The sequence below is a fragment of the Streptomyces sp. NPDC025638 genome (genome assembly GCF_055558775.1).
Genome location: NZ_JBVHLX010000019.1, coordinates 1 through 57,072, shown reverse-complemented (window position 1 = coordinate 57,072; position 57,072 = coordinate 1). Strand labels below are relative to the sequence as shown.

The following is a 57,072-nucleotide window of genomic DNA, read 5'->3' as shown; positions in this document are numbered from 1 at the left end:
GCCACGTCCGCCGCGTGCCCGGGCGGCTGCGCGGCGGTCGGGTGGCGGCGGTCGTCCTGGTCGAGGCCGGGTTCGACGATCGCGGTCAGGGCGCGCTCGGCGACAGCGGCGTACCAGCGCAGGGCCGCGACGGCGGCGTCGGTGCCGTCACCGGTGGCGGCGTCGGCCCCCGCCAGTTCGCGGGCGAAGTCGCGGACCAGGTCGTGCGGTGCGTAGCGGCCGTACGCCGTCTCCTCCAGGAGGGCCACGTCGAGCAGGCGGTCCAGGGCGGCCTCGGCCCGGCGCTCGTCGGTGCCGGTGAGGCGGGCGAGCAGGGGTGCGCCGTATGCCGGGAGATCGAGCGCGCCGAGGCGGCGCAGGGCGAGGGCCGCGTCCCGGTCGGCCTCGCGCTCGGAGGCGGCGAGCGCGTCGTGGGCGACGGCCAGGGAGCGACGGACGCTCAGATCGTCGTACTCAAGGTGGCGCAACCGCCCCTCGGTGGCGGCCAGTTGAACGGCCAGGACGTCCGGGGTGAGCGCGCTGCGGGCGGCGAGCCGGGCGGCGACCACCCGCAGGGCCAGCGGCAGACGCCCGGTGAGGCCGACGAGCGGGTGCCCGGCGTGGAGCCCGTCGCGGCCGCTCACCGCACGCAGCAGCGCGGCGCTGTCCTCGCCCGTCAGCGGCCCGAGCGGAAAGCGGCGGGCGCCGTCGAGGGCGGTCAAGGGCGAGCGGCTGGTGACGATCACGGCGCAACCGGGGCCGGCCGGGAGCAGGGGGCGTACCTGAGCGGCGTTCGCAGCGTCGTCCAGGACCATCAGGGTGCGGGTCGGAGCGAGGATGGAGCGGAGCAACGCGGCGGCCGCGTCGGGGTGTTCGGGGATGCTCCGGGACTCTGCACCGAGGTCGCGGAGGAGCGCGGCGAGCGCCTGGGAGGGGGCGAGCGGGGGCACTCCGGGGGTGGCACCATGCAGGTTGACGTACAGCTGGCCATCAGGGAATCGTTCCCGCAGCCGATGCGCCGCGTGCAGCGCCAGGGCGCTCTTGCCCACGCCGGCCATGCCGGTGATGACGGCGACGGCAGGGGCCTTGGGGTCGACGAGCAGGCTGCGCAGTTCGTGCAGTTCAGGGATGCGACCGGTGAAGTGCGCGGGCGGCGGAGGCAGTTGAGCCGGCGCGGGCTGTCTGTCACCGGGCACCCGGCCTTCCGCCGTATCCGGACCCCCGCCCTCGCCACCGGTCCGGCTCTGGTCATCGGTCCGGCCCTCGTCACCGGTCCGGCTCTGGTCATCGGATCCGGACGGCTGTCTCCGCGGGGTCTCCTCGGGCGCGGGCGACACCTGGGCGCGGGCCTCGACGGCCACGGCTCCCGGACGGCCGTCGTACGACGGCTCCGCGCTGCCCGCTCCCCCGACGACCGGTGCCGGGAACCCCCGGAGCACCTCGACATGGGCGGCACGGATCGCCGGGCCGGGGTCGATGCCGAGTTCCTCGACCAGACGGGTGCGCAGGTCGCGGTGGACGGCGAGGGCCTCGGCCTGGCGGCCGGTGCGGTGCAGGGCGAGCATCAGCTGGCGGTGGTAGGCCTCGCGCAGCGGATGCTCGGCGACCAGGGCCGCCAACTCCGGTACCAGGCCGGACAGTCGCGTACCGCCGACGGCGAGCTCGGCGTCGTACCGCCACTCGATCAGGAGCAGCCGCGCCTCCCCCAGACGCTGCACGAAGGCGTATCCGCCGAGTTCGGCGGAGACCCCGCTCAGCGGCGTGCCGCGCCACAGCGCCAGCGCCGCCGCGCAGGCCCGCAGCACCTCGGCCCAGTCCCGGCGGGCGTGCGCGGCCCGTGCCTCGGCCACCCGCGCGTCGAAGACATGGACGTCCAGCTCGCCCTCGTCGACCCGCAGCAGATAGCCCGGCGCCACGGCCCGCAGCCGCTCGGGTTCGTCGAGGAGCCGGCGCAGGCGGGCGACATGGTTGTGCAGCGAGGCCTGCGCCGACGCCGGGGGCGCACCGCCCCACAGCGCGTCCTTGAGCGACTCGACCGAGACGACACGGCCGGCCTCCAGCAGCAGCGCGGCAAGCAGCGCGCGCACCTTGGGACTGCCGATCGCCCGGACCGCGGGCCCGGAGCCACTGCGGTCACCGGTGTCGTGGGTGAGGGCGGTGTCGTACACGACCGGGTCGTTCTCGGCGCCGTCGCCGGGGCCGTCGGCGTCGTACTCACCGCTGTACGAAATCCCGTACAGCGCTCGGTCATACAGAACGGGTGGTCCCAGCAGCCCGAACCGCAGCCCGCACCGCCGTATCACGCCGCTCCACTGCCTTCCCGCCCGGTCCCGTCCGACCGTGCTCCGCACCGGCATGCCCGCCGTCCATGGCGGATTTCCGCCCTGTCCAAGGCGGTTTCCCGCCACCCTCTCCCTGTCGGTCCGGGCCGGAATCCGCTACGGTTCCGGCTTACTCCCGTCGCTCTGCGTCGACTTCGCGCCAACCGCCTCGCGACCTACGGGAGAACCGTTGGCCACATGTTAGCGATCCGTTGGTGCGCCCTGATGTGATCACTGCATCGGATCTGGCCCGCCGGCGCGCGCGTGCGACGCGTAACTCGGGGGAGTGTCGCCGTAGGCCAGATCCGGGGACACATGAGGGCCCCGGTCGGCGGAGGTGAACGACCGGGGCCCTCGTCCCCACTTTTCTTCTCTTCTCTTCTTCCAGCTCTTCTCTTCTTCCGGCGTCAGACGACGGGCGGGCGCCCCAGCCGGGTCAGCCGCCACACCGTCCGCCAGCGCATGGGCCGTCGCTCACCGGCCGGCTCCCGCAGCCCTTCCACGAACCCGCCGAACCAGGCCCGCAGCCCGCCCGCCGAGCGGGTGCGCAGCAGGGTGAGCAGCGCCCAGACCCCGAGGTGGACCGGGATCAGCGGCAGGGGCAGCCGGCGCCGGACCAGCCAGACGCGGTTGCGGGCGGTCACCCGGTAGTAGATGGCGTGCCGGGCGGGCGAGGTCTTCGGGTGCTGGAGGAGCAGTTCGGGCGCGTAGAGGATCTTCCAACCGGCGTCGGCGGCCCGCCAGGCCAGGTCCGTCTCCTCGTGCGCGAAGAAGAACTCGGCGGGCCAGTCCCCGGTCTCCGCCAGCATCGCCATGCGCAGGGCATGTCCGCCGCCGAGGAAGCCGGTGACATAACCGCCCCGCATGGGGTCGGAGTTGCCGACGCGGGGCACGTGCCGCTGCTGGGTCTCGCCGTGCTCGTCGGCGATACGGAAGCCGACGATGCCCAGGCGCGGATCGGCGGCGTACAGATCCCGTACGCGGCGCAGCACATCGGCGTCGACCAGCAGCCCGTCGTCGTCCAGCTCGACGACGGCATCCACGTCACCGAACTCCCGGAGCCGGGCCAGGGCGACATTGCGCCCGCCGGGGCAGCCGAGGTTCTCCTCCACGTCGATGGTGGTGACCTCGCCGGGAAGCGACAGCCGCAGGGCGAACTCGGGCAGCCGGCACCCGTTGCCGACGATCACGATCCGGGCCGGGGGCACGTCCTGCTTGGCCACGGACTCCAGCAGGGCATCGACTTCGGCGGGCCGGTTCCCCATGGTCACCACGGCAACGGCGATCCTCGGCTCCACCACGTCTCTCACCCCATCCGGCCCTGGGCGGCGCCCGCGTCCTGACCGCGTGGCGCTCGCCGTTCACCAAGATGTTGCCTCAAGGGCGGTAGTTGTCCTGGGGCCGGTTTAGTTTGCGCCCTTTTTACGGCGGTTTTCCTTGCGCCGCACGAACTTCGGCCCCGACCAGTCGTCCCCGAGCGCGGTGACCTTCAACTCCACGACGCCGAGGGGCAGGAGCATGTCACGGAGATCGTTTTCGGCAATGTCGCTGACAGCCCCGGGATGTCCCACCGCGCCGGGGCATGCCACAGCCGCACCTGCTGTGCCGGCTCGATGCCGAGCTTCCGGGCGAGGGGTGTGCCCGAGTAGCCGCCTCCGACCGCGGGGGATCCGCCCATGTGCCGCCTCCGGTGCTCGCGTGTCCCGTGACACGATCTACGCACTCCGGCTGCCCGCCGCTGTACGCCGCCCCAGCCGAGCGCGCCCGAAGGCCCACGCGCCCAGACCCGTCAGCAGGGCCGCCCCGACTCCGTAGACCGGCAGCCACAGGGTGGTCGTGGATGCCAGGCAGTCGGCAATCGCGTCATGGCGGTGGACGACCTGCGCATAGGCCAGGGCGGTACGGTCGCGGCCGACGAGGTTCGCCAACGAGGCCTCCGTGCGGAGGCTTTCGAAGGCGCCCAGCCGATTGCACTGTTTGCGGGTCCCCGCCATCGGAAAGAGCCACGCCCAGCGCTGCATCATCGGAGCCAGCGCGACCGCGACACACAGGCTTCTCGGTGACGCCGCCCGGTATGCCCCACCTGCACGCCGAGCTGGGCGGGATGCGCTACCTGACCGACCAGCCCGTCGTGGCTCAACTCGTGGACCATCTCGGGCTGCCGACGACCCGCTTCCCGGTCGACGAGCCGCAGAACCTCGTCTATCTGCGCGGCCACCGCTTCACCCAGGCCCAGTGGAACGATCCCACGGTCGTGCCCTACGCTCTGCCGGCCGCGATCCGGGGCAAGACACCGGACGACGCTCTCATGTCGGTCATCGAGCGCTTCGTCCCCGGCGCCGCCACCATGGACCACCAGGCGTGGGACAAGATCAAACCGACGGCGTCGGCCAACGGCCGGTTCCTCTACGACATCGGGTTCTGGAACCTGCTGCTCGACGCGGTCGGCCAAGAGGGGTGGAACTTCCTCCACGACGGCTTCGGCTACGGCTCGGTGGTCGACAACGTCAACAGCATCGAGGCCATGGAGGCGTCGGTGGCCGACTTCGTCGGCTCCCCGCCGCCGCACTACCGGCTCCTGGTCAACGGCTATCAGACGATGCCCGAGGAACTCGTCCGGCGATTCGAGGCGGAGGGCGGGAGCGTCCACCTCCACCACCAGGTCCGCCGGATCGACCGGGAGACCGTCCATGGCGAGGACGTGCTGGCCCTCGCCCTCTCCGTCTGGCCCGAGGGACGGCCGCTCACGGTGCGGGCACGGCACGTCGTTCTGGCGATGCCCCAGCGCTCGATCGAGCTGCTGGACCCGGACACCTTCCTCTTCACCAGCGACCGGTTCCTGTCCGACCTCGGCTCGATCGTCCCGAGGCCCGCCTCCAAGCTCTTCCTCGGCTACGACCGGCCGTGGTGGGAGGATCTCGGCCTGCGGGCCGGCCGCTCGGTGACCGACCTGCCGCTGCGCCAGACCACTACTGGGGCGTGGAGGGGAAGCAGCCCAGGGCCGACCCCGACAACCGCAACGCCCTGCTGCTGGCCTCCTACAACGACCTCAACGACGTCGAGTTCTGGAACGAGTTGCTGACCCGGCCCAACCGCCTCGCCCCGGTGTCGGTGACCCGCCCTCCCCGGCCGATGGACGCGACGGCGTCAGGCCCGCTGGTAGACGAGGCACAGCGCCAGCTGCGCCAACTGCACGGCCCCGACGCCCGTATCCCCGAACCGACGTCCGCCTACTTCCAGAACTGGGTGCAGGCCCCGTACGGAGCCGCGTACCACTTCTGGCAGGTGGGGGCGAAGAGTTGGGAGGTCATGCCACGCATGCGCCGCCCGCTGCGCGACGCCAACCTCTACGTCTGCGGAGATGCCTGGTCGACCGGACAGGGATGGGTCTACGGCGCGCTCACCCAGGCCGAGCTGATGCTAGAGGAACACTTCGGCCTGCCCCGCCCGCCGTGGCTCCCGGCGAGTGTGTATCTCGGCCCGTAGGGCTGCTCCACGCATGACGCTGAGCGGCCACCGGACCGGTCTCCGCCTCCCTCCACGAAGGCACCATCGCCGCCCTCAAGGCACACACCGGCAAACGCGGCATGTCCGCGTACGTCGAAGCCCTCATCCGGCGCCGGCTCCGGGAGGCGCGACGCAGCCGGGGACGGCGCCACCTCCGCCGAACGAAAAAGCCCAGCTCAGAGCTGTTCTGAGCTGGGCTTCGATGGAGCCGCCTTCGGGATTCGAACCCGAGACCTACGCATTACGAGTTGTCCGATCTTGGTCCGGGGGCGTCCACTGGTATCCGCGAAGCAGGCTTCATGCCTGCTCAGTGGGGCCCCCAGACTGCGACGGACCACAGCGGACACGACCGGAAGCAGCGCCGATTGAGACCATGATTGAGACCATGGCGCAGGGTTGCATGTTGCTCAGCCATCCAGAAAGCCAGCAACGCCCTGCCCGAGTTGAGCGGCAGTCTGGCCCGTCGACAACATCAGATTCAACGTCTGCACCACCTTCTTGATCTTCTCCCACAAGCCAGTGCGGTTCAGATCTTCCTGCGCAGTCGTTCGCGTGACAGAGCCCACCAGGGCGAACAAAGCATCATCAAGCGGCTGAGTACCGGCAAATCGAACATTATGTATAGCTTGCAACAAAGCCGTCAAGTGACTCAGCATTGCGCGCTTGACTATGTTGGGCAGTTCCGCCTCAGCCACTTCCCCCATCAAGTCATTGATCATTTCGATGATGCGGGCCAAGTCATCATCCGAGACCGTAACTTCGGGCATGGAGCGATGCAGTTCGTAGGAACAGTGCGACAGGCTGTTGACTGCGGCAGACTGCGGTACCACGCCATTCGTAGCGAACGTGGTAAAGACACCAAATAGGTTCTGCCGTGCCGCAACCTGGATCATGCCCCGCTCGATGCTGTCCAGCCCGGCGAGCAGATGCTCCTTGCGCTCCTCGTCCTCCGACAGGGCGTGAACGGCTTCTCGAATCTGCGCCGGCAGACCTACGACGCCGCTGACGATAGCCGCCTCTCCAGCCAGTCCGCGCTCATTGCCGATCAGCTCAACGATGGCAATCCACGCCTCCTTCGTCTGCTGCTGCTGCTCGTTTGGAAAGGCTTCATGCAGGTCCAGGAGAAGCTTGTGCAGTCGGCCGGCGGGGTTGTCCATGTAGTGCACCATGGGTGCACCGTAGCCGCAGGGGCCGACAGCCGTGACCAGCGGGCGAAATCGTCGTCCACGCTCTCAGATCTTCGCGGGAGCCCCTGTTTGACTGGCCACTGAAGGTGGCTGCACGAGGCGCCCTGGGCCATGTCTCACCTCCGTCACAGAACGTTGGTTGCCTGATCGGCCGTGCGTCTTTGGCCCCACGATGGCGTGGTGGAAGTTGCTGAGCTGGTGTTGAAGTACGTCGAAGCCCTAGCGTGGCCGCTGGTGACGGTTGGCCTGGTCTGGGGGCTGCGCGGCCATATCCATGGCGCCTTCACTCGCATGACGCGCCTTGAGACGCCAGCAGGAGCAATCGAGTTTGCATCAGATGCCCGCGAGGTTCGCACTGAGGCAGAAGAGTTGGCGGCTGCATCTGGATCGGCGGAGCCGACGACGGCAGGTCCGGGGGAAGAGCACCAGTCTCGGTTCGGCATCTTCCAAGAGGCGTGGGATATGACCGATACATCACCGATTGGGGCGCTCATCACGGCTTGGCTTGTGCTGGAGTCGATTTACGCCAAGGCCCTCGCGGAGCGCGGAGGTGTGCCCCAGTCCGTAGGGGGAGTGATGCGGCCATCGATCCCCGTGAGGGTCGACGCAAGGTTGACTGAACTGGGGCTCTCCCCGGGTGCACTCGCGGTCTTTCAAGATCTGCGCCAACTACGCAATCGGGCGATACACGGCTTTGATGTGGTGACGCCAGTCGCCGCACGAGATTTCGTCGAGAGCGCTCGATACGTTGCGCTAGAGGTCTACGCGCTGCCCAAATTCCCCGACTCCGGGCACGCCGAAGACGCAGCCAGTTAGGTCGCCACAACGTGCTTCCTCGCGCGAGGGCAGGAGTGCGACGGAAGCCGCCACACCGCTGGGACGGACACAGCGTCGTGTCTGTTCAGAAGGCTTCCCCGGATGACAACGGACGGTGACGGACGTTCCCAAAGCGTGGACGGATTGAGACCACGATTGAGACCGGCCCAGCGCTCATGCGCCGCCGTCCGGGACCCCTCCGCAGCGGCCTGAAGTCGTGGGATTCTTGGGAGTGACGACCGGCGCACGGAGAGGGAGAGCGAGTGTCGCAGCAGGCCAACCCTCGGGGAACCTTCCTGAAGATTGCCGACGCGGTGAAGCGGCAGATCGAGGACGACCCTGACATGACGGAGCTCCCGTCCCTGGCTCAGGTCATGCGCGACCACAAGGTCTCACGCGGGGTCGCGCTCCGTGCATTCGGCGTGCTGCGGCAGGAAGGCGTGGCTGAACCAGCACCCGGCGAGCGGTGGCGCGTCGTGCGCTCGGGTGATCGAGTCGACCGGCGCCCGCTCGATCAGCGGATGGCAGACGTCATCACGGCTGACGGACTCAAGGTAGGGGAAGCGTTCCCGAGTGCTTCCGCGCTCGCCGAACGGTTCGGGGTCTCCCGTCCCACGGTGACCAAGGCTCTGGAAAAGTTGGAGACCGCCGGCGTGCTGGCGGGGGGAGGACAGGGCAGGGTGCGGACGGTCCGCGCTGTGCCGACGCGAGAGGAGCGTTCGTAGCTTGCCGACGTTGACGGAGTGGGCCTATCCCCTGGCTGAGTCCCTGCTCGCCGAGCCGCTGCCGCGGCGGTGGAAGCACTGCCTAGGGGTCGCCGAGAGGGCACGCACGATCGCCCTCGTTCTTGGCCAGGACGCGGATCTGTTGGAGGCCGCGGCGGTACTGCACGACATCGGTTATGCGCCGGACCTGGCCAAGACAGGCTTTCACCCGCTGGACGGCGCCCGCTACCTCCGGGATGTGGCCAACGCTGACGAACGTGTCGTCAACCTAGTCGCCCATCACTCCTGTGCCTGGTTGGAGGCGGAAGCGCGTGGCCTGCGTGAGGAACTGGAGGGCGAGTTCCCCCGCGAGAGCGCGCACCTGAACGACGCCCTCTGCTACTGCGACATGAACACCACGCCGGACGGCACGCCCACGAACCCGATCGACCGGATCAACGAGATCGCTGGACGCTACGGGCCCGATAGCTTGATCGGAAAGTTCATCCGCCGCGCGGAGCCCGAGATCCACGCGTGCACGTCCCGCGTCCTCGAACGCGTCGCCACCGCCAAGCGTCAGCCGATGTAGGGAGCGGTACGCGTTCGGTCCATGGCGTGCTCGATACGGAGCCGCATCGTGGGGTGGACGTCAAACTCTCGCAGGTCCGTTGGGTCAACCCAACGGACCTGCGTCGTCTCATTGCTCGTACGCAGCTCGCCGCCGACAGGCTTTGCGCGGAAGCAGATGCTGAACTGCTGGCGGACTTCTCCGTCGTCGTACTGCATGACGTGGCCAGGGTCCGTGTAGATCCCCGACAGCTCGACGACTTCCGCCTTGATGCCCGTCTCTTCCCAGACTTCCCGAACCACCGTGTCACTGATGGACTCACCCACGTCGTGGCCACCGCCGGGTAGCGCCCAACGTCCGTTGTCGGATCGCTGAATCATGAGCACCTGCCCCGCATCGTTTTGGACGAACGCCACGACCGAGGGAACGACCGAGTTGGCCGGCGGGGCGTCCTGATCGTGCAAGTAGTCGATGCGTCCCATGCTCACGCTCCCGTGATGTCGTGTTCCGTTACTGGCCTGGCGCCTTCCCAGGTCTGCTCAACGCTATTGGCAAAGGTGTCGAACAGCCCACCTCCGGGGAGCCGCCGCAGATGGAACACGGGCGCCATGTATGCGCCGATGCCGTAGACGTGGGTGTTGGCCAACATCTCGTCATCAGCGCGGTAGATCGAGTTGTAGAGCACCGTGTCATGCAGGCGGAAGGAAATCTCGGGGTGGCTGGTGAACAGCGGGCGGTAGTTCATCAGCGCATTACGGATCTTGCCATCCATGATGCGATGTCCTTCGTCGATGCCGCGTCGGATGACGGCTTCGCACTCTGGATCACCCATGAGTACCCGGATGCGGACGCCGTTCTCGGACTTCTCCTTCAGTGTCGAGAAGAAGAGAGGGTCCTCCGCCAGGTAGATGCCGGCGTACACAAGGATGTCTATGCACTTCGTGGCGCGCTCGCACATCTCGCGCCAGAGACCTGACGGCACCGTGTGTCGATGCGGGTAGGCAGTAACGATCTCGGCCTTCGTCAGGTCCGATGCGCTCTCGGCATTGCGGTCGTCGTCCCAGAGCGTCGTCACGTCGACCTTGAGAGCCGCCGCCGTTGCGTACTGATGCCGCCGGTACGGCGCCTTGCCTTGCGTAATCCAGCGCTCAACGGTCTTCGGATTGACCTTGATCTCCTCAGCGAGGCTCTGAATGGTCATGCCTCGCGCCAACAGGGCCGACCGCAACCGCTCGTTGGACATCTGCCCCCTCCGTTGGACATCTAGGGAGCTCTTGACGGTAGCGAGATCAACCAGAGCTGTCTACGTGCGGGGTGACCAACTCCCCTGACCTGGGGCGATTCTGATTGTGCGCCAAGAAGTCCCGGCGCAAACACCAATGGGTTCCGTGCCAGTACTTGACGGGCTCCTATGCAGTACCTGTAAAACAGGTACTGCAACAGGTCCTCCGGGCCCGCTTACACGCGGTCCGAGCGGCAGCAGCACCACCCGCCGGCCATCACCGGAGGGGAGCGGCAGACACAGCCCGTCGGCTGTCAGACCCGGTGCGAACAATCCGGACATCGGTCCACCTGCGAGGGGAACGAACCCCAAGCGCGGGTGGGTGCATTGGCACCGAGAGGGCGTACCGGAGGGGCAAGAAAGGCCTCGTTGAACGGCGCATCGATAGGACCGGGCGACACGGTTTCCCAGTGTCGCCACGAACGGACTAGGCAGTCCCTCGCGTTGTGCGTGAGTGCCGAAACGGGCGATGTCCAGGGAAGACACGGCCGCAGCGTCACAGACGCTACGCGGCCGTACCCAAGCACGAGGACGGGCCCGTCATGGGCCCGTCACTCGTCATGCGGGCAGGGCGCCGGCGTCACGTCGGTGGCCTGCCCGTTTGATGAGCAAACAGAGCGGTCCCCGGGTGGCACCCCAGGGGACCGCGGACAGGCACCTTAAGAGGAGGCACCTGTGGTCACCAGTCTGACAGAGACGGAGCGGGCGGAACTGGCCCGGAAGGCTGCTGAGGCGAACAAGCGCAGTGAGGACAACACCCGTGCCCGGAGCGGCCGTTGATGGCCGACTCGGAGCACGAGAAGACGAAGCCTCCGCTGCCGGTACGCCCGCCGCGTCCCCATCCGCACGCGGTCTGACCGGCCGCTTCCAACCGCCCCGATGGTCGCAGGCCAGGTTCGACTCCCGGCCGGGGCACTGTGGCCCGCCGCGCTCGCGGTGGTGGCCGCCCTGCCGGGCCGACCGCCCTCAACTCCCCGCGGTCCCCGGCTCCCTTCCATCCCTTCGAGCTGGGAGCTCCCATGCGCAATTACGTCTCCGGCCACCGGGCCGACACCCCACAGGACTTCTTCGAACTCGCCCTCGGTGCCCCTGCTGACCTCTGGCTCGACGCCGAGGGCGAGAGCGAGGAGGAGCGCGCGGCCCGGCTGGACGCAGCCCGCGACATCATCACCGACCCGGACTTCTACGACCTGCCCGCGCGCGTCGTCCAGCACGACCCGGAGCTCTTCAACGTGGTCGCGCTGCCCCGCCTCACCCGCCGCCGCGCACCGCGTAAGGCGGTTGCGGCATGAGCGGGGGTCTGACGCTGGACGACCTGTCCATGCCGCTGCGGGCGCTGCGCCTGCTCACCGCGGACTTCGGGCACCTTCCGGCACCGATGCTGGACGTGTCCACCATCTACCCGGACCGGCTGAAGCTGGCTTTCCACTACGACCTGGCCCACTTCGAGGCGTGGCGTGAAGCCCTCGGCATCGCTCCGGACACCGTGCAGCACGGTACGCAGGGTCCCGACGGCGGGACGCGCGTGCTCAAGACGTCCACCGAGTACGCGGGCGCGGTCCTTGAGCTGGTGGCTTACGCCGACATGCCCGACCCAGCACCGACCGGAGCGTCGGCCTGATGTCCGCCGCGTGGGGCAAGTGCTTCGACCCGTCCGGCGCCCGCTACGGCGTGCCCACCTACCCCTGGAAGCTCGCACCCGTCGGGCTCGCGACGCGCCGGCAGTTACGGGCCCGTGGCCTGCGCCCGGGTGGCCAACCGGTAGCGGCACAGGCCATGCGCATGAACCGGCGCACCGGAACGCCTCGGGTCGCCTACCTCTACCACGTCGACCGGGCGCTTCAGGTGAGGCCGATGACCTCCCGCAAGTGGGGTGCGCTCGCGCTGGCCATGCTCGCCCGCCGCACGTGCTCGAAGTGCCGTGTCGCCTACAGCTATTGCCTGCCGACCTCGCTTGGCATGTGTGTGCTGTGCGCCTACCCCGACGAACACGAAAGGAAGTGATCACATGGACATGGAGTGGAAGGAAGCCGCCCGCAGGGCGGTGCACTGGAGTCTGCCGGTCGGTCTGACCGGCTTGTCGCTGGGCTGGACCGTGTACGCGGTGGGGGAGATCCTCGCCCACCAGGCTCCGGCGCCGCTCGCGTACACCGTGGCTGGGATCTACGACGCGGTGTGGCTGTACGCGCTGGCCATGGAGACCGCGCACCGCCGGCAGGGATCGTCCGGCAAACTGCCCGCCTGCCTCGGCTGGCTGTTCCTGGTCACGTCGGTCGGTGTGCTGTTCACCCACGGCCTGATGAACGCCACCGCGGTCGTTGCGGTCATCGGCGCGGTCGTTCCCGCCGCGGCCAAGGCCACGCTGATCATGGCCGTGGAGCGGGACGCCACCCGCATCTCCTCCGCCGCGCAGCGGCAGATCGACGCCGTGCGCAGCGCGACGCGGGACCAGGTGGCTATCGGCCGCGCGGTCACCCGGGCCAAGGCCGACCGGCACGCCACGGCGGCCGTGCTGGAGCGCGAGGAGGGCAAGGCCCGCGGCAAGGCGCACAAGGTGCGTCACGAAGCGGCCGAAGAGCTGACGAAGCTTGCCGCAAAGCATCCGGTGGCCGACGTCCCGCAGGAGGTTCCCGCGCTGTTCTCGGACGAGGATCTCGCCCGGGTGCTGGGCCAGTGGACACAGGATGGTGTGTCCCCCGTGTCCCCGCAGGTCGGCCCTGTGTCCCCGGTCGGCGAACTGCCTGCGCCGCAGGATGAGGGACACGCCCCCGTCGATCTGTCGGGGCTGGCCGAAGCGGCGGCCGTGGCGGGCATCGAGACTCCCGAGCCGGGCGAGCCGCTGACTGACGACCAACTCACGGTCGTGCTGCGGTGGCTGCGCCATTCCGAGAACCCGCCGCTGTCCTACCGCAAGGCGCTGGCCGCGTATCGCGCGGCGGGCTTCTCTGCGAAGGAGGAGCGGGTGCGCAAGGCGTATGCCGCTCTGATCGACGCGGAGGCGTAACAGCGTCCGGCACACACCAATGACGGCCAGCCCAGGGAAAGTGGGCTGGCCGTCGTTGCGACTGCCGGAAGCAGTCGGCCGCACCAGTGAAGCAGACCCGGTGAGCCCCGGCGAGCGGCACCCTCGCAGACCCGGCGCGCAGACCTGGCGAGCCTGGTGCGGCATCCCGGCGGGCGCTCCCCCGCCGACAACAGCGCACAGTCCGAACCCCATTGACCGGCAAGGGAGTACCGCTGTGACGACTTCGGCCAGCACGGATGCCGCCGAGTACGTCGAGTTCTTCTTCATCCTCACCGCGCAGCTTCCCGGCGGTGACCAGGCCACGATCTCCGACACCGTCACCGTGACGCGCGGCGCCTCCCGCATCCAGGTGTACCGGGACATCCGGGACTTCGTCGCGCGCGAACTGGGCGACGCCCGCTTCACCGTCCTGTTCTTCTCGCTGGAACTCAACCAGCTCTGACCAGCACCTTTTTCTCGTGCAGGAGCCCGGACGCCAAGCCGTCCAAAGCACCGCGTCCGGGCCCTGCCCTCCTCCACAAAGGAGTGGCTCCCAGCATGACCGAGATCAGCACCGAACCGGTAGCCGTTCCGGCTGCCACCGCACCCTCTCCTGAGCCGTCCCCACCCACCACAACGGAGACAGCCCCGGCCGCGGCCGAGGTGGACCACACGCCCGGCGGCTGGCCGGTCGTACCGCTCGCCCTGTCCGGGGCGAACACCACGGTGGGCACGATCGCCGCCGCCTGTCTGGCAGGCGGGCCCATCGCCGCCCTGGTGGCCGCCACCGGAGCCGTCATCCTCGGCACGGTGGCCGCCACCCGCTCCCGCAAGCCCAACTCCCGCCGCGATGCCCGGCGCGCGGCCGCCCGCGCCGCCGGCCGCTCGGCTGCCCACAGTGCGGGCCTGCGCCACGGTCGGTCGGGAGCAGGAGGCAGCCGATCCGGTGGCCGTTCACCCGGCTCCCGCCGCTCCCGTGGCACGTCGGGCAGTATGCCTGGCCAGCACCGCCGCGGTACCGGCCACGCCAGCGGCGCCGTGGGCGCCAAGACCCGCGGCAAGGCTGGTGGAGGCGCGTCCAAGCACACGACCGGCGCCGGTAAAGCCACGGGCCGGGTCGGACAGATCAAGGCTCTGCGAGCCTCACAGCAGGCAGCGGCCGGCTCGCGCGCCGGGCAGCGGGCGCAGACCACGGCCGCTCGCCGCGCGATCGCCGACGCTCGCCGCAACGCCAAGGCCACGGCCGGCAACGCCCGGTTCGGCAAGCGCGGCACTGTCGGGGGCCGCCTGTTGGGTGGCGCCGCCCGCAAGGCCCGCGCCGCGCGGGATGCGGCGATCGCCAAGCACCGTGCCAAGCGCGACGCCAAGACGGACGGCAAGGTCGCCGCGCAGCGTGCCGCAGTCCGTAAAGCCCCCGCCCGCAAGGCAGCCAGGAAAGCGCTGCGCAGGTCCGCTGCCCGTTTCCACGGCCGCCGCCTGCTCGGCGCTCTGCTCGCCGCACCGGTCGGGCTGCTGGGACTGATCACCACTCCGATCGGCCGGAAGCTCAACATCCCGTGGCTGATCCACCCCGGCCGGCGCCTGTACCGGCGCCTCGCCCGTGCCGCCGGCGACCAGCGCGCCCAGCGGGACGAAGCCATCCGCGAGGAGCTGAGCGAGCAGGAAGCCGCCGCGGACGCGGCAGCCGCCCACGACGGCACGGACGGCATCGCCGACAGCATCCAGCGGCCGACCGCTCAGGTTCCCACCCGCACCCCCGTCTCAGCGCAGGCCAGTGAAGGAGAGCACGTGTCCGGATTCCGGTTCGAAGAGGCCGCGGCCGAGATGGAGCAGGCCGCCAACTCCTACGACCCCTACGACTGCATGGAGATCCTCGCCATGGTCGAGGGCCTGCCGGCCGCCCTCACGTCGGTGGCCAACGTCATGAAGATCCTCGCCGAGCGGTCCGACAACGAGTTCCCGCTGGAGAAGGAAGTCGCGGACGGCTTCAACGACATCTTCGGCGCCCTGATGAGCGCCGTCGCGGTCGCCGACGACATGGGCCCGCTGTTCAGGCAGGTCCACGCGCAGGACATCGCCCGCCACGAGGACCCCCGCAACGGCACCGAGGCCGAGAAGGGATGGAACGTCTGAGATGAGCAGCACCGCCACCACCAACAAGCAGCAGGGTAGTGGCCCGGTGCTGGACTGGACGGCCGGTCACGGACCCGTGACCGGCGCCCTGTCCGCCACCACCGGAGCCTTCGCCGTCGCCACCACCGGTGCAGCCACCGGCATGCCGCCCGGCTGGGCGCTCGCCGTCGGGGCGGCCGGCGCTCTGGGACACACCGTGGCCGGGCTGCGGGTGCGCAACGCCGGCCGCACCCTCGCCACCCGTGCCGCCTCCTGGCTCGTCGGGGCTGGCTGGACCACCTGGGCCATGGCCAACGGCCCCCTCACCTGGGCCGCCCTCGGCTCCCTGGCCACCATCGGCGTCGGCATCGGCGCCGCCGCCCGCTCCGCCGCGCTGTACGAGGAAGCGCGCGAAGAGGAGGCCATCGCCGCCGAACAGCGGCAGATCGCCCGGGAGCTGTCCGCGGAGCGCCGCGCGATCGCCGCGGAATGGGTCGACCGCATCCAGCGCGTGTGCTCCATCACCGTGCGCGTGCTGGGAGTTGAGATGTGGAAGACCGGCGCCGGGTACTCCATCGACGCCGAACTCCCGCCCGGCGGCGCCACCTGGAACAAGATCGCCGCCGAGTCCCCGCGGCTGTCCGCGGACGCCCGGCTGCCGCACGGCTGCACCGCCACCGCCTCCCCCGGCATCCACCAGGGCCGCGTCATCCTTGACGTGACCACGGTCAACGTCCTGGAAGAAGAACGCACCTACCCCACCGACTACGGGCCGCTGTCCGTGCACACAGGCATCCCGTGGGGCTACCGCACGAACGCAGAGCAGATCCTCGCCTACCTGCGCGAACAGTGCGCGCTCGTGGTCGGCCCGACGGGATCGGGCAAGACGAACATGGTGCACGCGGTCCTCGCCGGGTTCGCCCGCGCCGAGGACATGCTGACCTGGGTGATCGACCTCAACGCCGGATCGGCCGGCCTGCCCTGGGTGCTGCCCGCCCTCAACGGGGAGCTCACACGGGAGGACGGCAGGCCCGTGCGGCCCGGGATCGACTGGCTGGCCGGGACGTTCGACGAGGCCGTGACGATGCTGGACGCGGCCGTGCGCGTGGCCAAGCAGCGCAAGATGGGCTACCAGGACCTGCTCGCCAAGGCCAACACGGACCTGTTGCCGGTCAGCCCCAAGATTCCTCAGGTCATGCTTGTGATCGACGAGGGCGCGGAGATCCTGGCCAGCCCGGACCGGCAGATGCGCAAGCTCGCGGAAAAGATCCTTGAAGTCATCAGGATCGCCCGCGCCATGGGCGTGCGCACCGTGCTCACCGCCCTCGGGGCGACCGGCAGCGTGCTGGGCAACCTGATGATCCGGCGAGAAGCCAAGGTCCGTGTCGCCCTCACCGGCGGCGAGACCGAGGGCATGGACCTGAGCAAGATGTTCCCCGGCTCCCGCGGCCTGCGCGTGGACCAGGCCCCCTACAAGGGCGCCGGGTTCATGGGCACCCCCGAGTCACCGGCCGCGCTGTTCAAGGCCTGGCGGATCCTGCCCAACCAGATCCGGGACATCATCGCGGCCACCTCCGACCGGCACCCCGCACTCGACGACGTCTCCGCCAAGGCCGCCGGCCCTGCCTACGCCCGCCGCTGGGACGCCGACCGGATTGGGTGGATGCGCGAGCACATCCCCGACGACGACAGCACCGACGCCGGGCCGTCCGCACTGGGGTTGAGGCTGTCCGCGCTGAGCGGCCAGGAGACGGAACAGGTCTCGCCGGAAGACGAGATGCTGCGCCGCTTCCGGGCCGAGATCGACGCGCAGTTCGGCACCGCACCCGATCCGCACACCCCCACCCCCGACGCGCCGCCGGCTGTCTCGGGTGGGCTGAACCTGTCCGCTCTGCGTGGCGAGCAGGACAGCCCCGCACAGCAGGAAGCCCTCACACTGCTGCTCGCCGCCGGACCCGAAGGCACCGGGGCCTCCGCGATCGCCCGCGCGCTCGCCAGCGCTCATGGAACGACCCGGCAGACAGTCGTCGGCTGGCTCAAGGCGTGGGTCAAGGACGGCACCGCCGTCCGCATCGGGGAGGGCACCAAAGCCCGCTACGTCCACCGCCGACACGTCCCCGAGCAACCCCCGCAGGACTGATCACTTGTCGCTTGTCGCCCCGCCAGAACATGGGCCACTTCCCCGGGCGCGGAAGCCCGAAAACGGCTTGTGACCTGCGAGGCGACAAGCGACAAGCGACAAGACAAGCGACAAGCCGCACGACAAGCAACACGACAAGCCATAGCGCGGGCAGCACCCCCGGGATGCTGCCCGCCGCGCGTTTTCCGGGAGGCCGCTCGTGATCGTGACCCTGTCCGCCGTCGCACTCCTCGGAGTGCTGGCCTTCGTCCTGCTGCGTGGCCGCTACGTCGGCCCGTTCAGCGCGCTCGTGCTGTTCCTGTTCGGCTTCTTCACCGCCGGCACCAGCGCCGCCGCCACGATCCGCGCCATATGCCTGGCGCTCGCCGATGCCGCCCGCCACATCACCTGAATCCCTGCCTGGAGCCCCGATGCCTGACCACTCCGCGGCCTGGCAGCCGCGCATGACCGACGCCGAAGCCACCGCCGAAGCCCACCGGATCATCGCCGACGCCTATTCGCCCATGCCGCAGACGCCGACCTCCTACCGCGACACCACCCCGCTGCCCACCTACGGCACCACCCCGCCCGTCGTTCAGCCCGATCGCCGGATCGTGCCCGCGTGGGCCGCGGGCACGGCGGTCGCCGGCATCGGTACCGGCGCCGCGTTCGTCGGGATCGGCTGCGGAATCTGGCTCGCCTGCCAAGGATTCGCCGCCGTGACGTTGACCAGCGTCCTGTTCGTCACGCTGCCGATCGCAGCCGTGGGCGCGCTCGCCGCCGCCATCGGCTCCGCCCTGCGGTCGCTGAAGGCCACGCACAACGAGACCCACCACCACTACGCCGGGCCCGTCCGGCAGGAGACCAACCAGATCACCGCCCCGGCGTACGGGCTCATCGCCCGCAACCGCAACGAACTGCACCGCTGATCAAACCCGAGAGGAACCCAGCGTGTTCGAGATCCGCGTGATCTGCGAACCGGACGACGCCGACCGCGTCAGCCAGACCGTGGCTGCCGCGTTCGACACCGGCGCCGCACGCCAGTACCCCACCCGCGACGGCAAGCGCACCCGGCTGTACTTCACCGCCAACCACCGACCCACCACACCCGAAAGCGAGTGACCATGTCGTTCGGAGAGACCCCGATCACCATCATCGGCAACCTGACCGCCGACCCGGAACTGAAGTTCACCGACTCCGGCCAGGCGCTTGCCAAGTTCACCGTCGCCTCCACCCCGCGCACCTTCGACCGCGAGGCCAACCAGTGGAAGGACGGCACATCCACGTTCTTCCGCTGCGCCGCCTGGCGCGCCCTCGCCGAACACGTCGCCGAATCCCTCGGCAAGGGCTCGCGCGTGGTGCTGTCCGGCCGGATCCGCCAGCACGACTGGAAGACCCCGGAGGGCGACAACCGCTCGATGCTCGCCGTCGAGGTCGACGAAATCGGCGCGTCCCTGCGCTTCACCACCGTCACGATCAACGCCAAGCGCACCAGCGGCAACGGCTCCGCCGACGCCTCCGGCGACCCGTGGAACACCGACGGCAACGCCCCGAAGCCTCCGTTCTAGGTCGGCCCGGGGCGGCCATCGTCTCGCCAAAGTCCATGGCCGCCCCGGCTCCCTTGTCCTGACCACAAAAGCAGGGAGAGCCGTTGCTGTTCTACCTGACCACCCACAAACGGCACTGGGTGAAACTCACCAAGGTGCCGCTGTTCCTCAAATCCGAGCACTTCACCGCAGCGCGCACACCGCCCGTGGCACTGGGCCGCTACGCGGTCGACTCCGGCGGCTTCTCGGAGCTCCAGCGCCACGGCCGCTGGACGCGTACCCCGCGGCAGTACGTGGGCGACCTGCGCCGCATCTGGGAGGGCGTGGGCCCCTTCGACTGGGCCGCGCCGCAGGACTGGATGTGCGAGGACGTCATCATCCACGGCGGCACCATCGGCGGGCAGCGCTTCGTCGGCACCCACCTCAGCGTGGGCGAGCATCAGCGCCGCACCGTGGCCAACTACCTGGACCTGCGCTCCCTGGCACCCGAGTTGCCGATCGTGCCGGTTCTGCAAGGCCGCACCCTCGCCGACTACGAGCGGTGCGTGAGCCTCTACGAGCGCGCCGGCGTCGACCTGGCCCGGGAGCCCACCGTGGGGCTGGGCTCGGTGTGCCGGTTGCAGTCCACTCGCGAGGGTGCCGCGATCGTCACCGCCATGGCCGCGCACGGGCTGAGGCTGCACGGTTTCGGCTTCAAGACGCTGGGGCTGGAGCGCGTCGGCCACCTGCTGGCTTCCGCCGATTCCGCAGCCTGGAGTTACCACGCCCGCCGCAGAGCGCCGCTGGCCGGACACCCGCACAAGAACTGCGCCAACTGCCTGCCGTACGCGCTGCGCTGGCGCTCCCGCGTCCTTGACGCGCTGCCCACCTGGCAGCAACCCGCCCTGGACGCGGCCTGATCGCCCGGAGCGGCCACCGTCTCGCCAAAGTCCGTGGCCGCCCCGGCTCCCTTGTCCTGACCACAGAACAGGAGAACCTCCAGCATGCCCCAATCCACTGCCTCAGCGCTGCTGTCCGCAGCGCTACAAGCCGCCGCGCGCGGGTGGTGCGTCCACCCGCTCCGGCCCGACGGCAAGGGCTCAGCGCTGCACGGCGAACGAACCTGCCCGCGCACCGGCGAGTGCGCCGGCGGCCACGTGAAGTGGGAACAGCGCGCCACCACCGACCCCGACCGCATCCGCGCCGCGTGGTCCGTGGGCGCGTTCAACGTCGGTATCGCCCCGGGCCCCTCGGGTCTGGTCGTCGTCGACCTGGACGTGCCCAAGGAGAAAGACGGGAAGAACAGTTCGGCCGCGCCTTGCGGCGCGACGTCCTTCCTGGCGCTCTGCGAGCGCGCCGACGAGTCGTGGCCGACTACCTACACGGTCCGGACGCCCTCCGGCGGCATGCACCTGTACTTCACCGCCCCGGCGGGCGTCCAACTGCACAACACCGCCCGCACCGTGGCCCCATACGTCGACACCCGCGCGTGGGGCGGCAACGTCGTCGCCGCAGGCAGCACGACCCCGCAGGGCGCGTACGAGGTGGCCGACGACGCGCCCGTGGCCGCCCTGCCCACCTGGCTGCTGTCCCGCCTCCAGAACCCGCCCACACGCGAGGCGGCACCTGCCCCGCTGCGGATCCCGGGACAGGCCACCCGCCGCGCCACGGTGGCGCTGGAGCGCGAGACGGCCGCCGTCCGCGACACCCCCGAAGGTGGGGGCACGGAGGGCGGGCGGAACAACCAACTGCTGGTAAGCGCCCGCGCCCTGGGACGATTCGTCGCCTGGGGCGAGATCACCCGGGACATGGTTGAGGAGGCTTTTCAGGCGGCCGGCGAGGCGGCCGGACTGTCCGCGACCGAGTGCCGGACCACCATCCGCAGTGCCCTGGACTGGTCGATCCGCACCGCCCGCCCCCGGGAGGTCGCATGAGCCCCCAGCGCGCGCCTGAAAAGCCTCACCCGCCCACACCGGGCCGTTCGCGCCCGTCTGCGGCCACCCCTGACCCCCGCCGTGGCACGAAGGACGACGGCCGTCAGGCCGTCCTTTCAGCCCTTCCCCCCGGCCAGTACTCCAGCGCCCCACCTGCCGGCGACGGACGGTTCCCCGTGGCCTGGCTGCGCATCTGCGCCCCCAAGAACGTCACGCCGACGGCCACTTCGACGTGTCTGTGCGGCAGGGACCGCAGCGCCATCGGCCACGGCAAGGTGCACGCCCTCATCGCCGAGCACGAAGCCCACCGCGACGTCTGCCCGCACCGCACCACCCAGGAAAGGAGGAACGCCGCATGACCAGGGCCAACACGCCCGAGCCGTCCATCGACGGCGCGGCCCTGCTCGACGAGGTCGAAGCGTTCCACCGGCGCTTCAACGTCTTCCCCAGAGAAGCCGCGTACGTCGCCGTCACGCTGTGGGACGCACACGCCCACCTGATCGACGCGTTCGACGGCACCGCCCGACTCGCCTTCCTCTCCCCAGAGCCGGGATCGGGCAAGTCCCGCGCCCTGGAAATCGTGGAGACCCTCACCCCGCGCGCGGCCACCACCGTCAACGCCTCCGCCAACGCGCTGTTCCGACTCGTGGAAGCCGACGGAGGGACACCCACGCTCCTCTTCGACGAGATCGACACCGTGTTCGGCCCCAAGGCCGGCGGCAACGAAGAGGTCCGCGGCTTCCTCAACTCCGGCTACCGGCGCGGCGCCAAGTCCCTGCGCTGCGTCGGGGACGGCTCCAACCAGAACACCGAGTGGTTCTCCTCGTTCTGCGCCGTCGCCATGGCCGGACTCGGCTCCCTCCCGGACACGATCCTGACCCGCTCGGTCATCATCCGCATGCGCAAGAAGGCCCCCAACGAGAAGGCCGAACCCTACCGCCGGCGCGTCCACGAGAAGCAGGGTCATGCCCTGCGTGACCGGCTCGCCAAGTGGGCCGACACCGTCAAGGAAGCCGTCGCCACGGCCTGGCCGGAGATGCCCGAGGGAGTCTCCGACCGACCCGCAGACGTGTGGGAACCACTCCTCGCGGTCGCCGACGCGGCTGGCGGGCACTGGCCTGAGCGAGCCCGCGCGGCCTGCCTGGAACTGGTCCGTGCTGCCGGCGAGGGCAACGGTTCCTCCCTCGGCATCCGGCTATTGACCGACCTGCGAGACAAGGTGTTCTGCGGCTCAGAGCGCATGCCCACGGCCGTGATCCTCGAAGTCCTGCACCGGATCGACGACGCCCCGTGGACCGACATGGACGGCAACGGCAAGCCCCTGAACGCCCGGATGCTGTCGAAGATGCTCGGGGAGTACGTCACCGCCACCAACGAGCCGATCCGGCCCCGGTCCATCCGCACCGCCCAGGGCGTACCCAAGGGGTACTACGCCGAAGATCTCACGGACGCGTGGCTGCGCTACTGCCCCCCACTCCCCGAGAAATCCGCTACGTCCGCTACATCCGCTACACCGCAGGTCAACGGGGGTGAATCCGTAGCGGAAGAGCTTCCCGGCATCCGCTACATCACGCCCGAAGCCGCTACCGCCGACCGCACGGCGTAGCACTACGCATCCGCTACATCCCGCCCATCCGCTACACGCAACAGGCCCCTGACCTGGGATGTAGCGGATGTAGCGGACGTAGCGGATCTGGGAGAAGGACCGAGCCCAGACAGCCCCCGACCGAGGAGACAACTCGGATGAGCACAGCTACCGCTGCGCCTGTCGACCGGCTTCTCTACACGCCGGAAGAGGCCGCCGAAGCACTCGCCATCGGCCGTTCGACCCTGTACGAGCTGATGGCGGACGGAGTCCTGACCTACATCAAGTTGGGCCGCTGCCGCCGCATCCGGCGGACGGACCTCGAAACCTACGTGGCTGGCCTCGCCCCGCTGCCCAACTGACCGCGCACAGTCGAGGCGCCCCCGGACAACGCGTCCGGGGGCGCCTCTTGCATGGAGGAGAACATTGAGCCCCCGCCCCAAGAAGCCGAACATGGAATCGTCCATCTACCTGGGCAAAGACGGCTGGTGGCACGGCCGCGTCACGATGGGCGTCAAGGACGACGGCAGTCCCGACCGCCGTCACCGCCGAGCCAAGACGGAAGCCGAGATCAAGCGCAAGGTGCGCGAGTTGGAGGATCTTCGGGACAAGGGACGCGCTCCCCAGGCTGGCCACAAGCCGACCGTAGAGAAGTGGATGACCACCTATCTCACCGATATCGCTTCCCTGAAGCTCAAGCCGCGTTCCCTGGATGACTACTGGTCGAAGACCAGGAACGACATCATCCCCGGCATCGGCAAACACCGGCTCGACAAGCTTCAGCCGGAGCACTTGGAGCGGATGTACCGCGTCATGCTCGACGAAGGGCACGCGCCGTCTCACGTGCTCAAGGTGCACCGCATTCTGTCGCGCGCCCTGAAGATCGCCCATCGTCGGCGCATGGTCGTCGAGAACGTAGCCACCCTGGTGGACCCGCCCACGGTCGACGAGACCGAGGCGAACCCGTTCACGACGGAGGAGGCCAAAGCGTTCCTGGAGGCCGCCGCCAAGCGCCCCACTTTCATGCGGTGGTGTGTCGGCGTAGGCATGGGGTTCCGGCAGGGCGAGACGCTGGGCCTGAGGTGGCCGTACGTCGACTTCGACCACGAGCTGTTCCACCCCCAGTGGCAGCTTCAACGCCTCACGTGGCGGCACGGCTGCGAGGACCCGCACGCGTGTGGCGCCAAGTTCCACCGCTTCGAGCCGTGCCCTCCCAACTGCATGACTCACAAGGGCTACAAGCGGGGATGCCCGAAGCCGTGCCCGAAGGACTGCACGAACCACGCTCGCGCGTGCCCTGACCGGAAGGACGGTGGACTGACGTTCACCCGTCCCAAGACCAAGAAGAGCCGCAACGCCGTGCCGATCCCGCCGCCGTTCATCCCCTACCTGCGCGAGCACAAAGCACAGCAGGAGGAAATGCGGTCCGCGGCCGGGGAGCTCTGGCAGGAACACAAGCTCGTCTTCACCCGCCCGGACGGCCGTCCGCTCGATCCTCGCCAGGACTGGGCGGAATTCAAGGAGCTGTTGGCAGAGGCCGGGATCGACGACCGCCGCCTATATGACGGGAGCCGTCACACCGCCGGCACGATCCTGAATGAGCTCGGGGTCGACATGCCCACGATCATGGAGATCCTGCGCCACACCCAGATCAGCCAGACCCGGAGGTACGTCAAGGGCAGGTCCCATCTGTCGAAGGACGCCATGCGCCGCATGGGCGACACGTTCATGCCGAGCCCGGAGCGGCAGCCGGAACCGTCAATTGAGACCAGAATTGAGACCACGGACAGCCGAGCGGCACGCGCGCGGCGCCGCCGTCGCCTCCGCTAAACGAGAAAGCCCAGCTCAGACACTGTCTGGGCTGGGCTTAGAAAGAGCCGCCTTCGGGATTCGAACCCGAGACCTACGCATTACGAGTGCGTTGCTCTGGCCATCTGAGCTAAGGCGGCGCGCTGTCCGCACTATGGTGCGATCAGCAACGTCGGTAAGTCTACACAGTTTCCGGGGGTGCTCCGACCACGCCCCGGGAGCGGGGCTCCCGGGGCCCGGCGGGGTGGTTACGAGCAGCGTTTTCCCTGTGTGGGAGGCGTTCCGTGGAGGAGGTAGGCGTTGATCGTGGAGTCGATGCAGCTGCTGCCGCGGCCGTAGGCGGTGTGGCCGTCGCCGACGTAGGTGAGGAGGCGGCCGGAGGAGAGCTGGCGGGCGAGGGACTGGGCCCAGCCGTACGGGGTCGCGGGGTCGCGGGTGGTGCCGACGACGACGATCGGCGCCGCGCCCCTGGCCTCGATGCGGTGGGGTGCGCCGCTGGGCCGCACCGGCCAGTAGGTGCAGTTCAGGGAGGCCCAGGCCAGGCCCTCGCCGAAGACGGGGGACGCCTTCTCGAAGGCGGGGAGGGACTTCTTCACCTGGTCGGGGCCGGTGAAGGCCGCCGGGAGGTCCAGGCAGTTCACTGCGGCGTTGGCGGACATCAGGTTCGTGTAGTGGCCGCTGCCGCTGCGCTCGTAGTAGCTGTCGGAGAGGGAGAGCAGCCCGGCGCCGTCGTTCTCGTTCATCGCCGAGTTGAGCGAGTCGCGCAGCTGCGGCCAGGCCCCCTCGTCGTACATCGCCGCGATCACCCCCGTGGTGGCGAGCGCTTCGCCGAGCTTGCGTCCGTCGGGGTCGCCCGTGGGGACGGGGTGGGCGTCGACCTTGCGGAAAAAGGCCTTGAGGTGGTCGCCGACCTGGGCGGGTGTCGTGCCCTTGCCGCCGAGCGGGCAGTCGGACTGCCGTACGCAGTCTTTCGCGAACGCCTGGAACGCGGTCTCGAAGCCCGCCGTCTGGTCGAGGTTCAGCCTGCGTGCGGTCAGGGACGGGTCCATCGCGCCGTCCAGGACCAGGCGGCCCACCCGCTCCGGGAACAGCCCGGCGTAGGTCGCGCCGAGGAACGTCCCGTACGACGCGCCCACGTAGTTCAGCTTCGGGTCCCCGAGCGCCGACCGCAGGACGTCCATGTCCCGGGCCGCCTCGACGGTGGAGACATGGCGGAGCAGGCCGGCCGAGTGGGCCCCGCACCCCTCCGCGAAGTCCTTGTACTCCCCGACCAGCGCGTTCGTCTCCTTCTGGTCGTCGGGGGTGACGTCCGTCTGCGTGTACGTGTCCATCTGGCGCCCGTCGAGACACTCGACGGGCTCGCTGCGGGCGACGCCGCGCGGGTCCATCGCCACCATGTCGTAGCGGGCGCGGACCGCCTCCGGGTAGCCCAGGCCGGCGTACTGCTGCAGGTACGCGACCGCCGAGCCCCCCGGCCCGCCCGGGTTGACCAGCAGCGAGCCGAGCGGTTTGCCCTTGTCGGTGGCCTTCTTGCGGGCGACGGCGAGTTTGATGTCTCCCGCGCCGGGCTTGGCGTAGTTCAGCGGGGCCTTCAGCGTCGCGCATTCGAAGTCGGGGACGCCGCAGTCGCGCCAGGCGAGCTTCTGTCCGTAGTACGGGTCCAGCGCGGCCGGCGTCGAGCGGGGCAGCGCGGCCAGCACCGCCTCCGCCTCCGCCGGCGCCTCGCCGGTCGACGCGGGCGGGTTCCCGGAGGAGCACGCGGAGACGAGCAGGGCGGCTGCCGCGAGGAAAGCGGCTGCGGCCCCACCATGAGGCCGGGGGCGAAGTCGGGGTCGAGGCCGGCGGGAAGTTCGCCTGGTGTGCATCATCTGAGCGTAACCCTGAGCGACGGTATAAGTGCTGTGCGTCCGCAATGCGGCCCGTACGGATGACGTCGTCAACCGCGGGTGATGAATTCAGCCTGCTCTCACTGCCATTGTCAGCCCGCTTTCAGTGCCATCAGGCCATTGTCAGCCCGCTCTCAGAGCCATGGTCATCGCCTCCACCGCCAGCAGGGGCGCCACATTGCGGTCGAGGGCCTCACGGCAGGCCGAGATCGCCTCGATGCGGCGCAGGGTCGACTCCGGAGAGCCGCCGCGGGCCAGCCGCTCCAGGGCGTCCTCGGCGTCCGCGTTGGCGATGGCCACACGGGAGCCGAGCTGGAGGGCGAGGACATCGCGGTAGAACGCCGTGAGGTCGGTCAGGGCGAGGTCCAGGCTGTCGCGCTGCGTGCGGGTTCTGCGGCGCTTCTGCATGTCCTCCAGGTCCTTCATCACGCCCGCCGTGCCGCGCGGGAGCCGTCCGCCCTGGGCCGCGCCCAGCGCCGCCTTCAGCTCCTCGGTCTCCTTGCCGTCCATCTCCTCGGCGAGCTGCTTGGCGTCCTCCGCGGCCGCGTCGACCAGCTCCTGGGCGGCCCTGAGGCAGGAGCCGACCTCGTCGAGGCGCAGCGGCAGCTTCAGCACGGCGGCGCGGCGCTCGCGGGCGGCCGGGTCGGTGGCCAGGCGGCGGGCCCGGTCGACATGGCCCTGCGTGGCGCGGGCCGCGGCGGCGGCCACGTCGGGCTCGATGCCCTCGCGCCGTACGAGCATGTCGGCGACGGCGTCGACCGAGGGCGTGCGCAGGTTGAGGTGGCGGCAGCGGGAGCGGATGGTGGGCAGCACGTCCTCCAGCGACGGGGCGCACAGCAGCCAGACCGTGCGGGGGGCGGGCTCCTCCACGGCCTTGAGGACGGCGTTGGCGGACTTCTCGTTCAGCCGTTCCGCGTCCTCGACGAGGATGATCTGCCAACGGCCGTTCGCCGGTGACGTGAACGACTTGCGGACCGTGTCCCGCATGTCCTTGACCAGGATCTCGGAGCCGACCGCGGCGACCGTGGTGACGTCCGCGTGGGTGCCGATCAGCGCCGTGTGGCAGCCGTCGCAGAAGCCGCAGCCGGGGGCTCCGCCGAGGGCACGGTCGGGGCTCACGCACTGCAGGGCCGCGGCGAAGGCCCGCGCCGTCTGGTTCCGGCCCGCGCCGGGCGGGCCCGTGAACAGCCAGGCGTGCGTCATCTTCGACGCCTCCGGCGGCGGGGCGTCCGTGGCGGCCGCGGTGACGAGCGCGTCGGCGTCCCGAGCGGCCGCGTCGAGCAGCTCGCTCACCTTCTCCTGCCCGACGAGGTCGTCCCACACCGTCATGGGTCACGCCGCCCTTCCGTCACATTTCGCGTTCCGGTGTCCATTGTGCGGGCGACCACTGACAGCCGGGGCCGTGGTGACGTTCCCGGTCAGCCCCTGCGTCCCCGCCCGCGGCCCCGGCCGCCCTGGTCCTCGTCGTACCCGTCTTCCTCGTACGACCCCAGCAGCTCGTCCGCGAGCGTCGGCAGATCGTCCAGCGGTGTCTCCTCGGCCCAGTCGGACCGCGGCCGCCGTCGCGCGACGCCGTCCTCGTCGACCTGCGGAAGCTCCCGCGTACGGTTGTCGGCGGCGGGACCGGCGGCCGACCGCTCGTCCCGGAAGAACCCCTGCGGCATCCGCTCCGCCGGGTCCCCGTCCCGCACGGGAGGCAGTACGGCGGTCTCGTCCGCCGCACCGGGAGCGACCGGAGGCAGCACAGCCGTCTCGTCCGCAGCGCCCGCAGCCACGGGGGGCAGCACGGCCGTCTCGTCCGCAGCACCCGGAGGTACCGGCGGCTGCGGAAGCTTCGCCGTCACCTCGGCCTCGGACTCCCCGGACGGCTTGCGGGACCGGGACGGCCGAGCGCCGCCCTCGGGCTCTGCCTGGTCTGCCCGAACCACGGGCGTCGGCACGGTCGCCGCCTCCCGCGCGGCGGCGGGAGCCGCCGGCCGGGGTGCCGCGGTGACCGTCGGCTGGGGTGCCGCGGGCTGTTGTGCGGCCACGTCGGCGGCGGCCGACGCCGCTGCCGCCTGGCGCCGGGCCTCCTCGGCGCGCAGCAGCGCCGCCTCGGCCTTGCGCTGCTTCTCCAGGCGCCGGGCCTCGGCCTCGGCGTGCAGCCTGGCCTCCTCCTCGGCCTGCTTGCGCCGCCGCTCCTCCTCGGCCCTGCGCCGGGCCTCCTCGGCGGCCCTGGCCTCTTCCTCGGCGAGGAGCCGGGCCCGCTCCTCCTCGGCACGCCTGCGTGCTTCCTCGGCCCGCTGCCGGGCCTCCTCCGCCTGCCGCTCGGCCTCGCGCCGCTGCGCCTCCTCCAGCTCGCGCCGCTTGCGCTCCTCCTCCTCGGCGCGCAGCTTGGCGAGCTGTTCCTGGCGCTCACGTTCCAGGCGCTCCTCCTCGGCCTTGCGCGCGGCCTCCTCCTCGGCCTTGCGGCGGGCCTCCTCCTCGGCGGCCTTGCGGGCCTCCTCGGCGGCCTTCACCTCGGCCTCGGACAGCGGGAGCACGGTGTCGAGCCGGTGCCGGATCACGGTCGTGACGGCCTCGGGCTCCTGGCCCGCGTCCACGACCAGATAGCGCCCGGGGTCGGCGGCGGCCAGCGTCAGGAAACCGGCCCGCACGCGCGCGTGGAACTCGGCAGGCTCCGACTCCAGCCGGTCCGGAGCCTCGGTGAACCGCTCGCGGGCGGCCTCCGGCGCGACGTCCAGCAGGACGGTCAGATGGGGGACCAGTCCGTTGGTCGCCCAGCGGTTGATCCGGGCGATCTCGGTCGGGGACAGGTCCCGGCCCGCCCCCTGGTAGGCCACCGACGAGTCGATGTACCGGTCGGAGATGACGACGGCCCCCCGCTCCAGCGCGGGCCGCACGACCGTGTCGACGTGCTCGGCGCGGTCCGCCGCGTACAGCAGCGCCTCCGCCCGGTGCGAGAGCCCCGCCGACGACACGTCCAGCAGGATCGAGCGCAGCCGCTTGCCCACGGGAGTCGCCCCCGGCTCGCGGGTGAGCACGACCTCGTGGCCCTTGGCCCGGATCCACTCCGCGAGGGCCTCGGCCTGGGTGGACTTCCCGGCGCCGTCGCCGCCCTCCAGGGCGATGAAGAAGCCGTTCGTGGCCGGCGTCTGTGCCGGGTCGTCTCCGCCGAGCAGCGCGTCCCGCAGGTCGTGCCGCAGCGGCACGCCGGAGCGGTCGTCGACCTTGGCCAGCACCAGCGCGGCCACCGGCAGCAGCAGCGCGCCGACCAGCATGAGGGTGAAGGCGGCGCCGCCGTGCGCGAAGACGAACTTGCCGTTCTCCAGCCGGTGCGGGCCGATGAGGGCCGCCACCAGGGGTGCGATCAGCGCGCCGAGCGCCACGAAGACCCGTACGACCGCGTGCAGGTGTTCGGTGGTGCGCGGCCGGCGGAAGTCCTCGGTCTCCTGGTCGAGCAGCGTGTGCCCGGTGTTGGCGGCCACGCCCGCGCCGACCCCGGCGAGCGCGACGATCAGCAGCACGCTGGTGACGTCCGGGACGAGCCCGGCGGCAAGCAGCGCGACGCCCGCGAAGGCGATCGCCAGCGACAGCAGCCGGCGTCGGGACAGCGACGGCAGCACGGCGGGGGCCGTGCGGATGCCGACGACGACTCCGCCGGTCAGGGCGAGCACCAGCAGGCCGTACAGCACCGGGCCGCCGCCCAGGTCCTTGGCCTGCAGCACGGACACGGCGACGGCGGCGGAGATCGCCCCGGCGACGGTGGCGCAGGCGAGGACGAGCAGCGGAACGGCCCCCGTGCGGCCGTTGTCCACGCCCGTGCCCGTCCTGGGGCGGCGCAGTCCCTCCAGCGGGGACCGCGGGCGCGGGGTGCGCGCGTCGGGCAGCTCCAGGTAGGTCAGCACGGACAGGGACGCGGCGAACAGACCGGCAGCCACATACGAGCCGAGAGCCGCCTGGTGCTGGGCGAACCAGGCGCTCAGGGTGCCGAGGAGGTTGTTGAGCAGCGCCGCGGCGACGAGGGCGGCGGCCGCCAGGGGGACCGCGACGAAGCCCGTGCGCAGCGACAGGCGGCGCAGGGCGTCCATGTGGTCCGGCAGCGGTCGTACCGTCGCGCCCTCGGGGGGCGGGGCGGGCAGCAGGGCGGGGGCGGTGCTCTCCCGGCACACCGACCAGAAGCGCTCGGCGACACCGGTCACGAAGGCGGTGACCAGCAGGACCGGCAGCGCGTTGGCCGGCGTCCAGTCGATCCACAGGGGCGCGATGATCAGCAGTACGGCGCGCAGACCGTCGGCGCCGACCATCGTCCAGCGGCGGTCGAGCGGGCCGTCCTGCGAGGTCAGAGAGGTGAGCGGGCCCAGGAGTACGGCGCCGAAGAGCAGGGTGGCCAGGATGCGTGCCCCGAAGACGGTCGCCACTGCGAACGCCACGCCCCGGTAGCCGCCGCCGAACGAGCCCTCGGCGATCGCCGCCTGGAGGGCGAGCAGGACCAGCACCAGGAGCGCGAGGGCGTCGCCCACGCCGCTCACGAGCTGTGCGCTCCACAACCGCTTCAGCTGCGGCTGGCGCAGCAGGGCGCGGACCGCCCGCTCGCGGGAGTCCGCTACGAGGGTGTCGTCGGGCGCTGTGGTGAGGGCCGTTGGCTGCTCGGCTCGCGTCATGCTTTCAGCCTATCGGCAGGGACCGACAGCCCGCCGCGCCCGTCCGAACGTGCGCACGCCCCGACACCAAAGTGATGCCGGGGCGTGCGTTTTGCGAACAAGATGTGAAGCAGGATGTGAAGACCGGCGGTCCCAGTCGTCCGCCGAGCGGTCTCAGTCCTCCGCCGACGCCTTGGAAGCAGCGGCCTTCGAGGCCGTCGTCGCCTTCTTGGCGGCGGTCTTCTTGGCCGTCGTCGTCTTCTTCGCCGTGGTCGTCTTCTTGGCGGCCGTCTTGGTGGCGGTCGCCTTCTTGGCCGGAGCCTTCTTGGCCGCGGCCTTCTTCGCGGGCGCCTTCTTCGCCGTCTTCTTGGCGGGGCCCTTGGCGCGCTTCTCGGCGAGCAGCTCGAAGCCGCGCTCCGGGGTGATCTCCTCGACGCTGTCGCCCGAGCGCAGGGTCGCGTTGGTCTCGCCGTCGGTGACGTACGGCCCGAATCGACCGTCCTTCACGACGACCGGCTTTCCGCTGACGGGGTCCTCGCCCAGCTCCTTCAGCGGCGGCTTGGCGGCCGCGCGGCCACGCTGCTTCGGCTGGGCGTAGATCGCCTGGGCCTCCTCCAGCGTGATCGTGAAGATCTGGTCCTCGGCCTGCAGGGACCGCGAGTCCGTGCCCTTCTTCAAGTACGGGCCGTAGCGGCCGTTCTGCGCGGTGATCTCCACGCCGTCCGCGTCCGTGCCGACGGAACGCGGCAGCGACATCAGCCGGAGGGCGTCCTCCAGGGTCACCGTGTCCGGCGACATCGACTTGAACAGCGAGGCCGTACGCGGCTTGACGGCGTTCTTGCCGGTCTTCGGGGTGCCCTCGGGGAGCACCTCGGTGACGTACGGGCCGTAGCGGCCGTCCCTGGCGATGATCTGGTGGCCGCTCTGCGGGTCCGTGCCCAGCTCGAAGTCGCCGCTCGGCTTGGCGAGCAGTTCCTCCGCGAGCTCGACGGACAGCTCGTCCGGGGCGAGGTCGTCGGGGATGTCCGCGCGCTGGTGCTGCTCGGTGTCCTTCTCGCCACGCTCGATGTAGGGGCCGTAGCGGCCGACCCGCAGCACGATGCCGTTGCCCACGGGGAACGACGACACCTCGCGCGCGTCGATCGCGCCCAGGTCGGTCACCAGCTCCTTGAGGCCGCCGAGGTGGTCCCCGTCGCCGTTGCCCGCCTCGGCCGCGTTGCCGTTGTTCGTGCCCTCGCCGAAGTAGAACCGCTTCAGCCACGGCACGGCCTGCGCCTCGCCGCGCGCGATGCGGTCGAGGTCGTCCTCCATCTTGGCGGTGAAGTCGTAGTCGACGAGCCGCCCGAAGTGCTTCTCCAGCAGGTTGACCACAGCGAAGGACAGGAAGGACGGCACCAGGGCCGTGCCCTTCTTGAACACATAGCCGCGGTCGAGGATCGTGCCGATGATCGACGCGTACGTCGACGGGCGGCCGATCTCGCGCTCTTCGAGCTCCTTGACCAGGCTGGCCTCGGTGTAGCGGGCCGGGGGCTTGGTGGCGTGCCCGTCGACCGTGATCTCCTCGGCCGTCAGCGCGTCGCCCTCGTTGACCTGGGGCAGCCGGCGCTCGCGGTCGTCGAGCTCGGCGTTCGGGTCGTCGGCCCCCTCGACGTAGGCCTTCAGGAAGCCGTGGAAGGTGATCGTCTTGCCGGACGCGCTGAACTCGACGTCCCGGCCGTCGGCGGCGGTGCCACCGATCTTGACGGTGACGCTGTTGCCGGTCGCGTCCTTCATCTGGGAGGCGACGGTCCGCTTCCAGATCAGCTCGTAGAGCTTGAACTGGTCGCCGGTCAGCCCGGTCTCCGCCGGAGTGCGGAAACGATCACCCGAAGGACGGATCGCCTCGTGCGCCTCCTGGGCGTTCTTGACCTTCCCGGCGTACGTGCGCGGCTGCGCCGGCAGGTAGTCGGCGCCGTACAGCTGCGTGACCTGGGCGCGAGCGGCCGCGACCGCGGTGTCGCTCAGCGTCGTGGAGTCCGTACGCATGTACGTGATGTAGCCGTTCTCGTACAGCTTCTGCGCGACCTGCATGGTCGCCTTCGCGCCGAAGCCGAGCTTGCGGCTGGCCTCCTGCTGCAGCGTCGTCGTACGGAACGGGGCGTACGGCGAGCGGCGGTACGGCTTGGACTCGACGGACCGCACGGAGAACCGGGTGTTCTCCAGGGCGGCGGCGAGGGCGCGGGCGTTCGCCTCGTCGAGGTGGAGGGTGTTCGCGGTCTTGAGCTGCCCGAGCGAGTCGAAGTCACGGCCCTGGGCGACCCGCCTGCCGTCGACGGACTGAAGACGGGCGACCAGGGTCGACGGGTCGCTCGAGTCGCCGGCGCGGCCGGTCCCGAAGGTGCCCGTCAGGTCCCAGTACTCGGCGGAACGGAAGGCGATGCGCTCACGTTCGCGCTCCACCACGAGCCGGGTCGCGACCGACTGGACACGGCCGGCCGACAGACGCGGCATGACCTTCTTCCACAGGACCGGCGAGACCTCGTAGCCGTAGAGGCGGTCGAGGATGCGGCGGGTCTCCTGGGCGTCGACCATGCGCTGGTTCAGGTCGCGCGGGTTGGCGACGGCCTCGCGGATCGCCTCCTTGGTGATCTCGTGGAAGACCATCCGCTTGACCGGGACCTTGGGCTTGAGGACCTCCAGGAGGTGCCACGCGATGGCCTCGCCCTCGCGGTCCTCATCGGTGGCGAGGAAGAGCTCGTCGGAGTCCTTCAGCAGGTCCTTGAGCTTCTTGACCTGGGCCCTCTTGTCGGCGTTGACGACATAGATCGGCTCGAAGTCGTGCTCGACGTCCACGCCGAGGCGGCGGACCTCGCCGGTGTACTTCTCCGGCACCTCCGCGGCGCCGTTGGGAAGGTCGCGGATGTGCCCGACGCTCGCTTCGACTACGTAGCCGGGGCCCAGGTAGCCCTTGATCGTCTTCGCCTTGGCAGGCGACTCGACGATGACGAGTCGGCGGCCGCCCTGTGCGGTCTCGCTGGTCGGGGACAACTTCGCTCTTCTCTCCGGTCGACGCTGGGGCCTGCCCGGGCCTGTGTCCCGGGGTCGTGTCGTGGTGACGCTGCGGAGTGTGACGGTACATCCCGCCCCCGTGTCAAACGGGAAAAGCCCACAACGGCCACTCGAACGGTAACCCGACTACCGGCATTCCTGCCGCCCGGAGTGCCAGGCCGCCGTCACGGCCCTGTCCGGAGCGTGACGCTCCCCTTACGCATACGGCAGTACGCGACCCGCGGTCACAGGCGGGTGAGGCAGTACGCGCCGAGGCCCAGGGCGACCACTCCGGCGAGTGCCGCGAGGGTGGCCGACGCGACCTGATTCACGCCATGGGCGACCGGTTCGCGGTGCCGGACCCGGGCGCCGGTCCACACCAGCAATGCGCCTCCGAACAGGGCGAACACCACTCCCGCGAAGATCGCCGGTCCGCTCTCCATGGCTTGCCTGCCCCTTTTCCGCCGCTCATGAGTGCCCAGGGGCCGGAGACTGGCACGCACGGGCGGCGTGCGGGCGAACCCGAGGTGAACGACGAGCCGACAGCTTTTCGTACGCGCATTCGAATAGTCTCGATGCGAGACCGGACACAGATATTTTTCCGGCCGTTTTCTTGCCGTCGGCGCGTCCCGGGTCGCGCCGCGTCCCGTCCACGCCCCCTCCGAGCCCGGTGCCACGCCGGTGCGACGCCGGTCACCCGACCGGTGTGCCGTACAGCACGGGTGGTGTGCGCGTGTCGCGCGGCCGGCGTGCGCGACGGGTGTCCGTACGCCAGGTGACGCTCACCCGGGTCGGCCCGACGCCGTAGCCACCCGGCCGGAGCCGGCCGCGGACCGCGGACTCAGCCGGCCGGTTCGAGGAAGCCCTGTTCCACCAGCAGCCGGATCTGCGCGGGCGTGCTGTCGCGCAGCACCACCGGGTCCTCGCCCATCAGCTGGGCGATGGCGTCGATGATGCGGCCCGCGCTCAGCGTGCCGTCACACACGCCCGCAAAGCCGGCCCCGACCGTGTCCACCCGGGTGGCGCGGCGCATACCGCGGTGCTGGCGCAGCACCACATGCTCCGGGTCCTCGGCGCCGGGCAGCCCGACCTGCTCCTGGACGACCTCGGCGACGAGCCTGAAGTGGCCCTCCAGCAGGGCGGCGTCGTCGTGCCCACGGAGATAGTCGAGACGGGCGAAGTGCGCCCGCACCGTTTCACCGAGCGGCTGTTCGATCGAGTGCGGCCATTCCTCCACGACGACCGAGGGCTCGGCGGCCGAGGTCCTGCGCAGCGTGATCCAGCCGAAGCCGACCGCCTTGACCTTGCGCGCCTCGAACTCGTCGAGCCAGGCGTCGTACCGCGCCTGGTACTCCGCCGGGTCACCGCGGTGGTCACCTGCGTCCCTCAGCCACAACTCGGCGTACTGCGTGACGTCCTGCACCTCGCGCTGCACGACCCAGGCGTCGCACCCGCGCGGCACCCACGACCTGATCCTGTCCTGCCAGTCCTCCCCTTCCACGTGCTGCCAGTTGACGAGGAACTGCGCGAACCCGCCCTCGTTCAGACGCTCGCCCGCTCCCTGAACGAGCGAGCGGCACAGATCGTCCCCGCCCATCCCGCCGTCGCGATAGGTCAGACGGGCGCCGGGCGAGATCACGAACGGCGGGTTCGACACGATCAGGTCGTACGTCTCGTCGTCCTTGAGCGGCTCGAAGAGCGAGCCCTCGCGCAGATCGGCCGCCGGGGCGCCGGACAGGGCGAGTGTCAGCGCGGTGATGTGCAGCGCGCGCGGGTTGAGGTCGGTCGCCGTCACGCGTGTGGCGTGCTGGGCGGCGTGCAGCGCCTGGATGCCGGAGCCGGTGCCGAGGTCGAGCGCGGCGGCGACGGGCGTGCGGACGGTGATGCCGGCCAGGGTCGTGGAGGCCCCGCCGACGCCGAGGACCACGGCCGAGTCGGTCTGACGGCTCTGGCCGCCGATGCCGCCCGCGCCGCCGACGGCGCATCCGAGGTCCGACACGATGAACCAGTCCTCGCCGTCCGGGCCGCCGTAGGGCCGGATGTCCACGGTGGCGGCGACCTCGTCGTCGCCGACGCGCGTCAGCCACTGGCTCTGCAGGCACTCCTCGACGGGCAGCACGTCCGCCACGCGCGCGTGCGGCACGGGCTGCTGGAGCAGGAACAGCCGTACGAGTGTCTCCAGCGGCGTGTCCCCGCGGGTGGCCCTGAGTGCGGGCACGGTCTCGCTGCGGGCCAGGGCCGCATACGCGGGGGCGCCGAGCAGTTCGAGCAGCCCGTCGGCGGTGAAGGCGGCGCCGAGCAGGCCGGCACGGAGCCGGGCGGCGACATCGGGACGGTCGGAGGACGGCAGGGGGGACAGGGTGGCGTTACTCACGTCCCCCATTGTGTCCGCTCGGACCGACATCGCACGTACCCGAACCGGCCCGCGTCAGCCGCCCGCCCCGGTGCTCAGCCCGCCGTCGCCGAGGCCGAGGAGGAGGCCGACTTGCAGCTCTCCTGCTTGGCCATCGCCTTGCCGACGTCGCCCTCCTCAAGATTCTTCAGCGCGTCGTTCCCGGTCGTGCTCAGCTTGTCGAGCTGGGTGGCGATGTCCTTGAGGCCGTCGGCGAACTTCGCCTGGTCCTTGGTGTCGAGCTCGTCGACCTGCTTCTTCAGGGAGGCGTAGGACGCGCCGATCTGGTTGAGCTCCTTGACCGCGTCCTGCTGCTTCTTCTTGCCGTTGTCCACATCCGGCGCCCCGGCCGAGTTCACGGCGGCGCCGATCGCCTTGTAGGCGTCGGACATGTCCTGGAAGGCCTTCGCGTCGGTCTTCTGGACGTCCGCGGGCGCGCTGTTGTCCGAGGTCTGCTTCTGGATCGCGGCGTTGGCGGCCGCGATCTTCTTGGCCTGCGGCTGGACCGCGTCGCAGACCTGCTTGGCCCAGGCATCCAGCTTGTCGTTGTTGTCGCTTCCGCCGCCGCTGCTGCATCCCGTCAGCGCCGCCATGAGTACCGCACCGCCGGACAGTGCGGCCGCGAGCTTCTTGTTCACCGGATCGGTCCCTTCCCTGGCTCTCGGCCCCCGGACCCTACACGCCGGATGGGTGACAGTCGCACGCCGAACAGCAGATAAGGACCATTTTGCTCCTCTTTGCACCAAGCGAGAGAAGGCTCACCATGAGGGCGTGCGCACACACGAACGGGCGGGCGGCACATCAATGCGCGCCACCCGCCCGTCCGTTGAACGGTCCGCCGTAAGACGGCCTACGAAACCACCGCAGGATCGGCCGACTTGCTCACCCGTTCGGCACTGTCCTCGTCGCCCACGGCGATGCCACGCCGCTTGGAGACGTACACGGCACCGACGATCACGAGCAGCGCGAGGACCGCGATCGCGATCCGTACGCCGAGGTTCTTGTCATTGCCGTACGAGAACTTGATGACCGCGGGCGCGATGAGCAGCGACACCAGGTTCATCACCTTCAGCAGCGGGTTGATCGCCGGCCCGGCGGTGTCCTTGAAGGGGTCGCCGACCGTGTCACCGATCACCGTGGCCGCATGGGCCTCGCTGCCCTTGCCGCCGTGGTGGCCGTCCTCGACCAGCTTCTTGGCGTTGTCCCAGGCACCACCGGAGTTGGCAAGGAACACCGCCATGAGCGTGCCCGCGCCGATCGCGCCCGCGAGATAGGAGCCGAGGGCGCCGACACCGAGCGTGAACCCGATGAAGATCGGTGCCATGACCGCGAGAAGGCCCGGCGTGGCCAGCTCCCTGAGGGCGTCCTTGGTGCAGATGTCGACGACCTTGCCGTACTCGGGCTTCTCCGTGAAGTCCATGATCCCGGGCTTCTCACGGAACTGCCGTCGCACCTCGTACACCACGGAACCCGCCGACCGCGACACGGCGTTGATGGCGAGTCCGGAGAAGAGGAAGACGACCGCCGCACCCGCGATCAGGCCGACCAGGTTGTTCGGCTGCGAGATGTCCAGCGACAGGCTCATCGGCGCGCCCGGGCCGGTCAGTTTCGCGCCCACGTCCTGCACGCCGGTGGTGATCGCGTCGCGGTACGACCCGAAGAGCGCCGATGCCGCGAGGACGGCGGTGGCGATGGCGATGCCCTTGGTGATGGCCTTGGTGGTGTTGCCGACCGCGTCCAGGTTGGTGAGCACCTGCGCGCCCGCGCCCACGACGTCACCGGACATCTCGGCGATGCCCTGTGCGTTGTCGGAGACCGGACCGAAGGTGTCCATGGCGACGATCACGCCCACCGTGGTGAGCAGACCGGTGCCGGCCAGCGCGACCGCGAACAGGGCCAGCATGATGGACGTACCGCCGAGGAGGAACGCCCCGTAGACGCTGAGGCCGATCAACAGGGCGGTGTAGACGGCCGATTCGAGACCGACCGAGATACCGGCCAGGATGACGGTGGCCGGGCCGGTTAGGGAGGTCTTGCCGATGTCCCTCACCGGACGGCGGTTGGTCTCGGTGAAGTAGCCGGTCAGTTGCTGGATCACGGCGGCGAGCAGGATGCCGATGGCCACCGCGACCAGGGCAAGGATCCGCGGGTCGCCGTTCTTGCCGCTGATCTCCGCGTCGGTGACGCCGTCGAGGTCCGCGTACTTTCCGGGCAGATAGACGAAGACCGCCACCGCCACGAGCACGAGCGAGATCACCGCGGAGATGAAGAAGCCCCGGTTGATCGCGGTCATGCCACTGCGGTCGCTGCGGCGCGGGGCGACCGCGAAGATGCCGATCATCGCGGTGATCACGCCGATCGCGGGCACCAGCAGCGGGAAGGCGAGCCCGGAGTCGCCGAAGGCCACCTTGCCGAGGATGAGCGCCGCGACCAGGGTCACGGCGTACGACTCGAACAGGTCCGCCGCCATACCGGCACAGTCGCCGACGTTGTCGCCCACGTTGTCGGCGATGGTCGCGGCATTGCGCGGGTCGTCCTCCGGAATGCCCTGCTCGACCTTGCCGACCAGGTCGGCGCCGACGTCGGCGGCCTTGGTGAAGATGCCGCCGCCCACACGCATGAACATGGCGATCAGGGCGGCCCCGAGGCCGAAGCCCTCGAGCACCTTCGGCGCGTCGGCCGCGTACACCAGCACCACACAGGAGGCGCCCAGCAGGCCGAGCCCCACCGTGAACATGCCGACGACGCCGCCCGTACGGAAAGCGATCTTCATGGCTTTGTGCGAGACGGCGGTGAGATCCTTTTCCGGCTCACCTTCCGCCGGGGTGGCCTCCCGGGCCGCCGCGGCGACGCGCACATTGCTGCGGACGGCGAGCCACATGCCGATATAGCCGGTGACCGCCGAGAACGCCGCGCCGATCAGGAAGAACACCGACCGTCCGGCGCGCTGATTCCAGTCGTCCGCGGGCAGCAGCATGAGCAGGAAGAACACCACGATGGCGAATACGCCGAGCGTGCGCAGCTGCCGGGCCAGATAGGCGTTGGCGCCTTCCTGGATCGCCGTCGCGATCTTCTTCATGCTGTCGGTGCCCTCGCCCGCCGCGAGCACCTGGCGCACCAGGACTCCCGCGACGACCAGGGCCGCGACCGCGACGACCGCGATGATCGCCACGAGGACACGGTTGTCGTCGGTCAGGACTGCGGCTGCGAAGGTTGTGGGTTGGCCCAACTGATGAGGGGTAGGAAGCCCCGCCATTCGTCCTCCTTGACGCTTGGGCTGAGCTCAAGATGTGGACGGATTGTAGGTACCGGAACCTGATCAAAACAGAGCGCGGTAAACGGAATTAGCCTTCACCTGCTCTTCAGCAAATGATCGACATCGCGCCAGAGAACCCGAAAGTGGTAACGCCCCAAAGGCATTGACGCCCACATTGGTGCTTGATCAAATAATCGGGTGATTGATCGTGAATTTCTTCACGAATTCCGATGGTCGCAGGTGGTCGCGGGGAAACAGCACGAAGGGCCCTGCTGAGCAGGACCCTTGTGAGTGAGCGGGGTTGCGCCGAACGGGTGCGGCGGGAGTTGGTCAGGCGAGCGCGACCGCCGGCGGGGTGGTCGGCCAGGTCATGCGGATCAGCCCGCCGTGCTCCCCGGCACTGACCTCCACGTCGTCGACGAGGCCGCTGATGACCGCGAGGCCCATCTCGTCCTCCTCGGCCTCCGCGTCCCCCTCTTCGGCGGCACCGCCGGGCGCCCGGTCACCCGGGGCCGAATGCGGTGCCTCGTCGCCGACCTCGATGGAGAACTGTTTCTCGTCCTCGATCAGGGCCACCTTCACCGGCGCCGCGATACCGGCGCTCTGGTGCAGCCCGACAGCGCGGGAGCAGGCCTCGCCGACGGCGAGCCGCACTTCGTCCAGTACGGCCTCGTCCACTCCGGCCCTGCGCGCCACCGCTGCCGCCACCAGTCGGGCGGTCCTGACGTGCTCGGGCAGCGCGCTGAAGCGGAGTTCAACGGTGGCCATGCATCCCCCTCGCAACTTCGGGCGTGCGGTCGGGGGCCGGGCCGCCGAAAGCCCGGACCCCCTGATGAGACTTCTTCCGCCCCGGACACTGCGGCCCGGGACCGGGCGCGCCGACGATTCGGGCCGATCGGCGGCCCGGGATGGGTCGACAGCAGCCCAGGTCAGTCGGTGGCCGCCACCGCTTCCTCGACCGAGGTGTGGATCGGGAACACCTTGGTGAGGCCGGTGATGCGGAAGATCTTGAGAATGCGCTCCTGGTTGCAGACCAGGCGCAGGGAGCCCTCATGGGCACGCACACGCTTCAGCCCGCCGACCAGCACGCCGAGACCGGTGGAGTCGAGGAAGTCCACGCCCTCCATGTCGACGACGAGGTGGAAATTCCCGTCGTTCACCAGCTCGACCAGCTGCTCGCGCAGCTTGGGCGCGGTATATACGTCGATTTCGCCACCGACCTCGACGACCGTACGATCGCCGACGGTACGGGTCGACAGGGACAGGTCCACGGATCCTCCAGCACCTTGCTATCGAGCGGTCGCCCCTCGGGACACCTCGGCTTGCGGCCCCCGGGACGTTACGCCAGCCGCGATGGCATTCAATCACTTACCGGCAGGCGTGCACGACGCCTTGGCCCCATTGTCCGTCACGCCAGTGACACACTCGGTGCCAATGGCCAAGAATCACCGATCCGATCGATCCCCGACGGACACCGCAACCCGCCTCGCTCCGGGCACGGTCCTGGACCGGCTCGCCTCGGGACCGAGCCGGGCCTCGCGCATCACTCATACGGAGCACTTGCCCCCGCGCGCGGGTCGCCATGCCGTCTGGCCGCACCGGATTCGCCCGGAAGTGATCGCGGCGGTGCAGTCGGCCGGTATCGAGCACCCCTGGGCGCACCAGGCACTCGCCGCCGAGCACGCCCTGGAAGGCGACTCGGTGGTGGTCGCCACGGGCACGGCGTCGGGCAAGTCCCTGGCGTATCTCGTGCCCGTCCTGTCGACGCTCCTGGACGGCTCCGAGGCCCCGAACGGCCGCGGCGCCACCGCCCTGTACCTGGCTCCCACCAAGGCCCTCGCGGCCGACCAGTGCCGTTCGGTGAAGGAACTTTCACACCCGCTGGGCACCGCGGTCCGGGCCGCCGTGTACGACGGCGACACGCCGGTGGAAGAACGCGAATGGGTCCGCCAGTACGCCAACTACGTCCTCACCAACCCCGACATGCTCCACCGCGGCATATTGCCCTCGCACCCGCGCTGGTCCTCCTTCCTGAAGGCGCTCAAGTACGTCGTGATCGACGAGTGCCACACCTATCGGGGCGTCTTCGGCTCGCACGTGGCACAAGTTCTGCGCCGACTACGCCGTCTGTGTCAGCGCTACGGCGCGTCGCCCGTCTTCCTGCTGGCCTCCGCGACCGCCGCGGAGCCCTCCGTGGCCGCCCGCCGCCTCACCGGCCTTCCGGTGACCGAGGTCGCCGACGACGCCTCCCCACGCGGGGAACTGGTGTTCGCCCTGTGGGAGCCCCCGCTCACCGAGCTGCACGGCGAGAAGGGCGCCCCGGTCCGCCGCACGGCCACCGCCGAGACGGCCGACCTGCTGACCGACCTCACCGTGCAGGGCGTACGCTCGGTCGCCTTCGTACGCTCCCGGCGCGGCGCCGAGCTGATCTCCGTCATCGCCCAGGAACGGCTGGCCGAGGTCGACCGCTCCCTGGCCCGGCGTGTCGCGGCCTACCGCGGCGGCTACCTCCCCGAGGAGCGCCGCGCCCTTGAACGCGCCCTGCACTCCGGCGAGCTCCTCGGCCTGGCCGCGACAACGGCCCTGGAGCTCGGCGTGGACGTCTCGGGGCTCGACGCCGTGCTGATCGCCGGGTACCCCGGCACGCGCGCGTCCCTGTGGCAGCAGGCGGGCCGGGCGGGCCGCTCCGGGCAGGGCGCCCTGGCGGTGCTGGTCGCCCGCGACGACCCGCTGGACACCTTCCTCGTCCACCATCCCGAGGCCCTGTTCGACCAACCGGTGGAATCCACGGTCCTCGACCCCGACAACCCGTACGTCCTGGCCCCGCACCTGTGCGCGGCCGCCGCGGAGCTTCCGCTGACCGAGGACGACCTGGAGCTGTTCGGCCCGGCCTGTGCGGAGCTGCTGCCGCAGCTGGAGGCCGCGAAGCTGCTGCGCCGCCGCACGAAGGCCTGGCACTGGACGCGCCGGGAGCGGGCCGCCGACCTGACCGACATCCGCGGCGGGGGCGGCCGGCCGGTGCAGGTCGTCGAGGAGGGCACAGGACGCCTCCTCGGCACGGTGGACGCGGGCGCCGCGCACTCCACGGTCCACGAGGGCGCGGTGCACCTGCACCAGGGCCGTACGTACCTGGTGCGCTCCCTCGACCTGGAGGACTCGGTCGCCCTGGTCGAGCAGGCGGACCCGCCCTATTCGACCGTCGCCCGCGACACGACCTCGATCTCCGTCCTGGAGACGGACGTCGAGGTCCCCTGGGGCGCGGGACGCCTGTGCTACGGCTCGGTCGAGGTCACCAACCAGGTCGTCTCCTTCCTGCGCCGGCGTGTCATCACGGGCGAGGTGCTGGGCGAGACCAAGCTCGACCTCCCGCCGCGCACCCTTCGCACCCGCGCCGTGTGGTGGACGGTCACCGAGGACCAGCTGGACGAGGCCCGGATCAACCCGGAGATCCTCGGCGGCTCCCTGCACGCCGCCGAGCACGCCTCCATCGGCATGCTGCCTCTCTTCGCCACCTGCGACCGCTGGGACATCGGCGGCGTGTCGGTGCCGCTCCATCCCGACACCCTCCTCCCCACGGTCTTCGTGTACGACGGCCACCCGGGCGGTGCGGGCTTCGCGGAGCGCGCCTTCCACACCGCCCGCGAGTGGCTCACCGCCACCCGCCAGGCCATCGCCTCCTGCGAGTGCGACGCCGGCTGCCCGTCCTGCATCCAGTCCCCCAAGTGCGGCAACGGCAATGATCCATTGCACAAGCGGGGGGCCGTACGGCTGCTCACGGTGCTGTTGCGAGGGGCGCCGCAGGAGAAGGCCGAGCAGGAGCCGGAGGAAGGGCTGGAGCAGGAGCCGGAGAAGGAGGCCGAGCAGGAGCCGGAGGAGGGGGCGGAGAAGGGGCCGGTCCCGCAGGTCCCGCCCGCGATCTGACCTCCGCCGTGAAAGGCCCCTGTCCGGAGGACGCCGTCACGTCCGACGTGTCGCCCACGACGGCGCAGCGCACCAGCCGGGTGCCCTGCGCCGCCGCCACCCGCTCGGCGCGAGCGCAGGCCGCCGTGGTGCCCTCGGCCCAGTGGTCCGCCGCCGCGAGCGCCGCGAGATCCGCACCGCCCGCCGCACGGTGCCGGGCCACCACGGCATGCCCCAGGGCGAGCAGCACGCCGAACACGACGCACAGGACGGCGATCGCACCGATGCTCCAGATGGTGGCCGACCCTCGGTCCGAGAAGCGGCACGAGGCCCTTCTCCCGAAACGGCGACTCATCGCCCAGCCTCCGCCCCGCCGCCCGTCGGCCCCGCGGTCACCGCGTCCTCCGCCGACGCCACGGCCTCCTCCCGTACTTCGAAGGGCAGGCCGGGCAGCAGCGGCGGATCGGCCACCACCGTCACCCGGACCCGGTCCCTCTCCCGGGCCACCGTGACCTTCGCGCCGTGCGGTGCCGCCTCACGGGTGACCGCCACGACCGCGTCGGCCGGATCCTGGCGGGCGGCCGCCCGGGCGCCCGTGCGCGCCGCGTCCACGCACTGGATCTGCGCCGCCACCACGAGCAGCCCGCAGACCAGCGCCATCGTGAACGCCACCAGCACGGGCAGCACCACGGCCGCCTCCGCGGTCACGAACCCCGCGTCCCGGCGCTCTGCTCGCTCACATCCGGGCACTGAGGGCTCGTTTCACGATGGCCTGCAGCTCCGCCCTGACCTGCCCGCTCGTCACGACCTCATAGAGCAGCAGGGCGAATCCGACCGCAGCGACGATCCCCATCGCGTACTCGGACGTGACCATGCCCGCGTCCCGGCACCGCCGCGCCTGCCACCACGCCCGTACCTTCCTGGCTTTCTCATTCATCTGAACTCCTTTGCACTGCAGCTCGGTCGACCATGTGGATTCGTCTATCGGCCCGGTCATCGACCACCGCCTCCCACCACTCCGCCCGCCAGCCCGATCACCACGGGCAGCACACCGACCGCGATGAAGGCGGGCAGGAAGCACAGCCCGACCGGCGCGGTGACCATGACGGCCGCACGGCGGGCCCGTGCCGTCGCGGTGCGTGCCCAGCCCGCGCGGGCGTCCGCGGCGAGCCGTGCGACGGGACCAGCCGCCGGGAGCCCCGATTCGTCGGCGCGCTCCAGGAGCCGGGCCAGGGCACCGGCGCCGGGCAGCGACGCCAACCGCCGCCAGGCGTCCGCCGGTTCACCGCCGAGCCGCACCTCCGCGGCGCCCCTTGCCAGCCCTTGTCCGACGGGCCCCGCGAGGGCGTCACCGACGGCCTGGGCGGCGATCACCGGACCGGCACCGGCCGCGATGCAGGCCGCCAGAAGGTCCGCGGCGAGCGGGAGTTGGCGCGCGGCGTGAGCGGCATCGAACTCCTCCGCCCGGCCCGCTTCCTCCTGCCGGTGCCGCCAACGCCACAGCCCCGCGGCGGCTCCCAGCCCCACCGCCATCCCGGCCGGCCCGCCGACCAGTGCCCACCCGGCGCCCACCACCCCGGCCACGGGCCCCCACCGCCGTACGACGCCCCGCACCTCGAAGGGCGTCCCGGCGTCCGGCGCCTTCGAAGCCACCAGCCCGGCCAGCCGTCGTCGCACCCGCCGTCCGCGCCGTGCCGCCGCGAACCGCCGTGCCGGCCAGCCGAGGAGCAGCGCCGCGACCATGACCGTCCCCAGGCTGTGGACAAGCCGCGCGCTCATACCGCCTCCGCTCCCCGCACGATCCGCGCCGCCCACCACAGGCCGACGGCCTCCAGCACCCCGCCGACCACCAGGCAGCCCAGGCCGGCCCCGGTGTGCAGCAGCACGTGCAGCGGGTCGGCGCCCATGGCCGTACCGAGGAGCAGGCCCAGTACGGGCAGTGCCGCGAGCATCACCGCCGTCGCCCGGGCGCCCGCCAACTGGGCGCGCAGGTCTGCGCGCTGGTCCCGTTCGGCGCGCAGGGCCCCGTCGAGCCGGTCGAGGCCGGCCGCGAGCCCGGCGCCCTGGTCCACGGCCACCCGCCAGCACGCCGCGAGCCCCAACAGCCCCTCGGCGCCCGGCTGCCGGGCCGCCGCGGCGAGGGTGCCCGGTACGTCCCCGCCGAACCGAGCCGCCGCGAGCACCGCCGCCTGTGCGTCCGCGAGCCCGCCGGAGTCCCGCTCGGCCCGCAGCAGCGCCTCCCCCGGCTGCCGCCCGGCGCGCACCTCCCCGGCGAGCGCGCCGCACAGCGCGATCACCGCGTCCCCGCGCCGCTCCCGGGCCCGCCCCGCCTCCCTGGCCAGCCGCAGCCGCCGCAGCACCGGCACCCCGGCCGCCCCCGCGACAACCGGAATCACCGAGGCGCCCAGCAGCGCCAGCACCAGCCCCGCGGCCAGTGACCACCACTCGCCCTGCAACCGGCCGCGAAGCCGCCGCAGTTCACCCATGGCCTGCTCCCACGGGGGCGGTCCGGTCCCCACCGCCCCGCCGCCGGCAAGGAGCAGCCTCGCCCGCCGGGCTTCCCGGTGCCGTCCACCCATCAGCCAAACGGCCGCACCGGCGCACGCCACGGCAGCACTCATCGACATCTCACCCATCTCACCCATCGCAGCCACCACTTCCGTCGCTTCCCTCGCCGCCGCCCCATCTGTCGAAGCCGTCGACCTGGTCGTCGGCCCAGCTGTCGCCGCCGTCACCCAGCAGCCCCCGCAGGCGCTCCCAGCCCCGCTCCCGCTCGAACGCCCGCGTGCCCCAGCGCAGCGCCGGTACCGTCCGCACCAGGCCCGTGGGATCCCGCTCCAGCACATGCACCTCGGCGATCCGCCGTCGGCCGGTCCGGTCCCGCACGAGGTGCAGCACCACCGACAGCGCGGCCGCCAACTGGCTGTGCAGGGCGGCCCGGTCGAGCCCGGCGGCGGTGCCGAGGGCCTCCAGACGGGCCGGTACATCCGCGGCGGCGTTGGCGTGGACCGTGCCGCAGCCGCCTTCGTGGCCGGTGTTGAGCGCGGCCAGGAGATGGACCACCTCGGCTCCGCGCACCTCGCCCACGACCAGCCGGTCGGGCCGCATCCGCAGTGCCTGCCGCACCAGGTCCTCAAGGGTGACCAGGCCCGCGCCCTCCTGGTTGGCGGGTCTGGTCTCCAGCCGTACGACGTGCGGGTGATCCGGCCGCAGCTCCGCCGAGTCCTCTGCGAGCACGATGCGTTCGCCCGGTCCGACGAGTCCGAGCAGCGCGCTCAGCAGGGTCGTCTTGCCGCTGCCGGTGCCGCCGCTGATCAGGAAGGACAGCCGCGCCCGCAGCAGCGCGCCGAGGACGCGGTCCCCGCCGGGCGGCACCGTGCCCGCCGTCACCAGTTCGTCGAGCGTGAACGCCCGTGGCCGTACGACCCGCAGGGACAGGCAGGTGCAGCCGACGGCCACCGGGGGCAGCACCGCGTGCAGCCGGGTCCCGTCGGGCAGCCGGGCGTCCGCCCAGGGCCGCGCGTCGTCCAGCCGGCGTCCGGCCACCGCGGCCAAGCGCTGTGCGAGGCGTCGTACCGCCGCCGCGTCGGGGAAGGTCACCGGGGTCCGCTCGAGGCCGCCGCCGCGGTCCACCCACACCCGGTCCGGGGCCGACACCAGGACGTCGGTGACCGACGGGTCGGCGAGCAGCGGCTCCAGTGGTCCGCTGCCGACCAGTTCGGACCGTAATCGGGCGGCCGCGCCGAGGACTTCGGCGTCGCCGAGCACCCGCCCCTGTTCGCGCAGCGCCTGGGCCACGCGCGCGGGTGTCGGTTCGGCGCCGCTCTCGGCCAGCCACCGCCGTACACCGTCGAGCAGTTCCGGGCCGTCCGCCGGATCGAGGCCGGGTCCGGGCAGCGTCCTCATGCGACGCCACCCGCCTCCACCAGCGTCCGCTCCCAGAAGCCCTTGCAGAACCGCGCCAGCGGCCCGCGGCCGGCGGCTCCGGGCGGTTTCCCGGTCTCGTACGGACGCAGCAGTCCCGATTCGACGGGCACCTCTCCGGCCAGCGGCAGCCCGAGCAGTCTGGCCACCTCGCGGTCGTCCAGACCCGGTGCGTACGGTCCCCGTACCGCCACCCGCAGGTCGCGCAGGACCATGCCGACGGCGGACGCCACCCGTCCTGCCGCCGCGACGGCGCGCAGTTCTGCGGGGACGACGAGGAGCGCGAGGTCGAGCTGGGCGAGGGCCTCGGCGACCCCGTCGTCCAGGCGCCTCGGCAGATCGACGACCACCGTGCCGCCACGCCGCCGGGCGGCCGCGAGGACCGCCCGCACCGCCGGGGGCGGGATGGCGACACAGTCACCGCGGTCCCAGCTGAGCACCCTCAGGGAGTGGAGCCGGGGCAGCGACTCCTCCAGGGCGCCGCCGCCGACCCGGCCGCGCGAGGCGGCGAAGGCGGGCCAGCGCAGGCCCTCGGCCGTCTCACCGCCGAGGAGTACATCGAGTCCGCCGCCCAGCGGATCCGCGTCCACGAGCAGGGTGCGCAGGCCCTCGCGCGCCGAGGTGACGGCGAGCGCGCAGGCGAGCGTGGAGGCGCCGGCCCCGCCGCGGCCCCCGATGACGCCCACGGTGAGCGCCGGGCGGCCGACGCCCTCGGCGACATCGGCGATGCGGTCGACCAGCCACTGCTCGCCGTCGGGGAGCATCAGGACGTGGTCCGCGCCGATCTCGACGGCCCGTTTCCATACCCCCGAGTCGTCCTGGTCGCGGCCCACCAGGACCACTCCTCGTCGGCGCGCGGCCCCGCGCACCCGCCGCGCCGCATCATCACCGACCAGGACGAGCGGCGCCGCCTCCCAGGTGCCTCTGGGTTCCGGTACCCCGTGGTGGACCTCGGGTGTCGCGCCGGCCGCCGCGCACAGGCGCAGCAGATCGTCGAGAAGCCCGGCGTCCTCGGTGATGATCAGCGGCCGTCCCGGGCGCCCTCCGGTGTCGGGCGGCGGATCGTGAGTGACGGTTCCGGCCACGTGTGCTCCCCCTTCGCTGCATGTCCCGCGCAGCCCTCTGCGGCCACGCGATTCCCGGACGTGTGAAGAACCGGCATCCGGCCTCCATATGAACGGCCGATACGAACCGGCCATACGCGCCCCGACAAACGGAACCGGCCATGAACTCGCCGCGAGCGTTGCGCGTTGGAATCACAGTGCAGCGATCCCGGAAATCGTGTGGATCTTGGTCGAAAACTGTGGACAACTCAGCGGCTGTGAATATCGCAGTCACCCATACCGGTGACCCCTGCACGGTTCCCTGTGCGACTTCCGCAGAGCAGCGCCACGACTACACTCAGTGACCGATCATGCGCAGACTCAAGAGGCGGCCGAAGCCGCCCTGCCGCGGTCTCGCGACCGCCTGGAGAACGGGAAAACCCACCCGGACATGCGACGACCCCCGCCGGGGGGGAGAGCGGGGGTCGTCCCCACGGCCGACTCGGGGGGGGAGGAGTCGGGCCGGGTTAGCACGGTCGCGAACGATCCGTGACTTCCATGGTGTACCCGAGAGCCCTCTCAGGCAAACCCACACGCCCCACCTTACGCCGAATGGTGGGCGCCTATGCTCTGGGTCGTGGAAAACCACTCCTTGCCCCGCACAGCGGCCTTCTTTGACCTGGACAAGACGGTCATTGCGAAGTCGAGCACGCTCACGTTCAGCAAGTCGTTCTACCAAGGCGGACTGATCAACCGCAGGGCCGCCTTGCGTACCGCCTATGCCCAGTTCGTCTTCCTGGTCGGCGGCATGGACCACGACCAGATGGAGCGCACCCGCGAGTACCTGTCCGCGCTGTGCCGCGGCTGGAACGTCCAGCAGGTGAAGGAAATCGTCGCCGAGACCCTGCACGACCTGATCGACCCGATCATCTACGACGAGGCCGCCTCCCTCATCGAGGAGCACCACCGGGCCGGCCGCGACGTCGTGATCGTGTCCACGTCGGGTGCCGAGGTGGTCGAGCCGATCGGCGAGCTGCTCGGCGCCGACCGGGTGGTGGCCACCCGCATGGTCGTGGGCGACGACGGCTGCTTCACCGGAGAAGTGGAGTACTACGCGTACGGCCCGACCAAGGCCGAGGCGGTCAAGGAGCTCGCCGAGTCCGAGGGCTACGACCTGGAGCGCTGCTACGCCTACAGCGACTCGGCGACCGACCTGCCGATGCTCAGGACGGTCGGGCATCCGCATGCGGTGAACCCGGACCGGGCCCTGCGCCGTGAGGCACTCTCGCGCGGGTGGCCGATTCTGGACTTCCACCGCCCGGTCCGGCTCAAGCAGCGGCTCCCCGTGCTCTCCGTACCGCCGCGGCCGGCGCTGGTCGCGGCGGCGGCCATAGGTGCCGCGGCCGCCACCGCGGGCCTCGTCTGGTACGCCAGCCGACGCCGGAGCTCGGTCGCCTGACCTGGCATTTCACCGCCACTCCGGATTGGTTCGGCATATCGGCGCCCGTTTAACGCATATTTGATCCCAAAAGTAAAGAACTACAGCCAGGGGTTCCGCTTGCTCCGGGCTTGCAGTACAAAGGATTTAACGGCCCGCGAGACCAAAGGACATCCGAAAGGATCACCTTTAAAACGCATTTGGCCCACGGACCGACGCATGAACACCGGGCACCCACGCGACGTCGACCCGTCGATTACGGGCCAGCCACACCAGGTGACGGGCAAAGTACCCGACCTGATGGGCGACATATCGAGGACGCTTGGTAACTCGGCGCGCATGCCAGCGGCGGTACGAAAACTCGTACCGCCGCAACCCTTTTCCCGGCCTTCTCAGGCGGCGCCGCGCTGCAGCGCCTCGCACACCGCCGTGGACTCGCGCGCACCCAGTTCGACCGCCCGGCCGCAGTGCGCGATCCAGGCCGCCATGCCCTCCGGAGTGCCGGCGACATAGCCGTCGAGCGCCGCCAGATACGCGGCGCGGCCCAGCTCCGCGTGCCCGACCTCGGCCGGGCAGACCGACTTCGGGTCCAGACCGCTGCCGATCAGGACGATCCGCTCGGCGGCGCGCGCCACCAGACCGTTGTGGGAGGCGAAGGGGCGCAGCGCGAGCAACTCGCCGTGCACGACGGACGCCGTCACCAGCGCGGGCGCGGAACTCCCCGCGATGATCAGCTGTGAGAGGCCCTCCAGCCGTCCGGACACCTCGTCCGCGTCCGGCAGCGCCAGCTCGACCAGGGGCTCGTCGACCGGCTCGCCGTTCCCACGGGGCCGGCCGACCTCGTCGCCGGTGCCCGCGGCGGCCACCATGTGCAGCCGGGCCAGCACCCGCAGGGGCGACTGCCGCCAGATGGACAGCAGTTGGCCCGCCTCGGCGGTCAGCCGCAGGGCCGCACCCACGACGCGTGCCTCATCGTCGCCACTGAAGTCGGTGCGCCGCCGCACCTCCTCCAGGGCCCAGTCGGCACCGGACAGCGCCGCGGAACCCCGGGCGCCGCGCAGGGCCGCCTCGGAGGTGATCTCGTTGCTGCGGCGACGCATGATCCGGTGCCCGTAGACCCGGTCCACGGCCTTGCGCACGGACTCCACGGACTCGGCCACACCGGGTAGCGAGCCCAAGGCTGCGAGCGGATCGGAAGTCGCGCCTGTCGTACTCATGAGTACGACATTACGCACCCCATGGTGCCACCCCACGAAGGAGTGGTCTTCTTCACTCGGCCCGCCACGCAGAGCAATCGGACCACTACCCTTTGTGAACATGAAAATTGCTTTCGTCGGGAAGGGCGGCAGCGGCAAGACGACGCTCTCCTCCCTCTTCATCCGCCACCTGACGGCCGCCGGCGCGCCGGTCGTCGCCATCGACGCCGACATCAACCAGCATCTGGGCCCCGCGCTCGGCCTCGACGACGCACAGATGGCCGCACTGCCCGCGATGGGCCAGCGACTGACGCTGATCAAGGAGTACCTGCGCGGTGCCAACCCGCGCATCGCCTCCACCGCGACGATGATCAAGACGACCCCGCCCGGCGAGGGCTCGCGACTGGTCCGGGTGCGGGAGCCCAATCCGGTGTACGACGCCTGCGCGCGGCCGGTGGAACTCGACGGCGGCGCCGTCCGTTTGATGGTCACCGGCTCCTTCACCGACGCCGACCTGGGAGTCGCCTGCTACCACTCCAAGACGGGAGCGGTGGAGCTGTTCCTGAACCACCTGGTCGACGGCCCCGACGAGTATGTCGTGGTCGACATGACGGCGGGCTCGGACTCCTTCGCCTCCGGCTTGTTCACCCGCTTCGACATCACGTTCCTGGTGGCCGAGCCGACCCGGAAGGGGGTCTCCGTCTATCGCCAGTACAAGGAGTACGCCCAGGACTTCGGTGTGGTCCTGAAGGTCGTCGGCAACAAGGTGCAGGGGCAGGACGACATCGACTTCCTGCGCGCGGAGGTCGGGGACGACCTGCTCGTGACGGTGGGGCACTCCGACTGGGTGCGTGCCATGGAGAAGGGCCGGCCGCCGCAGTTCGACCTCCTGGAGGACACCAACAGCCGTGCCCTGCGCACCCTTCGGGTCGCCGCCGACGCGACGTACGACCTGCGGGACTGGGAGCGCTACACGCGCCAGATGGTGCACTTCCACCTGAAGAACGCCCACTCGTGGGGCAATGAACGCACCGGGGCCGACCTGGCGGCACAGATCGACCCCGGGTTCGTGCTCAGCGAGGGTGTCGCCACCCCTGCCTGACGGCTGCTGCCCGTCCGACGGCTACCGCCCGATCGCCGGTGCCCCCGGCGCCCCCTTCGGGGCCGGGGCGGAGCGGTTCGACAGGAAGGACGCCCAGCCCTGCCTGGGGGCTTTGCCGACCTCCAGGGTGCGCAGCTTCGACAGGGTCTGCGGATCCTGGGCATCCAGCCAGTCGGCGAGCTGCCGGAAGGAGACGCAGCGCACCTCGGGCTTGTTGCAGACCTGCTCGACGACCTCGTCGACGGCACGCATATAGGTGCCGCCGTTCCAGTGCTCGAAGTGGTTGCCGATGACCAGGGGCGCGCGGTTGCCGTCGTAGGCCCGGTAGAAGCCCTTCAGCAGACCGTCACGCATCTGGTCGCCCCAGTAGCCGTACTTGTCGGGGTCGCCCTGGGTCGAGGTGCCGGACTGGTTGATCATGAAGTTGTAGTCCATGGTCAACTGCTCGTAGGTGTGCCCGGGGAAGGGCACGAGCTGCATCGACAGGTCCCACAGCCCGTCTCTCTTCTTCGGCCAGAGCTGGTTGTTGACACCGCTGGTGTCGTAGCGGAAGCCCAACTGGCTCGCCGCCTTGATGAAGTTCTTCTGGCCCTCCAGACACGGAGTGCGGGCGCCGATGAGCTCCTTGTCGTAGTCGAAGGGCAGCGGCGGCGCCTTCGTCTGGCCCGAGTTGGTCTTCCAGTTCTTCACGAACTGCTTGGCCTGGGTGATCTCGTCCTTCCACTCGTCCACCGACCACTGGCCGACGCCGCCGTCATTGCCGCAGAAGTGGCCGTTGAAGTGGGTGCCGATCTCGTTGCCCTCCAGCCAGGCGAGGCGCAACTGCCGGACGGTGTCGGCGATGCCCTTCTCGTCGTTGAAGCCGATGTCGGACCGGCCCGGCGAGTGCTGCGGGGGCCGGTAGAGGTCGCGCTTCTCCTCCGGCAGCAGATACACGCCGCTGAGGAAGTACGTCATGGTCGCGTGGTTGGCCTTGGCGACCTTGCGGAAGTGGGAGAACAGCTTCTGGCTGTCCTCGCCCGCTCCGTCCCAGGAGAACACCACGAACTGCGGAGGCTTCTCACCGGGCTTGAGCCGCTCGGGTCTGGGCAGGTGCGGCTGCGCGCCGGTGTACGCGGTGGAGCCGTCGCCGATCAGGCGGACCATGCTCTGGGGCGCGGCAGCGCCCTGCCGAGGTCCGGATGCTCCTTCCTTGGAGCCGTCGGCGTCGCTCGCGCAACCGGCGAGCGACGCCGCACAGGCCGCGGCGGCCATGGCGCCCGCGGCGATCCTCTGGTTGGCGGCCATGTTCCGCCCACCTTCTTCCTTCTCTCAGGCCAACGCCGATACGGGCGTTGTCTGGTGATCTGCCGGGGTGTGCCGACAGCGCCGCCAAGGTCCCACGGGACCGAGAAGGAATTAGTACGACAAGCCGATGAAATGCTCGGTTCATCCCAGCGGGTGAATCTCTGCACCATTTGCACTGAAAGTCCATGCATGACCTTTACTCTGCATTACGATCTATTTACCCAGCGTTGATTTCATCCCGCCGCTGCACGCCGTGACCCATGGCCGCGACCCACCCCGTCACCTCGACGGGGCCACCCCCATCGCGACCGCGCCGCCCCGGAGGAGACGGGAAAACATGTCAGTCTGCGCATCCACCCAGGCCCTCGGCCTTGCCCGATCGGCCGGAGTCCGCACCGCCGACCCGACCCGGACCAAGCACCCCCACCAACCGCACAGCCCACCGCCGGTCCCGCCCCGCCGCTTCCACCTCGCGGGCGCCGACCTGTCGGCATCGATCGCGGTCTTCCTGATCGCCCTGCCCCTGTCACTGGGCATTGCCCTCGCCACCGGCGCCCCGCTCCAGGCGGGACTCGTCGCCGCCGCCGTCGGCGGACTCGTCGCCGGGCGGCTCGGCGGCTGCCCGCTCCAGGTGAGCGGCCCCGCCGCCGGACTCACCGTCGTCACCGCCGATCTGATCCACCGCTACGGATGGCGGACGACGTGCGGCATCACCGTCCTCGCCGGTTTCGCCCAACTCGGCCTCGGCTGCCTGCGCGTGGCTCGCGCCGCCCTCGCCGTCAGCCCGGCCGTCGTGCACGGCATGCTCGCCGGCATCGGCGTCACCATCGCCGTCGCCCAGCTGCACATCGTCCTCGGCGGCACTCCCCAGAGCTCCGTCCTCGACAACATCCTCGCGCTGCCCGCCCAGTTGGCGGCCCTGCAGCCCGCCGCCGTGTCGATGAGCGCGCTGACCCTGACCCTGCTGCTGGTCTGGCCGCGCCTGCCCGGCCGTCCCGGACGCCTGCTGCGCAAGATCCCGGCCGCCCTCGTCGCCGTCGCCGCTGCCACCGCGACCGCCTCCCTCGCCGCGCTCACCCTGCCCAAGGTCGACCTGCCGTCCTGGCGCAGCCACGCCCTGGCGGGACTGCCCGAGGGGCCGGTGTTCGGCATCGCCGCCGCCGTGTTCACCACCACGTTGGTGTGCAGCGTGCAGTCACTGCTCGGCGCGGTCGCCGTGGACAAGCTGGTCGCCCGCCGCCCCGGACCGCGGCCCCAGGTCGGACGCTCCGACCTGGACCGGGAGCTGCTCGGGCAGGGCGCCGCCAACTGCGTCTCCGGAGCACTGGGCGGACTGCCGGTCGCGGGCGTGGCCGTGCGAAGTTCGGCGAATGTGAAATCCGGTGCCGTGAGCCGGAACTCCACGATGCTGCACGGCGTTTTCGTAGTAGTCGCCGCGCTGCTGATGGTCCCGGTCCTCGACCTCATCCCGCTCGCCTCGCTCGCCGCCCTGGTGATGGCCGTCGGCATCCAGATGGTGTCCCTGCACCACATCCGTGCGGTGACCCGCCACCGCGAAGTACTGGTGTACGCCGCCACCACACTCGGCGTGGTCTTCCTGGGCGTCCTGGAGGGCGTGGCGCTCGGCGTCGCCGTGGCCGTCGCCCTCGCTCTGCACCGCCTCGCTCGCACCCGTATCACGCACGAAGAGAAGGAAGGAGTCCATCACGTACATGTACGAGGACAGCTGACGTTCCTCGCGGTGCCTCGGCTCAGCCGGGCCCTGCATCTCGTACCCCAAGGCGCGTGCGCCGTCGTGGAGTTGGACGGTTCGTTCATGGACCACGCGGCGTACGAGTCACTGCAGGACTGGCAGAACGCACACACCGCGCAGGGCGGGACGGCCGAACTGACCGGCCGCCGCACCGGGCTCAGGACCGCCGAGCCGACGCCGTCCGCCGGATGCCGCTGCCGGCCCTGGACGCCCTGGCGCAACCACCAGTGCGACATGCCGTCCGGCGGCGGACCGAGCGGTGGTGCGGGCAGACGGCCGGAGCCCGACGGGACCGACGGCCCGGAGGGAGCGACCCAACCGGGCAACGGCACCGCTGCCGAGGCCGCCTCCGACGCCGAGGCCACCTCCGTTGACGGCTCCGACTCCGGCTCCGGCTCCATGTCGGCTTCCGGCCCCGATGCCACATCCAGCGCGCATGAACTGGCCCGCGGCATCAGCGCGTTCCAGCGCAACACCGCCCCGCTGGTGCGGCACGAGCTGGCGCGGTTGGCGCGGGAGGGGCAGCGGCCCTCCCAGCTCTTCCTCGCCTGCGCCGACTCCCGGCTCGTGACGTCGATGATCACCTCCAGTGGGCCCGGCGACCTCTTCGTCGTCCGCAATGTCGGCAACCTGGTGCCGCTGCCGGGCGAGGAGAGCGGTGACGACTCCGTGGGGGCCGCGATCGAGTACGCGGTGGACGTGCTGAACGTGCGCTCCATCACGGTGTGCGGGCACTCCGGGTGCGGGGCCATGCAGGCGCTGCTGGGCTCCGAGCCCGGGGGCGAGCCGACCCCCCTCAAGCGGTGGCTGCGACACGGCCTGCCGAGCCTGGAGCGGATGGCGGACGACAGCCGGCCCTGGGCACGGCTGGCCGGGCGGGCGGCGGCCGACGCGGTGGAACAGCTCTGCCTGACCAACGTGGTCCAGCAGTTGGAGCATCTGCGCGCACACGACTCGGTGGCGCGGGCGCTGGCGGACGGTGCGCTGGAGCTGCACGGGATGTACTTCCACGTGGGCGAGGCGCAGGCGTATCTGCTCGGCGGCACGGTCGGCGACGAGGCGGTGTTCGAGCACGTGACGGGGGCGGAGGAGCTGCCCAGCCCGGCGTGACCGGACCGGCGGACCGGACCCGGGTGCGGCCACGGTGTGCCGGTGCATGACCGGCGGCCGCACACCCGGGGGCTCCGGCACCGTGCAGGGCGCCCATGTGGGTGACACATGGGTGCCCCGGCAGCCCGCGGTAGCCGTCACAACGAAGGTCAGGAGGCTGAACCCGGCCTTGGTCGGCATCCGTGTACAGGGGTGGTGGACCATCCAGACAGGTCTAAACCAATTTCAGGTCGACCCTTGTCATCGGACCCCCGGGTCTGATGAGCTGTGGCCTGGGACACAACGGACACCCTTGGAAAGGGAGATGTCGTGAGCAACGAAAGCCTGGCCAACCTGCTCAAGGAGGAGCGCAGGTTCGCGCCGCCCGCCGAGCTGGCCGCGCACGCCAATGTCACGGCGGAGGCGTATGAACAGGCCAAGGCTGACAGGCTCGGCTTCTGGGCCGAGCAGGCCCGCCGGCTGACCTGGGCCACCGAGCCGACCGAGACGCTGGACTGGTCGAACCCGCCGTTCGCGAAGTGGTTCAAGGACGGCCGGCTCAACGTCGCCTACAACTGCGTGGACCGGCACGTGGAGGCCGGCCTGGGCGACCGGGTCGCGATCCACTTCGAGGGCGAGCCCGGCGACAGCCGCTCGATCACCTACACCGAGCTGAAGGACGAGGTCTCCCGCGCCGCGAACGC

The 57,072-nt window shown here is 70.7% G+C and carries 51 protein-coding genes, 1 tRNA gene and 1 pseudogene (1 of these 53 only partly in view); 27 read left to right on the top strand and 26 right to left on the bottom strand.

Translation table 11 applies throughout. The annotated features are described in order from the left end of the window. The 3 genes from ACZ4EG_RS37640 to ACZ4EG_RS37630 form a co-directional block, all read right to left on the bottom strand. Window positions 1-2,336 carry the 5' portion of an AfsR/SARP family transcriptional regulator gene (locus ACZ4EG_RS37640; RefSeq protein ID WP_467793819.1) on the bottom strand. The gene continues 1,147 nt to the left of window position 1, outside the view, so 2,336 of the gene's 3,483 nt are visible here — the first part of the coding sequence; its start codon is at window positions 2,334-2,336; its stop codon lies off the left edge, out of view. 371 nt (window positions 2,337-2,707) lie between these two features. Beyond that, window positions 2,708-3,601 (bottom strand): glycosyltransferase family 2 protein, encoded by an 894-nt coding sequence (locus tag ACZ4EG_RS37635; protein ID WP_453547571.1) that lies wholly within the window; start codon window positions 3,599-3,601, stop codon window positions 2,708-2,710. A gap of 414 nt (window positions 3,602-4,015) precedes the next feature. Then, complete coding sequence (locus ACZ4EG_RS37630) at window positions 4,016-4,228, bottom strand: hypothetical protein (RefSeq protein ID WP_467793818.1); 213 nt, start codon at window positions 4,226-4,228, stop codon at window positions 4,016-4,018. A 146-nt stretch (window positions 4,229-4,374) separates the two neighbouring features. Between ACZ4EG_RS37630 and ACZ4EG_RS37625 the strand changes: the two genes are divergently transcribed. Continuing rightward, complete coding sequence (locus tag ACZ4EG_RS37625; RefSeq protein WP_467793817.1) at window positions 4,375-5,382, top strand: flavin monoamine oxidase family protein; 1,008 nt, start codon at window positions 4,375-4,377, stop codon at window positions 5,380-5,382. Next, the gene (locus tag ACZ4EG_RS37620) at window positions 5,280-5,786 is read left to right on the top strand and encodes an FAD-dependent oxidoreductase (protein WP_467793816.1); all 507 of its coding nucleotides are present in this window, start codon (window positions 5,280-5,282) and stop codon (window positions 5,784-5,786) included. Before ACZ4EG_RS37625 ends, ACZ4EG_RS37620 begins: the two co-directional genes overlap by 103 nt. 428 nt (window positions 5,787-6,214) lie before the next feature. Here the strand turns inward: ACZ4EG_RS37620 and ACZ4EG_RS37615 are convergent, their stop codons facing one another. Then, the gene (locus tag ACZ4EG_RS37615; RefSeq protein WP_467793815.1) at window positions 6,215-6,976 is read right to left on the bottom strand and encodes a hypothetical protein; all 762 of its coding nucleotides are present in this window, start codon (window positions 6,974-6,976) and stop codon (window positions 6,215-6,217) included. A gap of 198 nt (window positions 6,977-7,174) precedes the next feature. On the opposite strand from ACZ4EG_RS37615, the gene ACZ4EG_RS37610 reads away from it, so the two are divergent. The 3 genes from ACZ4EG_RS37610 to ACZ4EG_RS37600 all read left to right on the top strand — a co-directional run bounded on the left by ACZ4EG_RS37610 (window position 7,175) and on the right by ACZ4EG_RS37600 (window position 9,103). Next, a complete protein-coding gene (locus ACZ4EG_RS37610) occupies window positions 7,175-7,810 on the top strand; it encodes a hypothetical protein (RefSeq protein ID WP_467793814.1) in 636 nt (211 codons plus the stop codon). 263 nt (window positions 7,811-8,073) lie between these two features. Next, the gene (locus ACZ4EG_RS37605; RefSeq protein WP_467793813.1) at window positions 8,074-8,535 is read left to right on the top strand and encodes a GntR family transcriptional regulator; all 462 of its coding nucleotides are present in this window, start codon (window positions 8,074-8,076) and stop codon (window positions 8,533-8,535) included. A 1-nt stretch (window position 8,536) separates the two neighbouring features. Beyond that, window positions 8,537-9,103 (top strand): HD domain-containing protein, encoded by a 567-nt coding sequence (locus ACZ4EG_RS37600; RefSeq protein ID WP_467793812.1) that lies wholly within the window; start codon window positions 8,537-8,539, stop codon window positions 9,101-9,103. Here ACZ4EG_RS37600 and ACZ4EG_RS37595 read toward each other — a convergent pair. Next, window positions 9,091-9,564, bottom strand: coding sequence for an NUDIX domain-containing protein (locus ACZ4EG_RS37595; protein WP_467793811.1), 474 nt, complete (start codon window positions 9,562-9,564; stop codon window positions 9,091-9,093). The genes ACZ4EG_RS37600 and ACZ4EG_RS37595 overlap by 13 nt on opposite strands. Before the next feature lie 2 nt (window positions 9,565-9,566). Next, window positions 9,567-10,325, bottom strand: a complete 759-nt coding sequence (locus ACZ4EG_RS37590; RefSeq protein WP_467793810.1) for a helix-turn-helix domain-containing protein — start codon at window positions 10,323-10,325, stop codon at window positions 9,567-9,569. Window positions 10,326-11,383: 1,058 nt separating this feature from the next. Here ACZ4EG_RS37590 and ACZ4EG_RS37585 point away from each other — a divergent pair. The 17 genes from ACZ4EG_RS37585 to ACZ4EG_RS37505 all read left to right on the top strand — a co-directional run bounded on the left by ACZ4EG_RS37585 (window position 11,384) and on the right by ACZ4EG_RS37505 (window position 24,474). Further along, entirely contained in the window at window positions 11,384-11,656 is a 273-nt protein-coding gene (locus ACZ4EG_RS37585) for a hypothetical protein (RefSeq protein WP_467793809.1), read from the top strand. After that, entirely contained in the window at window positions 11,653-11,985 is a 333-nt protein-coding gene (locus ACZ4EG_RS37580; protein WP_467793808.1) for a hypothetical protein, read from the top strand. The genes ACZ4EG_RS37585 and ACZ4EG_RS37580 overlap by 4 nt, the downstream gene beginning before the upstream one ends. Then, window positions 11,985-12,368 (top strand): RRQRL motif-containing zinc-binding protein, encoded by a 384-nt coding sequence (locus ACZ4EG_RS37575; RefSeq protein WP_467793807.1) that lies wholly within the window; start codon window positions 11,985-11,987, stop codon window positions 12,366-12,368. The genes ACZ4EG_RS37580 and ACZ4EG_RS37575 overlap by 1 nt, the downstream gene beginning before the upstream one ends. Window positions 12,369-12,372: 4 nt before the next feature. Then, complete coding sequence (locus ACZ4EG_RS37570) at window positions 12,373-13,368, top strand: hypothetical protein (RefSeq protein WP_467793806.1); 996 nt, start codon at window positions 12,373-12,375, stop codon at window positions 13,366-13,368. Window positions 13,369-13,603: 235 nt separating this feature from the next. After that, complete coding sequence (locus ACZ4EG_RS37565) at window positions 13,604-13,831, top strand: hypothetical protein (protein ID WP_467793805.1); 228 nt, start codon at window positions 13,604-13,606, stop codon at window positions 13,829-13,831. Window positions 13,832-13,926: 95 nt separating this feature from the next. Continuing rightward, a complete protein-coding gene (locus ACZ4EG_RS37560; protein ID WP_467793804.1) occupies window positions 13,927-15,501 on the top strand; it encodes a hypothetical protein in 1,575 nt (524 codons plus the stop codon). 1 nt (window position 15,502) lies between these two features. Beyond that, entirely contained in the window at window positions 15,503-17,620 is a 2,118-nt protein-coding gene (locus ACZ4EG_RS37555; RefSeq protein WP_467793803.1) for a hypothetical protein, read from the top strand. Between the two features lie 199 nt (window positions 17,621-17,819). Beyond that, window positions 17,820-18,011, top strand: coding sequence for a hypothetical protein (locus tag ACZ4EG_RS37550; RefSeq protein WP_467793802.1), 192 nt, complete (start codon window positions 17,820-17,822; stop codon window positions 18,009-18,011). 19 nt (window positions 18,012-18,030) lie between these two features. Beyond that, window positions 18,031-18,528 (top strand): hypothetical protein, encoded by a 498-nt coding sequence (locus ACZ4EG_RS37545; protein ID WP_467793801.1) that lies wholly within the window; start codon window positions 18,031-18,033, stop codon window positions 18,526-18,528. Between the two features lie 22 nt (window positions 18,529-18,550). After that, on the top strand, window positions 18,551-18,721 hold the full coding sequence (locus tag ACZ4EG_RS37540; protein WP_467793800.1) for a hypothetical protein: 171 nt from the start codon (window positions 18,551-18,553) through the stop codon (window positions 18,719-18,721). 2 nt (window positions 18,722-18,723) lie between these two features. After that, a complete protein-coding gene (ssb, locus tag ACZ4EG_RS37535; protein WP_467793799.1) occupies window positions 18,724-19,167 on the top strand; it encodes a single-stranded DNA-binding protein in 444 nt (147 codons plus the stop codon). Between the two features lie 83 nt (window positions 19,168-19,250). Beyond that, window positions 19,251-20,045 (top strand): deazapurine DNA modification protein DpdA family protein, encoded by a 795-nt coding sequence (locus ACZ4EG_RS37530; protein ID WP_467793798.1) that lies wholly within the window; start codon window positions 19,251-19,253, stop codon window positions 20,043-20,045. 84 nt (window positions 20,046-20,129) lie between these two features. Beyond that, the gene (locus ACZ4EG_RS37525) at window positions 20,130-21,059 is read left to right on the top strand and encodes a bifunctional DNA primase/polymerase (protein WP_467793797.1); all 930 of its coding nucleotides are present in this window, start codon (window positions 20,130-20,132) and stop codon (window positions 21,057-21,059) included. A gap of 176 nt (window positions 21,060-21,235) precedes the next feature. Beyond that, a complete protein-coding gene (locus ACZ4EG_RS37520) occupies window positions 21,236-21,418 on the top strand; it encodes a hypothetical protein (RefSeq protein ID WP_467793796.1) in 183 nt (60 codons plus the stop codon). Then, window positions 21,415-22,665, top strand: coding sequence for a DUF3631 domain-containing protein (locus tag ACZ4EG_RS37515; protein ID WP_467793795.1), 1,251 nt, complete (start codon window positions 21,415-21,417; stop codon window positions 22,663-22,665). Before ACZ4EG_RS37520 ends, ACZ4EG_RS37515 begins: the two co-directional genes overlap by 4 nt. 137 nt (window positions 22,666-22,802) lie before the next feature. Further along, the gene (locus ACZ4EG_RS37510; protein WP_030939233.1) at window positions 22,803-23,006 is read left to right on the top strand and encodes a helix-turn-helix domain-containing protein; all 204 of its coding nucleotides are present in this window, start codon (window positions 22,803-22,805) and stop codon (window positions 23,004-23,006) included. A gap of 91 nt (window positions 23,007-23,097) precedes the next feature. Further along, window positions 23,098-24,474 carry a tyrosine-type recombinase/integrase gene (locus ACZ4EG_RS37505; RefSeq protein WP_467793794.1) on the top strand — a complete coding sequence of 459 codons (1,377 nt, stop codon included), beginning with the start codon at window positions 23,098-23,100 and terminating at the stop codon, window positions 24,472-24,474. Window positions 24,475-24,519: 45 nt separating this feature from the next. Here the strand turns inward: ACZ4EG_RS37505 and ACZ4EG_RS37500 are convergent. The 11 genes from ACZ4EG_RS37500 to bldG all read right to left on the bottom strand — a co-directional run bounded on the left by ACZ4EG_RS37500 (window position 24,520) and on the right by bldG (window position 40,907). Next, window positions 24,520-24,593 (bottom strand) — tRNA-Thr (locus tag ACZ4EG_RS37500). Between the two features lie 108 nt (window positions 24,594-24,701). After that, a complete protein-coding gene (locus ACZ4EG_RS37495) occupies window positions 24,702-26,318 on the bottom strand; it encodes an alpha/beta hydrolase (protein ID WP_467793793.1) in 1,617 nt (538 codons plus the stop codon). A 144-nt stretch (window positions 26,319-26,462) separates the two neighbouring features. After that, on the bottom strand, window positions 26,463-27,668 hold the full coding sequence (locus ACZ4EG_RS37490) for a DNA polymerase III subunit delta' (protein ID WP_363296418.1): 1,206 nt from the start codon (window positions 27,666-27,668) through the stop codon (window positions 26,463-26,465). Window positions 27,669-27,757: 89 nt separating this feature from the next. Beyond that, window positions 27,758-30,982, bottom strand: a complete 3,225-nt coding sequence (gene tmk, locus ACZ4EG_RS37485) for a dTMP kinase (protein ID WP_467793792.1) — start codon at window positions 30,980-30,982, stop codon at window positions 27,758-27,760. Between the two features lie 153 nt (window positions 30,983-31,135). Then, window positions 31,136-33,988, bottom strand: a complete 2,853-nt coding sequence (topA, locus tag ACZ4EG_RS37480; protein ID WP_467793791.1) for a type I DNA topoisomerase — start codon at window positions 33,986-33,988, stop codon at window positions 31,136-31,138. Window positions 33,989-34,233: 245 nt separating this feature from the next. Beyond that, window positions 34,234-34,431, bottom strand: a complete 198-nt coding sequence (locus tag ACZ4EG_RS37475) for a hypothetical protein (protein ID WP_467793790.1) — start codon at window positions 34,429-34,431, stop codon at window positions 34,234-34,236. A gap of 398 nt (window positions 34,432-34,829) precedes the next feature. Further along, window positions 34,830-36,371, bottom strand: a complete 1,542-nt coding sequence (locus ACZ4EG_RS37470) for a DUF7059 domain-containing protein (protein WP_467793789.1) — start codon at window positions 36,369-36,371, stop codon at window positions 34,830-34,832. Between the two features lie 65 nt (window positions 36,372-36,436). Next, complete coding sequence (locus ACZ4EG_RS37465) at window positions 36,437-36,973, bottom strand: small secreted protein (RefSeq protein ID WP_390711760.1); 537 nt, start codon at window positions 36,971-36,973, stop codon at window positions 36,437-36,439. Window positions 36,974-37,230: 257 nt separating this feature from the next. Then, window positions 37,231-39,636 carry a sodium-translocating pyrophosphatase gene (locus tag ACZ4EG_RS37460; RefSeq protein ID WP_467793788.1) on the bottom strand — a complete coding sequence of 802 codons (2,406 nt, stop codon included), beginning with the start codon at window positions 39,634-39,636 and terminating at the stop codon, window positions 37,231-37,233. Between the two features lie 330 nt (window positions 39,637-39,966). Further along, window positions 39,967-40,404: an ATP-binding protein gene (locus ACZ4EG_RS37455; RefSeq protein WP_453547502.1), complete on the bottom strand. Its 438-nt coding sequence runs from the start codon at window positions 40,402-40,404 to the stop codon at window positions 39,967-39,969. A 161-nt stretch (window positions 40,405-40,565) separates the two neighbouring features. Then, window positions 40,566-40,907, bottom strand: a complete 342-nt coding sequence (bldG, locus tag ACZ4EG_RS37450) for an anti-sigma factor antagonist BldG (RefSeq protein WP_010986038.1) — start codon at window positions 40,905-40,907, stop codon at window positions 40,566-40,568. 82 nt (window positions 40,908-40,989) lie between these two features. Here bldG and ACZ4EG_RS37445 point away from each other — a divergent pair, with 82 nt between their 5' ends. Further along, window positions 40,990-43,557 (top strand): DEAD/DEAH box helicase, encoded by a 2,568-nt coding sequence (locus ACZ4EG_RS37445; RefSeq protein ID WP_467793787.1) that lies wholly within the window; start codon window positions 40,990-40,992, stop codon window positions 43,555-43,557. A gap of 40 nt (window positions 43,558-43,597) precedes the next feature. Here the strand turns inward: ACZ4EG_RS37445 and ACZ4EG_RS37440 are convergent. The 7 genes and pseudogenes from ACZ4EG_RS37440 to ssd all read right to left on the bottom strand — a co-directional run. Further along, window positions 43,598-43,891, bottom strand: a pseudogene (locus ACZ4EG_RS37440) (Rv3654c family TadE-like protein); the annotation flags it as partial. After that, window positions 43,888-44,244 (bottom strand): TadE family type IV pilus minor pilin, encoded by a 357-nt coding sequence (locus ACZ4EG_RS37435; RefSeq protein WP_453547498.1) that lies wholly within the window; start codon window positions 44,242-44,244, stop codon window positions 43,888-43,890. The pseudogene ACZ4EG_RS37440 and the gene ACZ4EG_RS37435, both read right to left, overlap by 4 nt. Window positions 44,245-44,272: 28 nt before the next feature. After that, entirely contained in the window at window positions 44,273-44,473 is a 201-nt protein-coding gene (locus tag ACZ4EG_RS37430; protein ID WP_390711724.1) for a DUF4244 domain-containing protein, read from the bottom strand. A 56-nt stretch (window positions 44,474-44,529) separates the two neighbouring features. Further along, window positions 44,530-45,315 carry a type II secretion system F family protein gene (locus ACZ4EG_RS37425; protein ID WP_467793786.1) on the bottom strand — a complete coding sequence of 262 codons (786 nt, stop codon included), beginning with the start codon at window positions 45,313-45,315 and terminating at the stop codon, window positions 44,530-44,532. Then, the gene (locus ACZ4EG_RS37420; protein ID WP_467793785.1) at window positions 45,312-46,181 is read right to left on the bottom strand and encodes a type II secretion system F family protein; all 870 of its coding nucleotides are present in this window, start codon (window positions 46,179-46,181) and stop codon (window positions 45,312-45,314) included. Before ACZ4EG_RS37420 ends, ACZ4EG_RS37425 begins: the two co-directional genes overlap by 4 nt. Continuing rightward, window positions 46,174-47,442: a TadA family conjugal transfer-associated ATPase gene (locus tag ACZ4EG_RS37415; RefSeq protein WP_467793784.1), complete on the bottom strand. Its 1,269-nt coding sequence runs from the start codon at window positions 47,440-47,442 to the stop codon at window positions 46,174-46,176. Before ACZ4EG_RS37415 ends, ACZ4EG_RS37420 begins: the two co-directional genes overlap by 8 nt. Then, the gene (gene ssd, locus ACZ4EG_RS37410) at window positions 47,439-48,545 is read right to left on the bottom strand and encodes a septum site-determining protein Ssd (RefSeq protein ID WP_467793783.1); all 1,107 of its coding nucleotides are present in this window, start codon (window positions 48,543-48,545) and stop codon (window positions 47,439-47,441) included. Before ssd ends, ACZ4EG_RS37415 begins: the two co-directional genes overlap by 4 nt. Before the next feature lie 583 nt (window positions 48,546-49,128). Between ssd and ACZ4EG_RS37405 the strand changes: the two genes are divergently transcribed. Next, complete coding sequence (locus tag ACZ4EG_RS37405; protein ID WP_263210963.1) at window positions 49,129-49,962, top strand: HAD family hydrolase; 834 nt, start codon at window positions 49,129-49,131, stop codon at window positions 49,960-49,962. Window positions 49,963-50,333: 371 nt separating this feature from the next. Here ACZ4EG_RS37405 and ACZ4EG_RS37400 read toward each other — a convergent pair whose 3' ends face one another. Next, the gene (locus ACZ4EG_RS37400; protein WP_467793782.1) at window positions 50,334-51,158 is read right to left on the bottom strand and encodes a Fic family protein; all 825 of its coding nucleotides are present in this window, start codon (window positions 51,156-51,158) and stop codon (window positions 50,334-50,336) included. Between the two features lie 100 nt (window positions 51,159-51,258). On the opposite strand from ACZ4EG_RS37400, the gene ACZ4EG_RS37395 reads away from it, so the two are divergent. Further along, entirely contained in the window at window positions 51,259-52,239 is a 981-nt protein-coding gene (locus ACZ4EG_RS37395) for an ATP-binding protein (protein ID WP_467793781.1), read from the top strand. 21 nt (window positions 52,240-52,260) lie between these two features. On the opposite strand, the gene ACZ4EG_RS37390 is transcribed toward ACZ4EG_RS37395, so the two are convergent. Continuing rightward, window positions 52,261-53,526, bottom strand: coding sequence for a polysaccharide deacetylase family protein (locus ACZ4EG_RS37390; RefSeq protein WP_467793780.1), 1,266 nt, complete (start codon window positions 53,524-53,526; stop codon window positions 52,261-52,263). 337 nt (window positions 53,527-53,863) lie between these two features. On the opposite strand from ACZ4EG_RS37390, the gene ACZ4EG_RS37385 reads away from it, so the two are divergent. Next, window positions 53,864-56,389: a bifunctional SulP family inorganic anion transporter/carbonic anhydrase gene (locus tag ACZ4EG_RS37385; protein ID WP_467793779.1), complete on the top strand. Its 2,526-nt coding sequence runs from the start codon at window positions 53,864-53,866 to the stop codon at window positions 56,387-56,389. 267 nt (window positions 56,390-56,656) lie between these two features. Further along, window positions 56,657-57,072, top strand: a 416-nt coding sequence (locus ACZ4EG_RS37380; RefSeq protein WP_467793778.1) for an acetyl-coenzyme A synthetase N-terminal domain-containing protein, incomplete at its 3' end; no start/stop codon positions are given.

Excerpts from the sequence above, each read along its gene's own strand:
- ACZ4EG_RS37625 (WP_467793817.1), top strand. The coding sequence starts at position 4,375 with ATGCCCCACCTGCACGCCGAGCTGGGCGGGATGCGCTACCTGACCGAC.
- ACZ4EG_RS37615 (WP_467793815.1), bottom strand. The coding sequence starts at position 6,976 with ATGGTGCACTACATGGACAACCCCGCCGGCCGACTGCACAAGCTTCTC.
- ACZ4EG_RS37595 (WP_467793811.1), bottom strand. The coding sequence starts at position 9,564 with ATGGGACGCATCGACTACTTGCACGATCAGGACGCCCCGCCGGCCAAC.
- ACZ4EG_RS37590 (WP_467793810.1), bottom strand. The coding sequence starts at position 10,325 with ATGTCCAACGAGCGGTTGCGGTCGGCCCTGTTGGCGCGAGGCATGACC.
- ACZ4EG_RS37585 (WP_467793809.1), top strand. The coding sequence starts at position 11,384 with ATGCGCAATTACGTCTCCGGCCACCGGGCCGACACCCCACAGGACTTC.
- ACZ4EG_RS37580 (WP_467793808.1), top strand. The coding sequence starts at position 11,653 with ATGAGCGGGGGTCTGACGCTGGACGACCTGTCCATGCCGCTGCGGGCG.
- ACZ4EG_RS37575 (WP_467793807.1), top strand. The coding sequence starts at position 11,985 with ATGTCCGCCGCGTGGGGCAAGTGCTTCGACCCGTCCGGCGCCCGCTAC.
- ACZ4EG_RS37570 (WP_467793806.1), top strand. The coding sequence starts at position 12,373 with ATGGACATGGAGTGGAAGGAAGCCGCCCGCAGGGCGGTGCACTGGAGT.
- ACZ4EG_RS37560 (WP_467793804.1), top strand. The coding sequence starts at position 13,927 with ATGACCGAGATCAGCACCGAACCGGTAGCCGTTCCGGCTGCCACCGCA.
- ACZ4EG_RS37555 (WP_467793803.1), top strand. The coding sequence starts at position 15,503 with ATGAGCAGCACCGCCACCACCAACAAGCAGCAGGGTAGTGGCCCGGTG.
- ACZ4EG_RS37545 (WP_467793801.1), top strand. The coding sequence starts at position 18,031 with ATGCCTGACCACTCCGCGGCCTGGCAGCCGCGCATGACCGACGCCGAA.
- ssb (WP_467793799.1), top strand. The coding sequence starts at position 18,724 with ATGTCGTTCGGAGAGACCCCGATCACCATCATCGGCAACCTGACCGCC.
- ACZ4EG_RS37525 (WP_467793797.1), top strand. The coding sequence starts at position 20,130 with ATGCCCCAATCCACTGCCTCAGCGCTGCTGTCCGCAGCGCTACAAGCC.
- ACZ4EG_RS37515 (WP_467793795.1), top strand. The coding sequence starts at position 21,415 with ATGACCAGGGCCAACACGCCCGAGCCGTCCATCGACGGCGCGGCCCTG.
- ACZ4EG_RS37510 (WP_030939233.1), top strand. The coding sequence starts at position 22,803 with ATGAGCACAGCTACCGCTGCGCCTGTCGACCGGCTTCTCTACACGCCG.
- ACZ4EG_RS37505 (WP_467793794.1), top strand. The coding sequence starts at position 23,098 with ATGGAATCGTCCATCTACCTGGGCAAAGACGGCTGGTGGCACGGCCGC.
- ACZ4EG_RS37495 (WP_467793793.1), bottom strand. The coding sequence starts at position 26,318 with ATGCACACCAGGCGAACTTCCCGCCGGCCTCGACCCCGACTTCGCCCC.
- ACZ4EG_RS37490 (WP_363296418.1), bottom strand. The coding sequence starts at position 27,668 with ATGACGGTGTGGGACGACCTCGTCGGGCAGGAGAAGGTGAGCGAGCTG.
- tmk (WP_467793792.1), bottom strand. The coding sequence starts at position 30,982 with ATGACGCGAGCCGAGCAGCCAACGGCCCTCACCACAGCGCCCGACGAC.
- ACZ4EG_RS37475 (WP_467793790.1), bottom strand. The coding sequence starts at position 34,431 with ATGGAGAGCGGACCGGCGATCTTCGCGGGAGTGGTGTTCGCCCTGTTC.
- ACZ4EG_RS37470 (WP_467793789.1), bottom strand. The coding sequence starts at position 36,371 with ATGGGGGACGTGAGTAACGCCACCCTGTCCCCCCTGCCGTCCTCCGAC.
- ACZ4EG_RS37465 (WP_390711760.1), bottom strand. The coding sequence starts at position 36,973 with ATGGCGGCGCTGACGGGATGCAGCAGCGGCGGCGGAAGCGACAACAAC.
- ACZ4EG_RS37460 (WP_467793788.1), bottom strand. The coding sequence starts at position 39,636 with ATGGCGGGGCTTCCTACCCCTCATCAGTTGGGCCAACCCACAACCTTC.
- ACZ4EG_RS37455 (WP_453547502.1), bottom strand. The coding sequence starts at position 40,404 with ATGGCCACCGTTGAACTCCGCTTCAGCGCGCTGCCCGAGCACGTCAGG.
- ACZ4EG_RS37445 (WP_467793787.1), top strand. The coding sequence starts at position 40,990 with ATGGCATTCAATCACTTACCGGCAGGCGTGCACGACGCCTTGGCCCCA.
- ACZ4EG_RS37430 (WP_390711724.1), bottom strand. The coding sequence starts at position 44,473 with ATGAATGAGAAAGCCAGGAAGGTACGGGCGTGGTGGCAGGCGCGGCGG.
- ACZ4EG_RS37425 (WP_467793786.1), bottom strand. The coding sequence starts at position 45,315 with ATGAGCGCGCGGCTTGTCCACAGCCTGGGGACGGTCATGGTCGCGGCG.
- ACZ4EG_RS37420 (WP_467793785.1), bottom strand. The coding sequence starts at position 46,181 with ATGGGTGAGATGGGTGAGATGTCGATGAGTGCTGCCGTGGCGTGCGCC.
- ACZ4EG_RS37415 (WP_467793784.1), bottom strand. The coding sequence starts at position 47,442 with ATGAGGACGCTGCCCGGACCCGGCCTCGATCCGGCGGACGGCCCGGAA.
- ACZ4EG_RS37405 (WP_263210963.1), top strand. The coding sequence starts at position 49,129 with ATGCTCTGGGTCGTGGAAAACCACTCCTTGCCCCGCACAGCGGCCTTC.
- ACZ4EG_RS37400 (WP_467793782.1), bottom strand. The coding sequence starts at position 51,158 with ATGAGTACGACAGGCGCGACTTCCGATCCGCTCGCAGCCTTGGGCTCG.
- ACZ4EG_RS37395 (WP_467793781.1), top strand. The coding sequence starts at position 51,259 with ATGAAAATTGCTTTCGTCGGGAAGGGCGGCAGCGGCAAGACGACGCTC.
- ACZ4EG_RS37390 (WP_467793780.1), bottom strand. The coding sequence starts at position 53,526 with ATGGCCGCCAACCAGAGGATCGCCGCGGGCGCCATGGCCGCCGCGGCC.
- ACZ4EG_RS37385 (WP_467793779.1), top strand. The coding sequence starts at position 53,864 with ATGTCAGTCTGCGCATCCACCCAGGCCCTCGGCCTTGCCCGATCGGCC.